The sequence below is a fragment of the Methylobacterium organophilum genome, from assembly GCF_022533465.1.
Taxonomy (GTDB): domain Bacteria; phylum Pseudomonadota; class Alphaproteobacteria; order Rhizobiales; family Beijerinckiaceae; genus Methylobacterium; species Methylobacterium organophilum.
This window is the reverse complement of record NZ_CP092848.1, coordinates 3,586,506-3,638,683: the sequence shown is the minus strand read 5'-3', so window position 1 is coordinate 3,638,683 and position 52,178 is coordinate 3,586,506. Positions and strand designations below refer to the sequence as shown.

Below are 52,178 nucleotides of genomic sequence, written 5' to 3'. Positions count from 1 at the left end.
GCCTCGCGGCCGGCGCCGAGGCGGGGGCCGTGGCCCAGGCGAATTTGACCGGCCAGTGAGGGGGCTTCGTTAAGGCCCGCCGGCCGAGAGTGCCGGGATGCGGCGCCCCCCTGCCCTCCTCCTCCTGACGCTCTGGAGCGCTCCGGCCCTCGCCGAGCCGCTGAGCGCGGGCGGCCCGCCCGATTGCGGCGGCGACGCCTTCTCCTCCGCCCAGGTCGTCGAGAACCGCCCGGCCCGGAAGGGGCCGCTCACCGCCATGCCGCAGACGCTCTGCGCCGACCTCGCGCCCCAGCAGCCGCCGGTGCCGGTCGAGATCTATGCATATCCGGGTCTCCCCGGCGAGATTGGCAGCGGGCCGGCAAACGCCCCATATGGAGCGGGGCCGCCGGGAGACCGGCGGTACTAGCGCCGCGACGGCCTTCCGGTCGAAGGGACCGCCGACCACCCGCATGACTCTCCGTTCCCTCCCCCGCCAGGCCCGCGCCCGCGGCGTCACGGCGGTGCTCGGGCCGACCAATACCGGCAAGACCCATCTCGCCATCGAGCGGATGCTCGCGCACCCGACCGGGATGATCGGGCTGCCCCTGCGCCTGCTCGCCCGCGAGGTCTATCTGCGCGTGGTGGCCAAGGTCGGCCTCGAGAAGGTCGCCCTCGTCACCGGCGAGGAGAAGATCAAGCCCGACCGGCCGCGCTACTGGATCTGCACCATCGAGGCGATGCCCCGCGACCTCGATGTCGCCTTCGTCGCCATCGACGAGATCCAGCTCGCCGCCGACATGGACCGCGGCCACGTCTTCACCGACCGCCTGCTCTACCAGCGCGGCCGCGAGGAGACGCTGCTGATCGGCTCCTCGACCATGCAGCCCCTGGTGCAGGCGCTGATCCCCGGCGTGCAGCCGCAGACGCGGCCGCGCCTGTCGCAGCTCGGCTTCGCCGGGGAGAAGAAGCTCTCCCGCCTGCCCCGGCGCACGGCCATCGTCGCCTTCTCCGCGGAGGAGGTCTACGCCATCGCCGAGCTGATCCGGCGCCAGCGCGGCGGCGCGGCGGTGGTGCTCGGCGCCCTCTCCCCGCGCACCCGCAACGCCCAGGTGGAGCTCTACCAGTCCGGCGAGGTCGATTACCTGGTGGCCACCGACGCGGTCGGCATGGGGCTCAACCTCGACGTCGATCACGTGGCCTTCGCCGCCAACTGGAAATTCGACGGCACCCGGTTCCGCAAGCTCACCGCCGCCGAGATGGGCCAGATCGCCGGCCGGGCCGGCCGCCACACCGCGGACGGTACCTTCGGCTCCACCGGGCGCTGCCCGCCCTTCGAGCCGGACATGGTCGAGGCGCTGGAGAATCACCAGTTCGATCCCGTGCGCGTCCTGCAATGGCGCAACCCGGATCTCGATTTCGCCTCGCTCACCGCCCTGCAGGCGAGCCTCGACGCGCATCCCGACGAGCCGGGGCTGACCCGCGCGCCCATGGGCGAGGACCAGGCGGCGCTGGAAATCCTGATGCGCGACGAAGAGCTGCGCGACATCGCCTCGGGCCGCTCGGGCGTGCAGCGCCTCTGGGACGCCTGCGGCCTGCCCGATTACCGCAAGGTCCATCCCCAGACCCATGCGGATCTCGTGGCGCAGCTCTATCGCTTCCTCATGCGGGGCATGGCCGGGCGCATCCCGAACGACTGGTTCGCCCGCCACGTCGCCATGATCGACCGCACCGACGGCGACATCGACGCCCTGTCCCAGCGCATCGCGCAGGGGCGAACCTGGACCTTCGTGGCCAACCGTCCGGACTGGCTGCTTGATCCTCCGCATTGGCAGGGCGAGACGCGTCGGGTAGAGGACAGGCTGTCCGATGCCCTGCACGAGCGCCTCGCGAGCCGCTTCGTCGACAGGCGCACCAGCGTCCTGATGCGACGCCTGAGAGAGAACGTGATGCTGGAAGCCGAGATCACCTCCGGCGGTGATGTCACCGTCGAGGGTCAACACGTGGGTCACCTGCACGGCTTCCAGTTCGTGCCGGACCCGGCCGCGGAAGGCCAGGAGGCCAAGACCCTGCGCAGCGCCGCCGAGAAGGCGCTGGCCGGCGAGATCGAGGCGCGCGCTGAGCGCTTCTCGGCCACGCCCGATTCCACGCTGGTGCTGTCGCATGACGGCATCATCCGCTGGACGGGCGATCCCGTGGCCAAGCTCACGCCGGGCGACAAGCTGTTCGAGCCGGGCCTGCGCCTCATCGCGGATGACGGCCTGACCGGCCCCGCCCGCGAGAAGGTCGAGGTCCGACTCAACGCCTGGCTCCGGGCGCATGTGGTGCGCCTGCTCGGGCCGCTCATGGAGATCGAGACCGCGGCGGACCTCACCGGCCTCGCCAAGGGCATCGGCTACCAGGTGGTCGAGGCGCTCGGCGTGCTGGAGCGGGCCAAGGTCGGGCACGAGATGAAGAGCCTCGACCAGGACGGCCGGGCTAATCTGCGCCGCCACGGCGTCCGCTTCGGCGCCTACCACATCTTCCTGCCGGCCCTGCTGAAGCCGGCCCCGCGCACCCTGGCGGCCCAGCTCTGGGCCCTGCGCAACGGCGGCCTCGACCAGCGCGGCCTCGACGAGATCGCCCATCTGGCGAGCTCGGGCCGCACCTCGATCAAGGTCGATCCCGAGATCGCCAAGGGGCTCTACCGGGCCGCGGGCTTCCGCGTCTGCGGCGAGCGGGCGGTGCGCGTCGACATCCTGGAGCGCCTGGCCGACCTGATCCGCCCGGCCATCGCCTATCGCCCCGGCACCACCCCGGGCGAGCCCCCGGCGGGGACCGCCGACGGCGACGGCTTCGTCGCCACCGTCAACATGACCTCGCTGGTCGGCTGCTCGGGCGAGGATTTCGCCTCGATCCTGAAGTCGCTGGGCTACGTCTCCGAGACGCGGCCGGGGCCGGCTATCACCGTCCCGCTCGTCCCCGCGGCCCCGACCGTGCCCGCGACGCCGAGCGCGCCGGCCGAGGCGGCGCCCGAGGCGGCCGTGTCCTCCGCGGCGACGCCGGCCCAGGACGCCGCCGATGCGGCCGCTCCGGCGGACGCTTCCGCGGAAGCCGGAGAGGCATCCGCCCCCGAGGCTTCGGCGCCCGAGCCCGGCTCGACCGCCGATGCGGTGGCGCCTGCCCCCATCGGCACGGCCCCCGCCGAGGCGGCGCAGCCCGAGCCCGTGGCCGCCGCCGAGGAGCCGGCTGCGGAGCCGGCCGCCAACGAGGCCCCGGTCCCGGTGGCGGATTCCGCCGCCCTGGCCGCCGCCGTCGAGACCCCGGCCGAGACCGCGCTTGCCGCCGAGGCGGCCCCCGAAGCGGCCGCGCCCGCGGACGAGGCTTCCGCCGAGACCCCGGATGCCGAGCCGGCGGCGCCGGCCGAGCCCGAGACCGTCGAGGTCTGGCATCTGCACCGCTTCCAGCGCTCCGCCGGCCAGCAGCGCCACGGCCGTCCCCGGGGCGACAACCGCGAGGGACGCGGCGGCGAGCGGGAGGCCCGCGGCCCCGGCGGCCCGCAGCGCCGGGGCAACCGGCCGGAAGGCGAGCACCGGGAGCGGCCGGAGGGAGGGCGTGGCCAGGGCGGTCCCCGCCGCGACCGCTTCCGTCCCGAAGGGGGCGAGCCGCCGCGCCACGACCGGCACGACGACAAGCGCCGGGCCGGTCCGCGCGAGGACCAGCGGCCGCCGCGGCGCGAGCGCCAGCCCGATCCGGACTCGCCCTTCGCCAAGCTCGCCGCCCTGAAGGCGCAGCTCGAATCCGCCGAGGGCCGCAAGCGTTGAGGCCACGGCCCGGCCCGATCGCATCGCCGTCGGGCCGGGCTGATCCGTGCTGCCGCCGCGCGCGCTCCGCACGGGCGCGATGAGGGGGCAGCGCCTCGACAAGTGGCTCTGGTTCGCCCGCTTCGCGAAGACGCGGACGCTCGCCGCCCGCCTCGTCGCGGACGGCCATGTCCGCATCAACGGCAAGCGGGCGGAGGCGGCGAGCAAGGCCGTGGCGGTCGGCGACGTGCTCACCATCGCCGTGGCCCACCGCACCGCCGTGGTGCGCGTCCTCGCACCCGGCGAGCGGCGCGGGCCGGCGCCCGAGGCCCAGGGTCTCTACGCGGAGGTCGCCGACACCGCCCCGGAGACGGCGTGAGCCTGCGCCGCGAAGGCGGCTTCCGGCCGAGGACGCGGCGGGCCCCGCGTGAAGAGCGCGCAGGCGAACATGGCAGGGGAGCGACACTTCCCCCTCCGATACGTCCCCCGGCGGGGCGGGCCGCTTGTCAGCTCTTTAGGCAAGGTCTAAGGCGCACGGCAGCGCAGGACGGCGAGCGTCGCGCAGCACTCGAACGGAGCCGGGACGCGACGATCCTCTCGACGTTCGGCGCCGCCTGAGCGAGAGAGACGACCGGAAAGCGTATCCGAGGACCGAGCAGCCCATGACCTACGTCGTCACCGACAACTGCATCAAGTGCAAGTACATGGACTGCGTCGAGGTCTGTCCGGTGGACTGCTTCTACGAGGGCGAGAACATGCTCGTCATCCATCCGGACGAGTGCATCGATTGCGGCGTCTGCGAGCCGGAATGCCCGGCCGAGGCGATCAAGCCCGACACCGAGTCCGACCTGGAGCGCTGGCTGAAGCTCAACGCCGACTACGCCAAGAGCTGGCCCAACATCACCCAGAAGAAGGACGCGCCCGCCGACGCCAAGGAATGGGACGGCGTGGCCGGCAAGCTCGAGGCGCATTTCTCGCCGAACCCCGGCTCCGGCGACTGATCGCCGCGCCGGACCGGATCGGCCCTTCGGGCCGGTCGGACGAGGTTTCGGATCGACCGTGCATAACGCGCGATGCGCGTTGGCGCGGGCGCTGGCATGCGCGGGCAATCCTTTGATTCGACGGCCGGATTGTGGTACACCATCCCTCTGCCGTCGCTCCTGCCCGATGTGCTTTCTCCGCCCGCGCCGACGCGGTTCCCGACAGTGGAAACGGGGTTGCATGACTACGACCGCGAAGGATCTGCCTTTCGCGGTTCGTGGTGGCTTTGGCTGAAGGGACGGCTGCCAGGGAACCGGACGGCGTGCCGAAGCGGCGTCCGGGCAATGGCTTGAGCCGGGTGTCCCGCCCCCGGAAACGTGGAACAGCGCGGATGGACGCCGCGCGGTGATCGGAGGCCCTTCTCGCATGACCACAGCCAAGAAGACGACGGCAGGCCGCCAAGGCTTCAAGACGGGTGAAGCGGTCGTCTATCCGGCGCACGGCGTAGGCCGCATCGTCGCGATCGAGGAGCAGGAGATCGCCGGCTACAAGCTCGAGCTGTTCGTCGTTTCCTTCGAGAAGGACAAGATGGTCCTGCGCGTGCCGACCGCGAAGGCCAACAGCGTCGGCATGCGCAAGCTCGCCGAGCCGGAGCTTGTGAAGAAGGCTCTCGACGTGCTGACCGGCCGCGCCCGGATCAAGCGCACCATGTGGTCGCGCCGCGCCCAGGAATACGAGGCGAAGATCAATTCCGGCGACCTGATCGCCGTTACCGAGGTGGTGCGCGACCTCTACCGCTCGGACGCGCAGCCGGAGCAGTCCTACAGCGAGCGCCAGCTCTACGAGGCGGCCCTCGACCGCGTCGTGCGCGAGATCTCGTCGGTCAACAAGATCACCGAGACCGAGGCGCTGAAGCTGATCGAGCAGAGCCTCGCCAAGTCCCCGCGCCGGGCCAAGGCCGAGGCGGAGACCGAGTCCGACGCCGATGGCGAGGGCGACGACCTGCAGGAGGAGGCCGCCTGAGCGGCCTTCCCCTCGCGAAGACGTGTCTTCCGGAAAACCCGGTGCCCCTGGCGCCGGGTTTTTTGTTGCGCGCGACGGGCCTTGGGCGGGTTCTCCACCGTCCCGAACCCCTCGGGGAAGCGCCGCCCCCTTGATAATTCTCGCCTCGGCGCCACGCGCCGCGCGGAACAACCCCCTCCCCCTTTCGTTGTGCCTGAGCCGGGCATGGGGCCGATGCCCGGGGCCGCCGCCTGTTCTGGGCGGAGCCCGGACCCTCATAAGGCTCGATCGAGAAAGGCGTTTGGGGATGGCAGAGATCGCAGGGATCCGGCGTCAGTTCATTCGGACCGCGATGGAGGCGCCCTTCCTGGCGAGGGAGGAGGAACGGGGGCTCGCCGAGCGCTGGAAGGAGAACCGCGACGAGCGCGCCCTCCACCGCCTGATCTCCGCCCATATGCGCCTCGTGATCGCGCTGGCCGGCCGCTTCCGCCATTACGGCCTGCCCATGGCCGATCTCGTCCAGGAGGGGCATGTCGGCCTGATGGAGGCCGCCGCCCGCTTCGAGCCGGAGCGCGACGTGCGCTTCTCGACCTATGCGACCTGGTGGATCCGGGCCTCGATCCAGGACTACATCCTGCGCAACTGGTCGATCGTGCGCGGCGGCACCAGCTCCGCCCAGAAAGCCCTGTTCTTCAACCTGCGCCGCCTGCGCGCCCGGCTGATGCAATCGACCGAGGAGCAGGTCGGCGACGAGATCCATTCCCGCATCGCCACCGCCATCGGCGTCTCCCGCGAGGACGTGGCCCTGATGGATGCTCGCCTGTCGGGGCCGGACATGTCCCTCAACGCCCCCGTGGGGGAGGAGAGCGAGGCCTCCTCCGAGCGCATGGACTTCCTGGTCGACGGCGCGGCCCTGCCCGACGAGACGGTCTCGGCCATCGTCGACGGCGAGCGCCGGCTGATCTGGCTGAAGCAGGCGCTGACCGTCCTGTCCGAGCGCGAGCTGCGCATTCTGCGCGAGCGTCGCCTCGCCGAGGATCAGGCGACGCTGGAGGCCCTCGGCCACCGGCTCGGCATCTCGAAGGAGCGCGTCCGCCAGATCGAGAACCGGGCCCTGGAGAAGCTGCGCCGGGCGCTGGCCGAGAAGTTCCCGCAATCGGCCGGCAACGTCTACGCCTGAGGTGCGCCCCGCCGCTGCGGCAAGGCGGGATCCGGCCCGGGCGCCGGATCACCGCTCCTGCCGGCGGCGGAATGTCTCGGCGACGGGTGGCTTTTAACCCGAAAGATCAATGCGGCCTTTAGGAAAGACCCCTTAGCGTCACGGGCTGACCGCATCGCGCATCCGGTGGCCCGCCATGACACGATCCCCAGACAGGCTGCTCACGCCCCTGCCGATCCTCGTGGCGCTGATGCCGGTCGCGGCGCTCGCCGCGCTGATCCTGTCCGTCGCCCTCGGCCTGTCCTGGATCGCCGCCGGCGGCCTGTTCTACGGCCTGCTCGCCGCGGCCGAGATGGCCTATCTCCTGGCGGTCGCGACGCGGCTGCGCGCCCGCCCGCTCCCGTTCCCGCGCCGATTCTGACGGATCAGGAGCGCACCGCGTAGACCGCGGGCGCTTCGAGGCGGTGGGCTGCCGGCCCCGAGGCGCCCCGGTTGGCCGCCCCGAGGACGGCTCCGAGGCGCTTCGTCATGAAGTCGATGAAACTCCGCGACTTGGCCGGCAGGAGCCGCGACGTCGTCACGATATAAACCGGCGTCGGCGCCAACCGCCATTCCGGCAGCACCCGCTCCAGGCGTCCGCTCGCGAGGTCGCGGTCGACGCTGATGATGTTGGCGCCCGTGATGCCCTGTCCCGCGATGGCCAGCCGCCGGGCAAGGCTCTGGTTGTTGCACGAGATCGGCCCGCGCACGGACACCTCGGCGGTCTCGCTGTCCCGGGCCAGCGACAGATTCGACAGCCCGGTCGGCGAGGACAGCACCAGTTGATGATTGGCGAGGTCTCCTGGCACCTCGGGTCGCTCACGGGTGGCGAAATAGATCGGCGAGGCGAAGAGCGCGTTGTGCACGTCCGCGATCTTGCGAACGATGAGCGAGGTCTCGCGCGGCTCCTCGATGGTGACGGCGAGATCGTAATTCTCGCCCGCCAGATCGATCGGGGCCGGCTTCAGGTCGATATGGACGTGGATGTGCTCGAAGTTGCGTGAGAATTCCGTGACCAGCCCGGAGAAATGGCGCAGCACCCAGAAGTCCGGCGGCGCGGCGATCTTGAGCATTCCCGTCGGGCCCTTGGCCTCGGCGACCATGTCGTCGAAGGTCTTCTGGGCTTCCTCGACGAGGCGGGTGGCCTGGGCGAGATAAGCCTCGCCGTAGGAGGTAAGCACCAGCTTGCGGGTCGTCCGATCGAGCAGACGCAAGCCGACCGCGGCCTCGAACAGGGTGATCCTGCGCGAGAGCGAAGAAATCGGCATCCCGAGCGCGGCCGCAGCCTGGCTGAAGCTCCTGCGTTTGGCGACTTCAACGAAGAGCGCCATGTCGCGAAGGATCTGCGGATGAGGCATGCAAGTTCCCAGTCGCCGGAAGGGAGACCAAGGCCTGTAGGACCGGCGGGGTTCGTGTCGATATAATGCATGTAAAAATGCTGAAATTCTGACGGCCCGTCAATGGCCCGCCAGGAGTGCGCGGAAAATCAAATTAAATAAAAATTTTCTTGTCATCGAAAGGATCGACAGCGAAAGTTGCTAAGGCAATGTCAAATCTGTCGCTGAAGATGGATCGATCTATGCTCAAGCTTCTCCGTCAATATTTAAAGACGACACCAATACGTACGATAACGGACATTATCGCGTCAAAGTGACACGGAAACATCTTTGACCCTCGGCTGGCGCTGCCCATCCGCGTCGTCGAAGACATGTCCTATGCGCCCGTCTCACGGTGAAAAGTCCTCTTCCGTTGCATGGCTGTCATGCCTCGGTGGCGGCGATCCGGAAATGAATTCGCAGATGCGAGATGCTACTTCTGGGATTGTGGCGGAGGCTCGCAACGGCTTCCCGTAGCGAGCCCGCCGGCCCCTCAAGACTTTCCGTCTCGGATCTTCGATGGACTCCAACGCCTCGCTTCCCAAGCGTTCCTCGGCCGCCGGTGGCTGGGGCGCCCTGAAGAGTTGCGGCAAGCATCTGCTCGGCAGCCGCGCCCCCCTCTCCGGCGCCCGCGCCCTGCTCTCCGCCAACCAGCCGGACGGCTTCGACTGCCCGGGCTGCGCCTGGGGCGACCCGGCTCACGGGTCCTCCTTCGAGTTCTGCGAGAACGGCGTGAAGGCGGTCTCCTGGGAGGCGACTGACAAGCGCGTCACGCCGCTGTTCTTCGCCCGGCACACGGTCTCCGAGCTGCGGCAATGGACCGACTACGCGCTGGAGAGCGAAGGTCGCCTGACCCAGCCGATGCGCTACGATGCGGGCCTCGACCGCTACGTCGCCGTGCCCTGGGACGAGGCCTTTGCCGAGATCGGTGCGGTGCTGCGCGGGCTCGACCATCCCGACCGGGCCGAGTTCTACACCTCCGGCCGCGCCTCCAACGAGGCGGCCTATCTCTACCAGCTCTTCGCCCGCCTCTACGGCACCAACAACTTCCCCGATTGCTCCAACATGTGCCACGAGGCGAGCGGCGTCGCCCTGCAGGCGGCGATCGGCGTCGGCAAGGGCACGGTGCTGCTCGAGGATTTCGAGAAGGCGGACGCGATCTTCTGCGTCGGTCAGAACCCGGGCACCAACCATCCGCGCATGCTGGGCGACCTGCGCCGGGCCGCCGAGCGCGGCGCCCGCGTCGTCGTGTTCAACCCCGTGCGTGAGCGCGGCCTGGAGCGCTTCGCCGATCCGCAGAACAGCGTCGAGATGCTGCGCGGCGCGAGCCGCCCCATCGCCAGCCACTACTATCAGCCGCGCCTCGGCGGCGACATGGCTGCCTTCCGGGGCATCGCGAAGGTGGTCTTCGCCCGGGACGCCGCGGCGCTGGCCGCCGGCAAGCCCTCGCTGCTCGACCATTCCTTCCTGGCCAAGCACTCCGCCGGCTACGAGGCCTATCGCGCCGCCGTCGAGGCGACCAGCTGGGAGGCGATCCTCGATCAGTCCGGCCTGACCCGGGAGGAGATCGAGACCGCGGCCGAGGTCTATCTCGGCGCCGACAAGGTCATCGCCACCTGGGCGATGGGCGTCACCCAGCACCGCCATTCCGTGGCGACGATCCGCGAGATCGCCAACGTCCTGTTTCTGCGCGGCCATGTCGGCCGGCCCGGCACGGGCCTCTGCCCGGTGCGGGGCCATTCCAACGTGCAGGGCGACCGTACCGTCGGCATCAACGAGAAGCCGCCGGCCGCCCTTCTCGACGCCCTCGAGCGGGAGATCGGTGTCGCGGTCCCTCGCCGCCACGGCCACAACGTGCTCGCGGCCATCGGCGCCATGCTCGACGGCTCGTCCAGGGCCTTCATCGGCCTCGGCGGCAACTTCGCCCGCGCCACGCCGGATTCGGCCCTGGTCGCCAAGGCGCTGTCCTCCTGCGAGCTCACCGTCCACATCGCGACGAAGCTCAACCACTCGCACCTGCTGCCGGGCCGCGTCGCCTATGTGCTGCCCTGCCTGGGCCGCACCGAGATCGACCGCAACAGCAAGGGCAAGGTCCAGATCGTGACCGTCGAGGATTCGATGAGCATGGTCCACGGCTCGGGCGGCATCAACAAGCCGGCCTCGCCGCATCTGCGCTCCGAGGTGGCGATCATCGCCGGCATGGCCGCGGCTACGGTGGGCTCGGAGCGGGTCGATTGGGCGGCGCTTGCCGACGATCACGACAAGATCCGCGACCTCATCGAGAAGACCATCCCCGGTTTCTCCGGCTACAACCTGCGCGTCCGGCGTCCGCGGGGCTTCATGCTGCGCAACCTCGCCGCCGAGCGGGTTTTCGAGACGACGACAGGCAAGGCCAACTTCTCCGCCGATGCCCTGCCGGCGCAGACCGAGCACCAGCGCGCCTCCGGGATTCCGGACACCTTCGTGCTTCAGACCTTCCGCAGCCACGACCAGTACAACACCACGATCTACGGCCTCGACGACCGCTATCGTGGTGTCTACGGCGAGCGCCGCGTGATCTTCGCCAATCCGGACGACCTCGCCGCCCTGAAGGCGAAGTTCGGCGATCGGGTCGACGTGGTCGGCCTGCATGCGGACGGAATCGAGCGGGTGGCGGAGGATTTCCGTCTCGTGCCCTTCGACATGCCCCGGGGCAGCCTCGCTGGCTACTACCCCGAGCTGAACGTCCTGGTGCCGCTCTCGACCTTCGGTGAGTTCTCCGACACGCCGACCTCGAAATCCGTCCTCGTCACCATACGGGCGCGGGCGGCGGCTGCCGCCGCGGCATGAGTGAGCCTCCCGCCGATGCGGAGACCTTCCTGGCGGCGGCCGAGACGCTCTCCGCCCTGCGCCCGGAACTGAGCCTGCTCGAAGCCGGCATCCTGGCCGGGCTTCACCTCGGTTTCTCTGCGGATAGTCGCAGCTTCGCCCGGGTCTTCGGGGTGGAGCATGCCCTGGTGCTGCGGGCGGTGGAGACCCTGACCGGGGCAGCCCTCATCGTAGTGACGACCCGCGACCCCCGCACCCAGCGCACGCGCTACGCGGCGAGCCCCGAGGGCCGCGACGTGCTCTCGGCCCTCTCCTCCTGAGCGCCGGGCACGGCGCGTGTCTGAGGCCATGAGAAAAGGGGGGCAGCTTCCCGCCCCCCTTCCCCGGGTCTGACGGCTGGGCGCCGCCGATGGCCGATCAGTAATCGTAGTCGCGGCGGTATCCGCGGTCCCTGCGGTCGCCGAAGCGTTGCTGGCGGTAGTAGCGGTCGTCGTCCCGGCGCATCATCTCGCGGCGATCGTCGCGGTCGCGCTGGGCGCGGGAGCGCAGGTCCACCCCCGGGCCGTTCGGCCCCAGATAGATCTGCTGCGCGCTGGCCGATATCGTCCCGGCACCCACCATCGAAGTGGCGAGAACGGCGCCGGCGAGCAAGGTCTTCATGGACTTCATGATCGTTGCCTCCTTTCTCATCGTCGGAAGGCCAATGCATCGCCTGTCGGGATGTTCCCGGGAGACTGATGTCCGGGCAGCCTGATCCCGCTTTCGATCCGCGCGATTCTCGTCCAGACGGAGAAAGAGCCTTCCAATATGCCGGCCCGTGAGCTGATCTATTATCCTGATCCCCGTCTGCGCGCCGTCGCGCAGCCCGTGACGCGGTTCGATGCCGATCTGTGCGCCCTGGCCGACGATCTGCTCGAGACCCTGGCGGCGGTCTCCGCGATCGGGCTGACGGCGGTGCATCTCGGCGTGCCGCAGCGGGTCGCGATCATCCGCCTGCAGCCCGATCTCGCCCCCGTCCTCTACGTCAATCCGGAGATCGCTGCGGCCTCGGCCGAGACGGCGTCGCATCAGGAGGGCAGCGTCTCGATGCCGGGCGTGATGGAGCCGGTGGAGCGTCCCGCCGCGGTCACGGTGCGCTACCGCGACCTCGACGGCGCGGCGCAGGAGGAGCAGGCGGAGGGATTCCTCGCCGCCTGTCTTCAGCACGAGATCGACCAGCTCGACGGCGTCTTCTGGATCGAGCGGCTGACGCGGCTGCGGCGCGAGCGGGCGCTCAAGCGCTACGCCAAGCTGCGCCGAACGGCGGGCTGAGGCTCAGCTGGCCTTCTCCAGCACCACGCGCAGCTTCTCGGCGAGCTGCTCCCGGCGATAGGGCTTGCCGAGGAGCGGCAGGTCGCCCGGCAGGTTCTGCGGCGCGCCGGTATAGCCCGAGGTCAGGAGAACCCGCAGGCCTGGCCGCAGGCGTCGGGCCTCCACGGCGAGCTGCACGCCGTTCATGCCGCCGGGCATCACCACGTCCGAGAACAGGATGTCGATGCGCTCGGGCCCCCGAAGCCGGTCGAGGGCGGCGGCGGCATGGGTCGCGGTGAGGGTGCGGTAGCCGAGCTCGCTCAGGCTCTCCACCGCCATCTCCAGCACGCCCGGCTCGTCCTCGACGGCGAGCACCACCTCGCCCTGCGTCGCCCGGCGCAGAGGAATCGCCGTATCCGGGCGCGGGGGCGCCGCCGCTTCGGCGGAACGGGGCAGGTAGAGCTCCACCGTCGTGCCCTCGCCGGGCACGCTCTTCAGCCGGGCATAGCCGCCGGCCTGGCGCACGAAGCCGTAGACCTGGCTCAGGCCGAGGCCGGTGCCCCGGCCGACATCCTTGGTGGTGAAGAACGGCTCGAAGGCATGGGCGAGCACGGCCGGCTCCATGCCCGTGCCGGTATCGCTCACCGCCACCAGCACGTAGGGCCCCGGCGTGAGGTCGGGACGGTCGGCGATCTCCCGTTCGGAGAGCGTCGCGTTGCAGGTCCTCAGGGTGAGGGTGCCGCCGCCCTGCATGGCGTCGCGGGCGTTCACCGCGAGGTTGAGCACCGCGTTCTCGAACTGGCCCGGGTCGATCCGTACGGGATCGAGCACCGGGTCGAGGTCGAGACGGACCCGGACCGTCTCCCCCACGGCGCGGCCGAGCAGCCCCTGGAAATCCCGGAGCAGGCGGTTGGGGTTCACGGTCTCCGGCCGCAGCACCTGCCGGCGCGAGAAGGCGAGAAGCTTCTCGGTGAGCTCCGCCCCCCGACGGGCCGCCTGCAGGCTCGACCCGGCGAGCCGCTCGACCCGCGCCCGGTTGTCGGGGGCGCGGGCGATCATGTCGAGATTGCCGGTGATGATGGTCAGGAGGTTGTTGAAGTCGTGGGCGACGCCGCCGGTGAGCTGGCCCACCGCCTCCATCTTCTGGGCTTGGGCGAGCCGTTCCTCGGCCTCGTGCCGCTCGGTCGTGTCCATGACCACGCCCGCCATGGAACGCAGGCGGCCATCCGCGCCGCGATAGCCGCGGCCGCGCATCAGGATCCAGCGCTGGGTGCCGTCATCGGCGCGGGTGATGCGGCATTGCAGGTCGAGCCGCTCGGTGGCCTCGACCGCCTGGAGAGCGGCGCGGGCCGCGGCCCGGTCCTCCGGAACCACGTGGGCGAGGAAGGCGTCCAGCGTCCACCCCGCCACCGGCTGGGCATGCCCGAAGATCGCGTCGTGCCGGGGCGTGCGGCGCGTGGCGCCGGTGACGAAGTCGATCTCCCAGTCGCCCATGCCAGCCGCGTCGAGGGCGAGGGCGAGGCTGTCCCGGGCCGATTGCAGGGCTGCCTTCTCGCGCCCCCGCTCCCGGGCGGTGGTCTCCGCCCGCTCCTGCAGCACGTCGACCTCCCGCAGGTAGACGCCCAGCAGGATGATGCCGGCGACCAGGGCTTCGAGCCGCCCGGCCAGCCAGCCGAGGGTGCCGCGGGCCCCGCCGGAAAGCGTGACGAGGTTGTCGAAGACGAGGAGCAGCAGCGAGACCGCGAGCCAGAGCTGCAGGACCGTCCGCAGCCGCGTCGTCCAGCACAGCAGGGCGAGCGCCAGCACGGTCAGCCCCATCACCGCGGGACCGATCCCGGTGGTGGTGAGCAGGCGATAGTCGTCGCCCTCGACGCTGCGGGGCAGCCAGCCGACGTAGCGGGTCACGGCGAGGGCGACGAGCACCACCAGTCCGAGGGTCGCCGCGACCGCGAGCAGCGCCTGACGGCCGGAGACCTTCCGCTGCCCGCCGCTGCGCTCGAGGAGGGTGAAGGGCAGCGCGAAGAGCGGCGGTCCGATATGCCAGAAGGTCCAGAGCCAGATCGTCGTGTCGGGGCTGTTCCCGACGAGGCGCCCGGGCGCCAGCACGTTCGGGAAGGAGAGGAGCTGCAGCAGCACCATCAGCATCACGAACAGGCTGCCGAGGCCCATGGTGAGGAGGGCCGCCGAACCCGTGCGGCGGTGCTGCGCGAGGAAGAGGTAGCTGGTCAGCGCGTAGACGACGATGAGCGTCGATTGGTAGACCGGGACGAAGCCCGGGACCGGCGGGGCCGGCTGGGACGCGACCGGCAGAAGGCCGAGGGTCACCGCGCCGAAGGCGAGGCAGACCAGCAGCGCCAGCCCGCGCTGCCTGCGATTCGCCTGCGTCGTGGCCAGGGTCGACGGGATCTCGTCGGACTGGCCCGAGCGGCTCGCGAGCATGGAACAGCTTCCGGTCGAGGCGATGCGGAGACCCGAGCCGGGACGGCGGCCCCTCGCCATTGCTATCAGACCTAGCATGCAGCCGAAGGGCTCACCATCACGTTGCAGCCGGGTGCGGACATCCGCTCTCGGGTGTTGCCGCGCGGCGACCTGCGCGTGGTGCGCCGGGCTGCGGCCATGCTAGAGGGCCGCATGGATCCGGCTCGTCCTCCGCTTCGCCGCCGCGCCCGTCCTGTCGGCCTCGCACTGCTGCTCGCCTGCGGTCTCGCTCCAGCGCCGATGCGGGCCCAGGCCCTTTCGCAGGAGGCGGCCCCGCCCGCGCGGTCGCGCCCCGACTCGGCCCGGCCTCCGGCCCTCGGCTGCACCTCGCTTGCCAATCTCCGGATGCTGCTGCGGGATACGAAGGGCGATCCCAGCGCGGCCCTCGCCAAGGCGCAGGACCCCCGCTCCGATCTCGGCTGCGGCCCGGTCGATCCCGGGACGGTAACCGAGCTTGCCGAGCATCTCGTCCTCGACGGCCAGGCCTATGATTGCCTGTCCTTACGAGACCACGGGATGTGCCACTGGACGCTCGCCGGCGCGCTCGTCCCGGTACAGGCCGCGCCCCGCAAGACCCGCGGGCCCGAGAAGCCGCCGTCCGGCGTGGAAAAGCCCCGCCGCTGAAGCCCCGCCGAAGCCGGTGGCGGTAGCCGCTTTCCGGGTGGCGTTAAGCATGACACGCCTGCACGGCACGATTGCGTGAAACCCTCAAGCTTGCTCCTGCGTTGCTGCTCGGGCGCCCGTCTTCGGCCGTGCGCTCAGGCGTGCGGAAGATGTGAACAGGCAGGGAGGTGCGTATGCTGAAAGGTCTCGTGGTCGCGGCGGCTCTCTTCGGAGGAATCGTCGTGGCGGGCTCGGAAGCCTCGGCCGCGAATTTCGCGCCGGCCCCTGCGGTTGCCGGAGAGGCCGCTCCGGCGGTCGCGCTGGCGCAATACGTCTATGTCGGGCCTCGCCCCTACTGGCGCCGCCGCTACTACCGGCCCTACGGCTATTACCGTCCCCGCCCGTATTACCGGCCCTACGGCTACTATCGCCCGCGTCCTTACTGGCGCCGCCGGTACTATTACTGATGCGTGGCGCCGCCGCGGCCTGGTGCGGCCTCCTGCTCGCGGCCGCTGCGGCGCCTTCCGTTTGGGCCGAGGAGACCGGGGTGATCGGCTGCGACGATCTCGTCAGCCTGCGCCGGCTCTCCGTGGAAGCCGCGGGCGAGGCGGCCCTCCATGCGGCGCTGCCGGGCTTTCCGGCCTGCCGCACCGTGGCGCGCGGCAGACTCGGCGCGGTGCAGCGCCGATCCGTGATCGGCGGCATGCCGTTCGAATGCCTCGCGGTCGAGGGGGCATCCTCCTGTCTCTGGATCCTGCCGTGAGCCGAGGGCGCCGGCGGCGTGGAGGGTGTCGATGGGCTGGATCCTGCCCCTTGCCGCGGCCGGCCTCCTCGTTCTGGCAGGGATCTGGGCCGCCTGGATCTGGCGTCGCTTGCGCCGGCTCGGGCAGAATGTGAGCCGCGCCTTCGCGACCCTCTCGGCCTTGTTCGCGGAGCGTCACCGCCAGGTTCCGTCGCTCGTCGAGGTCCTCGGAGAAGGGGCGGGCCGGTCGCATCGCAACGCGGCGCTCCAGGCCTGCAAGGCGGCGATGAGCGCGCAGGGCTCGAATCAGCAGGCCGCGAGCGAGGGCGTGCTCCAGACCGCGATCGGGGATCTCGTGCTCATCGGCGAGGCGCATCCCACCTTGCGGGCCGATCCGCGCTTCAGGGCGCTCGAAGCGGATCTCGCCCGCCTCGACAACCGGATCGCGGCCGCGCGCCGGGTCTTCAACCGGGCTGTGGCCGACTACAATGCGGCTCTGGCCCGTCGTCCGGACGCGTTCCTGGCCTTCGCCCTCGGGTTCCGGCAAGAGGCCTTCTTCGATGTGGGGGAAACCCAGCGGCAGGCGCTGGAAGGCCCGCCGGCTCTGCCCTTCTGACGGGCGTGCGCGTTGCGGGCGTCGCGTTCAGGCGCTGAGCGGGGGAGCGCCGATGCGGGCGCGCAACTGGGCGCGCAGGTTCTGGTTGACGGCATTCTGGTCGGCATCGAGCGCCCACATCAGACGCAGGAGCTGGCTGATGGGCAGGGCGCGGTCGCGGACCGCTTCGGCGACCTGCTCCTCAATCGAGGTCTGGGAGAACGTTACAGTCGGCTCGGCCGTGAGTGCCATGATGTCGTTCCGTCGGCGTCCGTTTCGCGGGGCGCTCGTTAGAACGTTTCGACGCTTCGCGCCATAGGTTTGCCGGCTGTGGTTACTCACATGTTGTTGTGAGGTGACGCACCCGTGTCCTTGGGCCGGACAGCGTCTTCGAGCGCCATTTCCCTCTACGCACGAGGGCTCAAGGGCGATTGCCCGTAGCACGCGAGAAGGTCTTGCGGGTCCTTGAACAGGGCTATGCATCCTGCGCGGGTCAGATCTTCAGAAGGAAATCCTCCACAGAGCAGGCCGATGGTCGCGAGTCCCGCCTGGCTCGCCGCTTCTGCGTCGTAGGGGGTGTCGCCGACGGCGACGGCCTCGGCCGGGGCGATTCCCCTCAGCTTCGACAGGGTGGCCTCGAAGATGTCGGGGGCCGGCTTCGAGCTCTCGACGTCGTCGGACGTCACCACCACGTCGACCAGATCGGCGATGCCGAGGATCTTCTGGTAGTGCTCGACCTCCGCTGTCTTGCCGGAGGAGGCAAGGGCGACGAGCTGCCCCTCGCTCCGCACCCTGTCGAGGAGGGCACGCACGCCGGGAAACGGCTTCGCCTTGTCGAGATAGCGTCGCTTGAACAGATCGGACCGGTAGGCCTCGATCCGCTCGCCCTCCCGGGCGAGCCGCTCCTCGTCGAGGAAGGCGCGCAGCAGGCGATCTGCGCCCTTGCCGATCTGGCGCCGCGCGGCCTCCGGGGACACGGCGATGCCGAATTCGGCGAAGGCCTCGGACCAGGCCGCGGCGTGGAGATCCACGCTGTCGAGCAGCGTCCCGTCGATGTCGAAGACGACGGCCTTCACCGGCATCGGTCGACTCATTGCGGAAAGAGATGCAGGCCGTCGTCGGGCAGCAGGTTCCGGGCGGGGCCGCCGGTCTGCTGCCCGCGCCCCTGCTGGTAATAGGGCAACTCGGGGCGCCGGTCGTTGCCGCTGCCCGAATCGTATTCCCAGGGCTGGTTCCAGGGCGCGCGCCCGCCGACGGAGCCTGTCGTCTCGACCTCGTAGGCAGGCGTGGGCCAGCGCTCGCCGCGCGCTTCGGCCGTCAGGGGAACGAGGGCGGAGAGGGCCGCGAGGCCGCCCCAGAAGCATCCCGTCGCGATCCGCATCGTTCCGAACTCCTCGATCGTCTTCCCGGAAGAACTTGCCGGAAGAAACGGCCAAGCCGCGTCCATGTTCCTGCGCTGCGGGGCAGCCGCCCCAATGAAAAGCCGCCGCCCCTTCCGGGACGGCGGCTCGGCTTGTCGCAGGTGACCGCCCGGTCAGTGCAGGGCGATCGACCCGGTGGTGGCGCGGCGCGCGCGCGGCTTGGCCGCGCTCTTGGCCGCGGCCGCGGCCTTCGTGCGGCCGGTGCCGGCAGCGGCGACCTGGGCGGCCGCGGCCTTGGCGGGCGACTTCGCCTTCGGGGCGCGGGGCTTCAGCACCTTGGCGGGGCTCTGCGCCGTCTGGGCCTCCACCACGGGGGCGGCCACCGCGGTGACCGGCGCCGGGTTCAGCTCCGCCTCGGCCTGGAACCAATGGGCCTCGGCGCGGCCGTCGATCCGGCCCTCGTCTTCCCAGATGTAATAGGCGCGCTCGCGCACCCGGTTCTCGTCTCGGCTCATGTCCACGTTCTCCTCTCGCCCGACCTCCCCCGACGATGGGAGCGGATGGTTAAGAGGGCCTTAACGATGCGCCGCAGCATGCCCGGTGTGGCTTTGCGCCTCCGGTGTGGATTCCTCAGCCCCGGGACAGGCGGCGCCGGTTCGCCCGGACCTTGCGGCGATAGCCGGCGACCACGCTGTGCGTCGAGCCGCCGGTGGCCATCAGCATGGCCGCCTCGCTGGCCGCCAGGATCTTCTCGCTCACCATGCGTTGCGCCTCGACCTGCGCCGCGGTGCCCCCGGCGGCGAGCTTGGCGAGCCGCATCCCGATCACCGCCTGCGATTCGAAGGCCAGCATCGTGGTGTCGATGCCGAGCTGCCACCAGGGTCCGAACATGCCGCCCGCTCCGTGCGCGAATCTTTTCTGGGTCTGACCGGAGCGGTTCTGCCGCGTTCCGAGGTTGCAGTGCAACATAGAAGGAACGCGCGGGCATGGCTCCCGTACCAAAGTCATGGCTGCCGCCCATCCCGGATGGGGCGGGCGGCGGTCTGGAGGCCGTCGCGGAGGCGGGCTCAGTCGAAGTCGAAGCCGCGGCCCTTCGCGGCCGAGCCGCCGAGGCTGATCTTCTTCTGGCCGGGCGCCGCGCCCGGCTTGGCGCGGGCCGCCGTCGGCGCGGGCGTCTCCGGCTCGCGGGCCGGCTTGAGATGCGACTGGCCATAGATCACCGCGCCGATCTCGCCGACGGCGCGGACGAGGTCGTCGCGCTCGCAGGCCCGGGCCACCTTGAGGCCGAGCTGGTGCATGTGGCTCTTGCCGTAGAGATAGGCCGCGAGCTTGGCCCGGGTAAGCGGCGGGATCTTCTCCAGGATGTAGGGCAGGTCGTACTCGTCCGCCCGGTAGACCTCACCGAGGAGCTCGAGGGAGACCGGGCAGTCCGGATCGACGGTGGCGCCGGTGGTCGGGTGCGCTTGGGTCATGGCTCACCTGTTTTCTGGGCGATGGTACGGATGGAGGGGCCCGCGGGCGGCTCCGCCGCGGCGGCCTCCGTGGGTGCCGGGGCAGGAGGCACCGCCCGCGGCGGCGGGGGCAGGCAGCCCGTGCAGACCGAGGCGATGGCGATACGGGCGCGGTGATTGGCGCGCTCCCAGACCGCCTCGTGGGCCGCGCGGGCCTCGGCGGCAAGCGCCGCCTCCGAACGGTCCGCGCCGCCGGAGGCCGCCTCCGGGGCCGGATTGGGCCGGATGCGCAGGAAGAGCGGTTCCTGTGCGGAGGCGGAAGACGGCCCGAGGGCGGCGCCGGCGAGGACGGCAAGGAGCAGGCTGCGCAAGGACGCCCTCGTTCGCTGCAGCGGATGCCGGGGAGAATCCGTTTGCAGGGTAAACGGCAGCTTAACCGTCCGGATCCGCGGCGGTCACGAGAAATGCCCGCTTCGGCGTGCGGTGCGCAAACGAAAAAGCCCGGCAGGATATGCCGGGCTTTCGAGGAGGCCCCGCGAAGCCGGGCGGCTCCGCGGGACGGTTCGGCTTAGTACGAGCCGAACTTGTAGTTGATGCCGGCGCGGACGACCGCGAACTCGGTGTTGGAGCGGCTGGTCGGGCCGGAGACGAGCACGACACCGGGGCTCGCGGTCGTGATCGTGGTGCCGGCGGCGTTGGTGGCGAAGGCGCCACGCAGGCCGGAGCCGCGGTCGAGGTTCACGTACAGACCTTCCACCTTCAGGGTCACGGCGGACGACTTGAAGAAGTTCAGGAAGGAGTCGGTCGGGAGCGCGTACTCGACGCCACCGCCGGCGACCCAGCCGGTCTGGAAGTCGTTGGAGGACACGCCGGTGCCGAAGTCGCGGCCGCCGCCCGAGCCGTAGGCGAAACCGCCGGTGGCGTAGACGAGGGTGCGGTCGAAGGCGTAGCCGAGACGACCGCGGACGGTGCCGAAGTAGTCGAGGCCCGACAGGCCGGTCGGGTTGTAGACGAGCGTGCCCGGGATGATGGTGCCGGTCGAGGCGAAGGCGAAGCGGTTCCGGTTACGGCCGAAATCGGCGTACTGGGCGTCCGCCTCGACGCCGACGACGAAGCCGGAGCCCGGGGTGAACTGATAGTTGTAGCCGATCTGACCACCGCCAACGAAGCCTTCGTTGTTGTTGCGGTTGCTGAAGGCGAGGACGCCGTTGGTCAGGACGCCGTTGTTGGCGAACACGCCGGCGGAAGCCGGGACGCCGACGACGGTCGGGCTGCGGTCGTCACGGGTGCCGAAGCCGTAGCCGGCGTTGAAACCCGCGTAGAAGCCCGTCCAGGTGAAGACCGGAACCGGGGTGAAGACCGGCGGGGGAGCCGCGCGGCGCGGCAGGTCGGCAGCGGAGGCGGCGGCGGTGAGGCCGACCAGCACGGTCGAGGTGAGGAGAATATTCTTCATTCTTGAAGGTCCTGGTTTGGCTTGAGCCGGAGCAGCTTGTATCCCCAGGGGGCGCCCAGGGTCTGTCGCTTTCCTGCAACAAGACCATCAGATGCGCAGCAACCCGTCAACGAAAGGTGAAGGTTACGCGGGCGTGAGTGAAGCCCTCTACCGGATGTGCTCCAGCGCACTAACAAGTGTGGTTCCGACGAGGTCGGATCTGCCTGTTCCGGTGAATTGAAATTCACGAACCTGGCTCGAAACAGGACTCGCTGCGACGGTCGGGAGGCGAGAGCTATACTTTCCTGACGTATTCTTAAGTCACCTGCAGGGCTGTGCCGGCTTGTTAACCAAGATCGCCGATGATCGGTCCTGCCCGCCACCGATGCTCCGAAGGCCCGCCGCCCGTGACCTCCTCCGAAGAGATCCGTTCCCCGCTGCTCCTGCGCTGGGCGGTGAAGGTGGTGCTCGCCGTCGGGCTCGTCTCCGTGGGGGCGACCCACTACATGGCGCGCTCGGCCGCGTCGCGGGCGGGTGCCTTCGATCCGGAGGTCACCGGTTCGATCGTAGGGAGGGCCGCCCTCGATCCCTGCGCCCTGCCGAAGTCCGGTTCGCCGGGCTTGCGCTGAGCCCCGTGCCGCGCCCGCGCCGCAGCGCCGATTGACAAATTGATATTGCGCCCGCAAGTGTCGCGCGCATTCGCACGCGCGGTCGGTCGGCGCAACGCCACCCGGCCATAGGGCCGTTGCCGCGATCGCTCCCGCCCGGTCGACCGAACTCTCCCGCGCGCAACGGTTTCTGACGCAGCATGTCTTTCGCCGATCTCGGACTGAGCGACAAGGTCCTCCAGGCCGTCGCCGCAGCCGGCTACACCGAGCCCACGCCGATCCAGGCGCAGGCGATTCCCCACGTCCTGGCACGCCGCGACGTGCTGGGCATCGCGCAGACCGGCACCGGCAAGACGGCGGCCTTCACCCTGCCGATGCTGACCATGCTGGAGGCGGGCCGCGCCCGCGCCCGCATGCCGCGCACGCTGATTCTGGAGCCGACCCGCGAACTCGCGGCGCAGGTCGAGGAGAATTTCGAGCGCTACGGCACCAACCACAAGCTCAATGTGGCGCTCATCATCGGCGGCGTTTCCTTCGCCGACCAGGACGCCAAGCTGACCCGCGGCACCGACGTGCTGATCGCGACGCCGGGCCGCCTGCTCGACCATTTCGAGCGCGGCAAGCTGCTGCTGACCGGCGTCGAGCTCCTCGTCATCGACGAGGCCGACCGGATGCTCGACATGGGCTTCATCCCCGACATCGAGCGCATCGTGAAGATGGTGCCCTTCACGCGCCAGACGCTGTTCTTCTCCGCGACCATGCCGCCGGAGATCGAGCGGCTCGCGGACATGTTCCTGCACAACCCGCAGCGGGTGGAGGTGGCCCGGCCCGCCTCCGCCGCTACGACCATCGACCAGAAGCTCGTCGCGTGCCGCGCCGAGGGGCACGAGAAGCGCAAGGTCCTGCGCAAGCTCATCCGCGGCGCGGAGGAGCTGAACAACGGCATCATCTTCTGCAACCGCAAGCGCGATGTCGCGCTGCTTCAGAAGTCGCTCTCGAACCACGGCTTCAACGCCGCTGCGCTCCATGGCGATATGGACCAGCGCGCGCGCATGGCTGCGCTCGACGGCTTCCGCACTGGCGAGACGCCCCTGCTCGTGGCTTCGGACGTCGCCGCCCGCGGCCTCGATATCCCGGCGGTGAGCCACGTCTTCAATTTCGACGTGCCGCATCACCCGGAGGATTACGTCCACCGGATCGGCCGCACCGGCCGCGCCGGGCGCTCCGGCCACGCCTTCACCCTGGTGAGCCGGGCCGATACCCGCTCGCTCTCGGCGATCGAGACGCTGATCGGCCAGCCGATTGCGTGGATGGAAGGCGACCTGTCGACCCTGCCCGACGACGGGCCCGAGGAGGTCGAGGAGAGCCGCACCCGCAGCCGGGGCCGGCGCGGGGAGAGCGGGCGCGCCCCCGCCCGCACCGAAAATGGCGGTGCGCGCTCCAGCCGGGGCCGTCGCGGCAGCGCGCCGGCCCGCCGTCCCGAGGCCGAGCCCGAGACGCCGGCCGTGGTCGAGGCGGCCAGGGACGGGCATCGCCCGCCGCGTCCGGCTGAGAACCGCTCCCGCGGCCGCCGGCACGATCACGAGGACGACGGCGACACGCCGATCGGCCTCGGCGCCCATGTTCCGGCCTTCCTGCTCCGCCCCACCGGCATGAAAAAAGGGAAGTGAGCCTCCGAGGCTCCCTTCCCTTCGTGACCGCTCGCCGCTGAAGCGTCTCGCGCGACGCGGCGGCGTGCGGATCCTCAGGCCAGATTGACCTTCTTCACCTCGGTCTTCGGGCTCTCGCCGGTGAGCGTGGCCTTCACGTAGCCGTAGAGGTGGACCATCGTGCTGCTGGGGCTGTCCCAGTACTCGCCCTTCTCCGGGTGGACCCGGATCAGCGCCACCTCGGGATCGTCCTTGCCCTTGGGGAACCAGGTCTTCAGGCTCTCCTGCCACTTCGCGTCGATGGTGGCCCGGTCCTTCACGATCTCGGCCTTGCCCGCCACCGAGACGTAGTTCTGGCTGGAGGGATCCGCGTAGGACAGGTTGATCTGGTTGTCGCGGCTGATCTCGGCCGTCTTGGGCGAGTGCAGCTTGGTGAAGAACCACAGGTCGCCGTTCTCGTCGGCCTCGTTGTTCCACATCGGGCGGCTGTTGAGCGTGCCGTCGGGATCGGCAATGGTCATCATCGCGATCTTCACGTCCTTGATCAGCTCGAACAGCTTCTTCGCGCCCTCGTGGTCGCGGTGGTTGCCCTGATGCATGAAAGCGGTCTCCTGCGCGTCGCGTGACTTTGCCGAAGTCGGGCGCGGCGGCGCGTTCGCGCGCCTTGCCCCGAAGTCGTCCCGACAACGGGCGAGGCGGGGCTTGGTTCAGCCCCCGCCGAGGGGTGGGCGATACGGGAGGGAGAATCGATGGGCGGCAGAGGGTCGCGGCTGCGCTGCCTCATCCCGCAGTGCCTTGTGGGGATTGGCCTCGTCCTGGGGCCGGCGCCGGCCCTCGCAGAGGTGCGCTACGGGCAGGGCGTGCGCATCGGCGGCCACGATGTCGCGAACCGCCGCTCTTGCAGTGTGCATATCGCCCGGGTGCGGAGGCTGCCCGGCCCGCCCGGCTGCCGCCATGTCCGCAACGGATCCTACCGGTGCGGGGACGGCTCGCTGGTGCGGGGGCGGATGGAGGTCTGCAACCTCGTGGCGATCCCGCCCGGACGGCGGCGCTGAGCCGGGCGTCCCACCGGCCGCCGCCGAGTCGAGGGCCGACGGCTCTGGGGTCGGGGGTCTGGTGTTCTGGGACCGCTTGGTTACATGCAGGGGATGACCCGGCCGGGTGCTCCCGGCCCGTGCCCGTTGGAGAAGTACCTTGGCGATCAGCCGCGACGACGTGATCAAGGCGCTCGAAGGCGTCGCGGTCGATGCGGGTGGCACCTCCCTGCCCGGCTCCGGCCGTCTCTCGCAGGTGGTGGTCGACCCGACCAACCGCGTGATGTTCTCGATCCTGGTCGATCCGAGCGAGGCCCCGCGCTTCGAGCCGATCCGCCGCCAGGCCGAGGGGCGGGTGCTGGCGCTGCCCGGCGTCTCCGGCGTCTTCGCGAGTCTCACGTCGGAGCGCGGGCCGAACGCTCCGGCGCCCCAGGCCCCGCGGCAATCGGGCGGCCCCGGCGCTCCGCAGCCCCCGCGCCCTTCCGGCCCGGCCCTGCCCGGCGTGCGCCACATCATCGCGGTCGCTTCCGGCAAGGGCGGCGTCGGCAAGTCGACCACCGCCTGCAACCTCGCCCTGGCGTTGCACGCGCAGGGGCTGAAGGTCGGCCTGCTCGACGCCGATATCTACGGGCCCTCCATGCCGAAGCTGCTCGGCATCGGCGGCAAGCCCCGGGTGATCGAGGATAAGCTGCTCGAGCCGCTCACCGGCTTCGGCCTCAAGGTGATGTCCATCGGCTTCCTGATCGATGCCGACACGGCGATGATCTGGCGCGGGCCGATGGTGCAGTCGGCGATCACCCAGATGCTGCGTGAGGTCGCCTGGGGCGAGCTCGACGTGCTCGTGGTGGACATGCCCCCGGGCACGGGCGACGCCCAGCTCACCATGGCTCAGGCGACGCCGCTCTCGGGCTCGGTCATCGTCTCGACGCCGCAGGATCTCGCCCTGATCGATGCCCGCCGGGGCGTGGCGATGTTCCGCAAGGTCTCGGTGCCGATCCTCGGCGTGATCGAGAACATGGCGACCTTCGTCTGCCCGAATTGCGGCCACACCTCCCATATCTTCGGCCATGGCGGCGCCCGGCTCGAGGCCCAGCGCCTCGACGTGCCCTTCCTCGGCGAGGTGCCCCTCGACATGACGATCCGCGAGACCTCGGATGCGGGCCGTCCCGTCGTGGCGACGGATCCGGACGGGCCGCATGCCAAGGTCTATCGCGCGATCGCGGCCAAGCTCTGGTCCAACCTGACCGGCGCCTCCGCCACCCGGGCGGCGCCGCGCATCGTCATCGAGTGAGGCGCGCGTGGCCCCGCCGGTGCTGGGCCTGATCCTAGCCGGCGGCCAGGCGCGGCGGATGGGCGGGGGCGACAAGCCCCTGCTGCGGCTCGGCGGCCTCACCCTGCTCGAACACATCTGTGCGCGGCTCGGGCCGCAATGCGGCGCGGGACTGGCCCTCAGCGTCCATGGCGAGGCGGGGCGGTTCGCCGGGTTTCCGGGGGCGATCCTGCCCGACCCGCTGCCGGGCCGGCTCGGGCCGCTCGCGGGCATCCTGGCGGGGCTGGAGCAGGCCGCCGCGCAAGGGATTCCCGAGATCGTCAGCGTGTCGGGGGACGCCCCCCTGCTGCCGGGGGACCTCGTCGCGCGGCTGCAAGCGGTGCGTCCCGAGGGCGGCATCGCGCTGGCGGCTTCGGGCGATCGGCGGCACCACACGATCGCCCTCTGGCCCGTCTCGCTCCGGGCCGACCTGCGGCGCTACCTGGATGCCGGCGAGCGCCGGGTCGGCGGCTTCATCGCCCGTCACGAGGCGGCGGTGGCCTCCTGGCCGGTCGATCCGGTCGATCCCTTCCTCAACCTCAACACGCCCGAGGATCTGGCCAGCGCGCAGGCGCTGGATCTCGGCTGAGCGCCGCGGCGCCCGACCCCCTGGGGCAATCGGGCGGGCGTTCCCGCTTTCGAGGCGCCTGGCTTCCTCGCCTCACGCGGCCTGGATGTCGCGCAGGAAGCCGTCGACCTCGCGCTTGACGGTGAGGGACTGCGTGGCGAGCTCGGCGGCGGCACCGAGCACCTGGGTCGCGGCGCTGCCGGTCTCGCCCGAGGCGGCGAGCACCCGGGCGACGATGGCCGAGACGTCCTGGGTCCCGCGGGCGGCCTCGCCGGCATTGCGCGAGATCTCGTTGGTCGCGGCGGCCTGCTCGGTCACCGTGGCCGCGACCGCCTCGCTGATCTCCTTCATGGTCGCGATGGTGCGGCCGATCTGCTGGATCGCGGTGGCGGCCTGGCCGGTGGTGGCCTGGATCGCCGCGATCTGGTCGCCGATCTCGCTGGTCGCCCGGGCGGTCTGGCCGGCGAGTTCCTTGACCTCGGCGGCCACCACCGCGAAGCCCCGGCCCGCCTCGCCGGCGCGGGCGGCCTCGATGGTCGCATTCAGGGCGAGCAGGTTGGTCTGGCCGGCGATGGCCGAGATCGTGGTCACGGCGGCGCCGATCTGCTCCGCGGCGGCGCCGAGGCTGACCATGGCGGCGTTGGTGATCTCGGCCTCTTGGGCGGCGTGGTTGGCGACGTCGTTGCTGCGGATCACCTGCCGCTCGATCTCCTGCAGGGAGGAGACCATCTCCTCGGAGGCGGCGGCCACGGTCTGGACGTTGACGGCGGTCTGCTCGGCGGCGGCGCTGGAGGCGACGGCCTGGCTGTTGGTGTCGTCGGCGACCTGGGTCATGGAGCGGGCGGTGGCGTCGAGCTCCGTGGCGGCGGCGGTGACGATCTCCAGGGATCCGGCGACGCGCTGCTGGAAGGTCTTCACGAGCTGGTCGACCCGGTCGGCGCGGCGCTGGCGAGCGGATTGCTCGGCGACCTGTGCGGCTTCGAGTTCGACCCGGGCGATGGCGTTCTGCCGGAACACTTCCACGGCCTGGGCCATCTCGCCCATCTCGTTGACGGCGTCGCGGGAGGGGACGTCGACGGCGTTGTCACCGGCGGCCAGGCGCTTCATGGCGGCGGTCATGCCGGCGACGGGGCCGATGATGCTGCGGGCGATCAGGAAGGCCAGGGCGGCGCCGAGAGCCAGGGCAACGGCGATCAGGCCGAGCTGCACGGTGCGGGCGGTGCCCACCTGCGCGGTCGTCTCCGTCGCGATCGCTTCCACCGCGTTCTGGATGTTGTCGCGCACGGACGCTCCGGCTTCCGTGATCGCCGTCGTGCGCGGCGTGATGCCCGTATCGTACACGGCCTGGCTCTCGCCCAGGGCCGCGGTGGTCGCCCGGAACGCGGCGGCGTAGCCGGCGAGGGCCTGTTCGACGGTCTTGATCGGCTGCGCGAAATCGCCGTCCGGATCGAGGCCGCGCAGCGCCTTCAGGGCACCTTCGGCCTTGCCGATATTGGCGGCGAAGGTGGCCGGCCCCTTCGGATCCTGGGTCGCGAGGAAGCGCCAGTTCGCGACCCGGACGAGCAGCACGGCGCTCTCCGCTGCCGCGGCCTGCCCGATCTGGGCATCGCTGCCGCGGGCGCGCATCTCGGTCAGGAGCGCGCCGGTGGCCCGGGTCAACTCGTCACCGCCCGTGAAGAGCTTGTTCTTCGCGTCGAGGATGGTGGAGCCGGCGGTCCCGAGACGCTGGACCTCGCCCTTGAGCTCGTGGGCGCTGTCACGCAGCTGGACATAGATCCGCAGTCGTTCCTGCGACACGGCCGTCGCTGCGAGATTCGCGCTGACGTCTTCCAGGGATTGCCGGGTTTTTTCCAGCTCGGCGAGCCGCTCCGGCTTGGGCGAGGACCGGTAATCCTCCGTCTGTGCGATGAGCCGGGCCGTGAGGCTGTTCACGGTGAAGATGGAGCGGGCGACCCCCTCGAGGCGGCTGCGCTCGTCGTACTGGCTCACGACGCTGCCGAGCTGATACTGCGCGAAGCCGCCGAGCCCGACGGCGATCACCATGAGGCTGCCGAAACCGGCGTAGAGGCGCGAGCGTATGCCGAGATTCATGGGAGGTCGCTTTGCTGATGCGGTGACCTCTGTTTGCAAGGGCTTATCTAAGAACCACTTAAATTTGTCGCAGAGTACAATGTAGAATCGTAACGTTGCTTCCCTCAATAATTGCGTTTGATTTATAATATCTCGCAATAGTTGTGTCTGGACACGGTGACGAGGGGCCTGGCCTTGTGCGCCGAGGGGCACCGCCCGTTGCGATCGCGCCCGAAAATCACCCGCCCTCTGCCTTCGGCGAGAGGGCGGGTGGGTGACGCGTCCTGAAAGCCGGCCGCGGTCTCTCGTTCAGGCTGCCGCGACGGTCGCCTTCACGATCCGGTCGGGCTCGCGTACGGGCTCGCCGCGCTTGATCGTGTCCACGACCTCCATGCCTTCCACGACCTTGCCCCACACGGTGTACTGCTTGTCGAGGAAGCGGGCGTCGCCGAAGCAGATGAAGAACTGCGAGTTCGCCGAGTGCGGGAAGTTGGTGCGGGCCATGGAGCAGGTGCCGCGCACATGCGGCTCGTCGTTGAACTCCGCCTTCAGATCCGGCAGCTCCGAGCCGCCCGAGCCGGTGCCGGTCGGGTCGCCGGTCTGGGCCATGAAGCCGTCGATGACCCGGTGGAACGGCACGCCGTCATAGAAGCCCTGGGCGGCGAGCGTCTTGATCCGCTCGACGTGGTTGGGGGCCAGATCCGGCCGGAGCGCGATCACGACGCGGCCCTTGGTCGTTTCCAGAACGATGGTCTCGTTGTTCTCTGCCATGTCGTCACGACTCCTTTTGTTCTTGAACGTCGTTCGTTGCGGGAAGCCGCTTCGGCGGCCGGCCCGCGCCTGTCTCGTCCCCGATCCGAGGGACGCGTCTGTCGGCGGCCCGCCGGGAGATGGCAGGCCGATCCAGGCCACGCCCCCGTCTACGTGCTGGGGCCGGTCGATCTCAAGCCCTGAACCGTCCGAGGCCGCGGCCGGGTCCCTCACAGGTCCCTCCCCCGCGGCCCTTCGTAGACGAAGCGCAGGGCGATCGGCCGCCCCGCGATGGCGCCGCCGAGCCCGGGCGTGACCCGGGCCGGGGTGCAGCGCCGGATCGCGGAGAGGGCGGCCTCCTCGAGGAGCGCCCGGCCGCGGGCATCGGCCGGCGCCTGCGCGAAGGTGATCCGCGGAGGGCCGATCACGGAACCGTCCCGGCGCAGGCTGAAGCGCACGGTGATCTCCGTGCGCTCGAACCGGGCGAGCCCCTCCGGTGCCCGCCAGCAGGCGGCGAGCCGGGGATAGAGCTGCTGCAGGGTGTCGGCCGGGGCCTCTCCGCCCGGTGATACCGGCACCTGCACGGTGCCGCGCAGGGTCTCCGGCAGGGGCAGCGGGGACTGGTAGAAGCCCCGGGCCTCGGCGCTCAGGCCGATCAGGAGCGGCAGGGCGGCCCGGAGGGCGGGTCTCCCGTGCCGCTCCCCGGGCACCTACTTGGCGCCTTCGGCGAGCTGCATCTTCACGATCTTGTCAGGGTTCTGGACCGTCCCCCCCGGCGCGCCGCTCGCCGCCTTCTTGATCTTGTCGACCACGTCCATGCCGCTCGTGACGACGCCGACCACCGTGTACTGGTTGTTCAGGAAGGGCGCGTCGGCGAGGCAGATGAAGAACTGCGAATTGGCGGAGTTCGGATCCTGCGAGCGGGCCATGCCCACGGTGCCGCGCTTGAACGGGGCGGAGGAGAACTCGGCCGGGATGTTGGGCAGGTCGGAGCCGCCGGTGCCGTTGCCCTTCGGATCGCCGGTCTGGGCCATGAAGCCGTCGATCACCCGGTGGAACTTCAGCCCGTCATAGAAGCCGCGCTTGATCAGCGTCTTGAGCTGCTGGGCGTGCTTGGGGGCGATCTCCGGGCGCAGCTCGATGGTGATGCGGCCGTCCTTGGTGTCGAGATAGACGGTGTTGGCATCCGCGGCCCGTGCGGGCGCGGACAGGCCGAGCCCGGCGGCGAGGGCGAGCGCGAGGACGGCGTGGCGACGGTTCATGCGGCGTCTTCTCCTGTCGATCCGCCATGTCCGGGCGGTCGTTGCGGTGAGGCTCACGATTTCGCGAAGCGGGCGGCGAGGCGTTCGGCCACGATCCGCGGTACGAAGGGCGAGACGTCCCCGCCCATGGCCGCGATCTGGCGCACCAGGGTGGCCGTGATCGGGCGCACGCCGGTCGAGGCGGGCAGGAACACGGTCTGCACCTCCGGCGCCATGGCGCCGTTCATGCCGGCGAGCTGCATCTCGTAGTCGAGATCGGTGCCGTCGCGCAGGCCGCGGATGAACAGGCTGGCGCCGCAGCGGCGGGCGGCTGAGACGGCGAGGTCGTCGAAGGTGATGATCTCGAGGGCCGCGCCCTCGGCCTGGGCGAGCGGCGCGCAGGTCACGCGCAGCAGCTCGGCGCGCTCCTCCGCCGAGAAGGTCGGCGCCTTGCCCGGATGCACGCCGATGGCGAGCACGATGCGGGGCACCAGCCGGCAGGCCTGGCGGACCACGTCGAGATGGCCGTTGGTGACCGGATCGAAGGAGCCGGCATAGAGCGCGGTGCGGGTCATCGCCGACAGCGCGTAGAGCATTTTGCGGGCGCAGGGAACAGCCGCGCCGCCGATCGGGTCTCACCCCAGCGTCAGGGGGAAGCTCGCGAGCTCGGCGATCGCGCCGGCTTCGTTCAGGCCCCGTTCGATCGCGCGGATCCGGTAGCGGCCGCCCGCGGCGGCGCCCGTGGGAGCGATCGTGTAGAGATAGTAGGAGGCTCGCCGGTTGAAATGCGCGCTGCGGGCCGAGGCCGAGGGGGCGCCGGCCACCGGCACCCGGCTGCCGCGGGGCCCATCGACATAGGCGAGCATGCCCCGGTGGTTGTGGCCGTGCAGGACGAGCTCGGCGCCGGCCCGGCCGATCATCGCCGTGAAGGCGGCGGCGTCCTTCAGCTCGCGCCCCGGCGCGGCGCCGCCGGGATGGGGCGGATGGTGGATCATCACGACCCGGCAGGGCGGCGCGGCCTCGGCGCCGAGGTCCAGCAGCAGGCGCTCGGCGGCCGCGATCTGGGCCGGCCCGAGCCGGCCCGTGGCGGCGAAGGGTTTGGTGGGAATCGCCGAGGACAGGCCGATCAGGGCGAGGGGCCCGCGCCGGCGCAGATAGGGAAAGTGGCCGGTGCCGCCGGCATCCGCTCCCGTCCAGGGGCCGCAGGCCGTGAGAAGGCCCTCCAGGGAGCCGCGGACATAGGCGTCGTGGTTGCCGGGTACGAAGCTGACTCCCTCGGGGCCGCCCAGCGCTTCGAGGAAGATGCGGGCCGTCTCCCACTCGTCCGGCAGCCCGAGATTGCACAGGTCGCCGGTGCAGGCGATGTGGTCGCAATCCTGCCGCCGCAGGTCGGCGACGAGGGCGGCGAGCAGGTCCATGTCGTGGACCTTGCCGCGCCCCCGCCGCCAGTTGACGTAGCCGGTGGCCCGCTTGCTCAGGAGCTGGCGCAGCCGCGGCCGGGGCAGCGGCCCGACATGCGGGTCGGTGAGGTGGGCGAGACGGAACATCGGGTCCGGATCGGGCCGCGGGCGGGAACGGGATTGCCCGCAATCGCGGCGGATGCGCCGCGCGTCAACCGTCCCGGCCGCGTGAACGCGGTTCTAGGCGTTCCCGATCAGGACGCCGGCCCCGAGGACCAGGGCGCCGCCGAGCACCACCTGGAGGGCGGCGCGGACGAAGGGCGTCGCCATGTAGCGGGTGCGCACCGCGGCGATGGCGACGAGCTCCACCAGCACGACCAGGATGGCGAGGCCGGTCGCCAGGCCGAAGGCGTTCGGCCAGGAATCGGGGATCGCGTAGGGCAGGGTGTGGCCGAGGCCGCCGAGCGCCGTCATCACGCCGCAGACGATGCCGCGGGTGAGCGGGGACCCGCGCCCGGTCACCGCCCCGTCATCCGACAGGGCCTCGGTGAAGCCCATGCTGATCCCGGCGCCGATCGAGGCGGCGAGACCGACGAGGAAGGTCGCCCCGTTGCTGTGGGTGGCGAAGGCCGCGGCGAAGATCGGCGCCAGGGTCGAGACCGAGCCGTCGATCAGTCCGGCCAGGCCCGGCTGGACATATTGCAGCACGAAGGCGCGCTGCTTCTCGGCACGCTCCACGGCGGACAGGGGGAGGGAAGGAGCGGACAGGAGCATGAGGGAACCTCTTTAGAACAATTCCAGATATAAACTTTGGAATCGTTCCAGACAAGAGTTTCTGCTCGGGTCCGGCCCCCGACACGAAAAGCCCGCCGCGGCCGGAGCCGGGCGGGCGAACGCGTCACAGGTGAGAGGCGGAGCGGATCAGCAGTCGTCGCCGCCCTTGCTCGCCTGGGTGCCGACATCCTGCTGGGCGCCGGTGCTGTTCATGGCGCCGACGGTGCCGGGCGCGGCGGGCTGCTGGCCGCCGGCGAGATTCTTGCTGCCGGGATCGGAGCCTTCCTTCTGGTTGCCCTTGTCGCCGACCTGCTGATTGGCACCCACGTTGTTCATGGCACCGACCGTGCCGGGGGAGCCGGGCTGCTGGCCGCCGGCGATGTTCTTGCTGGACTGGTCCGTGTCCGAGCTCTTCGCGTTGGTCTGCTCGTTCGGGCTCTTGCCCTTGGTCGAGCCGGTGCTGCACGGTGCGGCGAAGGCCGTGGACACGGAGAGCAGGAGCGCCGCGGCGCCCACGCCGATCGAAAGCTTCTTCACGAGTTTCCTCCGAATCATTTGAACTGCGGGAAGAATCGGAAAAGCGGAGGTCCGGTTCCCCAAAAGGCCGGGTGAAAGACGGGAATCTTTTACCAGGTTTTGCGGCAGAGGACGGCCGTTGCGCCACCAAGGGGTTCGGGGATAGACAGCCGCCGATCTCCGCGGACTCGCCGCGGGGCCCCCTCCCCGGTCACCGGATCCACCTCCGACCACGGCCGGCGCGGGCGCCGGATCGCCTCAGGAAACGACGCTCCCGCATGGGCGTGATCAAGACCATCGGCCGCACCCCCCTCGTCCAGCGCCTGCTCGCACGCGTCGCGTCCCGCTATCTCGCCTGGGTGCGGCGCTCCAACCGGTTCACCGTGGTGCCGGGGGACGCCTATGCCCGGCTCGACGCGATCGGGCCCTTCATCGCCGGGATGTGGCACGGCCAGCACATCATGGTCCCCTTCCTGCGCCGGCCCCAGGATCGTGTCGCGACGATCATCTCCCGCTCGCCGGACGGCAACATCAACACCATGGCCCTGGAGAGGCTCGGCATCCGGGTGATGCGCGCCTCCGGCGCCCGCGGCCGGGTGGTGCGCGACGTCCGGGCCAAGGGCGGTGCCGAGGGCCTGCGCGCCATGGTGAAGGCGCTGAAGGGCGGCGAGACCGTCGCCTTCTCGGCCGACGTGCCCAAGCTCTCCCGCATCTGCGACGCGGGCATCATCATGCTCGCCCGCTTCTCGGGCCGTCCGATCGTGCCCGTCGCCGTGGTGACGAGCCGGCACATCCGCTTCAACAGCTGGGACCGGGCCTGCCTCGGCTTGCCGCACGGGCGCGGCGCCATGGTGTTCGGCGAGCCGATCCACGTGCCCCGCGAGGTCGAGCCGGCGGAGGTCGAGGCCCTGCGCCTGAAGGTTCAGGCCGAGATGAACCGGGTCCACGATCACGCTTATGCCCTGGTCGGCCGTCAGGATCGGGTCGGTTACCGCGGCCATGCCGAGCCCCCGGCCGCCCTGGAGAACGACGGCTTGAGGAATCCCGCGTGAGGGTCCCCCCGATCCCGGTCACGCTCCGGGCCTATCGCTGCGGCCTGACCCTCGGCGAGCCGGCCATCGCGGGCCTGCTCGCCTGGCGCTCCCGCCGGGGCAAGGAGGATCCCGGCCGCCTTCCGGAGCGGCGCGGTCTCCCGGGCCGGGCGCGGCCGGTGGGCAATCTCGTCTGGATGCACGGGGCGAGCGTCGGCGAGGCCCTGTCGCTCATCGGCCTCGTCGAGGGCATGATCGCCCGCGGCCTGTCGGTGCTCGTCACCACCGGCACCAAGACGGCGGCCGAGCTGCTCGGCACCCGCCTGCCGGCCGGCGCCGTCCACCAGTACATGCCCCTCGACGCGCCGCGCTGGGTGAGCCGCTTCCTCGATCATTGGCAGCCCGACCTCGCCGTGATCGCCGAGTCCGAGCTGTGGCCGAACACCATCCTCGGCCTTCACGAGCGCAGGATCCCCCTCGTCCTCGTCAACGGCCGCATGTCCGAGCGTTCGGCCAAGGGCTGGGGGCGCTCCCCGCGCACGGCCCAGGCGCTGCTCTCCCGCATCGCCGTCTGCCTCGTGCAGACGAACGACGATGCCGCCCGCTTCGCCCGGCTCGGCGCCCCGCGCATCAGCGTCGTCGGCAACCTGAAATACGATTCCGCCATGCCGCCGGCGGATGCCCAGCAGCTCGCCTATCTCGGCGACCTCGTCGGCAGGCGCCCGGTCTGGGTGGCGGCGAGCACGCATTCGGGCGAGGACGCCCTCGTCGCGCGGGCCCATGCCGCACTGAAGGAGCGCCTGCCCGGCCTACTCACCATCATCGTGCCCCGCCATCCCCGCCGCGGGGACGAGGTTGCCGCCTGCGTCGCGGCCGAGGGCCTGCGGGCGAGCCGCCGCTCCAAGGGCGGGCGGCCGCACGGCCAGGTCGAAGTCTATATCGCGGACACGATCGGCGAGGTCGGGCTGTTCTACCGCCTGAGCCCCCTCGTCTTCCTGGGCGGCTCGCTGGTGCCGCACGGGGGCCAGAATCCGATCGAGCCGGTGCGCCTCGAGGCGGCGGTGCTGCACGGCCCCCATATCGGCAACTTCCTCGAGCCCTATCGCGCCCTCGACGCGGCCGGGGGGGCCCTGGCGGTCACCGACGCGGCGGAGCTGACGACCGCGGTCGGCGATCTCCTGTCGGATCCCGCCCGCATGGCGGCCATGGCCGAGCGCGGGCATGCCGCCCTGGCCCCCCTCGAAGGCGCCGTCGCTCGGACGCTCGCCGTGCTCGACCCCTATGTCGCGCAGATGAAGCTCGCGGCCCGGGGCCTCTCGTGACCGAGGCCTGAGGGGTGAGGCCGCCCCGCTTCTGGTCGGCCCCGCCCGGGCACCCGGCGGCGCGCCTGCTCGCGCCGCTCGGTGCGGCCTACGGCGCGCTGACCGCCGCGCGGATGGACCGCCCCGGGATCGCGGCCCCCTGCCCCGTGCTCTGCGTCGGCAATTTCACCCTCGGCGGGGCCGGCAAGACGCCGACGGCCCTCGCCCTGGCGGATCTCCTGCGCGAGGCCGGGCTGCGACCGGCTTTCCTGAGCCGCGGCTATGGCGGCCGTCTGCCCGGTCCCGTCCGTGTCGCGCCGGAGCGCCACCGGGCGGAGGAGGTGGGCGACGAGCCGCTGTTGCTGGCCCGGGCGGCCCCGACCGTCGTCGCACGGGACCGGCCCGCCGGGGCCCGGCTCTGCGCCGGGCTCGGCGCGGACGTGATCGTGATGGATGACGGCCTGCAGAATCCGAGCCTCCTCAAGGATCGGGCGCTGGCCGTGGTCGATGCGCAGGTGGGGCTCGGCAACGGCCTGCCCTTCCCGGCCGGCCCGCTCAGGGTGCCCCTGGCCCGGCAATGGCCGCACGTGACGGGCCTCGTGCTGATCGGCGAGGGCGCCGCCGGTGCGGCGGTGGCGGCCGAGGCGCAGGCGCGCGGGCTGCCGGTGCATCGCGCCCGCCTGGAGCCGGACGCGCCGGATGCCTTCGCCGGACGGAGGGTCTTCGCCTTCGCGGGAATCGGGCGGCCGGAAAAGTTCTTCGGCACCCTCGCCGCCGCCGGCGCGGAGATCGTCGGGCGCCGGCCCTTCCCGGACCATCACCCCTTCCGCCAGGCCGAACTGGCCTCCCTCGCCGAAGCGGCGGCGCGGGCGGGGGCGGCTCTCGTCACCACCGAGAAGGATGCCCTGCGTCTGCCGCCGGGCTTCCGAGAACGCGTTGCCGTGCTCGCCGTCAGGCTGCGCTTCGAGGATCGGCAGGCCCTCCACGCGCAGCTCGCCGGGCTGAGCGGGTGGAGGAAAAGCGCCGCGTCGCCTTAGGCTTCGCCGGCTTCCTTCATGCGCTGCATCACCGCCTCCGGCGTCGCGTAGGCCTCCTGGCGGTCGACGCTCCAGTAGCGCAGGTCATCGAGGGGGATGGCCTCGCCGGTGACCGCGCAGCGCACGAAGCTGCCGGGCTTGATCACGCGCATGGTGCCGTCGCCGTACTCGACCTTGGCCTCGCCGGCCGGCGTTCCGCGGTCGTATCGACCGAGCATGGGCTGACTCCGTTCCGGGTGAAAGGATCTCGCGAGGGTCATAGGTCCCGGCCGAGGACTTGTCGATGCGGCTCTCGACAGGGGCGCCGACGGCGGGCCAAACATCCCTCGTCGGAGCGTGTTGCCGAGGTGAGGAGCCGATGACGGAAGAGGTCGCCGCCCTGTTCGAGGCGGCTCGGGCGGCCCGCGCGCGGGCCTATGCGCCCTATTCGCGTTTTTCCGTCGGGGCGGCCGTGCTCGACGGGGAGGGCCGCATCCATGCCGCCTGCAACGTCGAGAACGCCGCCTATCCCGTCGGCACCTGCGCCGAGGCCGGTGCCATCGCCGCCATGATTGCCGGCGGCGGCCGTGCGATCCGGGCCATCCTCGTGCTCGGCGACGGGGACGCCCCGGTCACGCCCTGCGGCGCCTGCCGCCAGCGCATCCGCGAATTCGCCCGGCCCGAGACGCCGATCCACGTGGCCGACCCGAACGGCCTGCGCCTGTCGCTCACCCTCGACGCGCTCCTGCCCCACGCCTTCGGCCCGGAGAATCTCGCGTGAGCCCGGAAGCGGCCCTCGCCCGTGTCCGGCAGGCGGGGTTTTCCGGCGACTATGCCTGTGCCCTCGTCTGCGGCACCGGCCTCGGTGCCCTGGTCGAGGAGATCGAGGCGCCGCGCACCCTCCCCTACGCGGAGATCCCCGGCTTTCCCCCGCCCGGCGTCAGCGGCCATGCCGGCAGGCTGCACGAGGGCCGCATCGCCGGGCGCGCGGTGCTCGTCTTCGAGGGCCGCAGTCACGCCTACGAGCGCGGCGACCCGGCGGCGATGCGTCGGCCCCTGGCCCTGGCCGCCGCGCTCGGGACGAAGGCCCTGCTTCTCACCAACGCCGCGGGCTCGCTGATGCCGCAGGCCGGCCCGGGCGGCCTCGTCGCGCTCTCCGACCATCTCAACCTGTCGGGCATGAACCCGCTGATCGGCGAGCCGAGCGACGGGCGCTTCGTGCCCATGGTCGATGCCTACGATCCCGCCCTGCGCGCGACCCTTCAAGAAGCGGCACGGGCCTGCGGCCTGTCCCTGCCCGAGGGGGTCTATGCCTGGTTCTCGGGTCCGAGCTTCGAGACCCCGGCGGAAATCCGGATGGCTGGCCGCCTCGGAGCCGACCTCGTCGGCATGTCGACGGTGCCGGAGGCGATCCTCGCCCGCTTCCTGGGCCTCCGGGTCGCCGCCGTCTCGGTGGTGACCAACTTCGCCGCCGGCTTCGGCGCGGGCGATCCGCACCATGCCGAGACCAAGGCGGTGGCGGCGCGGGCGGGGGCGGATCTCGCGCGGCTGGTCGCCGCCTTCGTCGCGCGGCTGCCGGCCCCGTGATACGAGGGCGCCGATGATGAACGCTCCCGACATCGCGGCCCGCGCGCTGCCGCTCCTCGACCTCACCGATCTCGGCGAATCCTGCACCGAGGCGGCCGTGGCGGCCCTGTGCCGGGACGCGGCCGCTGGGCGTGTCGCGGCGATCTGCGTTTGGCCGGCCTTCGTCGCGCAGGGGGCGCGGGCGCTGGCGGGGACGGGAATCAGGATCGCGACCGTGGTCAATTTCCCCGCCGGGGACGAGGATCCGGACCCGGTGGTGGCGCAGACGCGGGCCTGCCTCGCGGACGGGGCCGGCGAGATCGACCTCGTCCTGCCCTATCGCGCCCTTCTGCGCGGTGAGGAGGCGACCGCTTGCCGGATGGTCGAGGCCGTGCGGGCGGCCTGCGCCGGAGCCTGCCTCAAGGTCATTCTGGAGACCGGCGAACTCCGCGACCCGGAGGTGATCGCCCGGGCGAGTGCCCTCGCCCTCGCGGGCGGGGCCGACTTCATCAAGACCTCTACCGGCAAGAGCCCGGTCTCGGCGACGCCCGAGGCGGCGGAGGCGATGCTGACCGTGCTGAAGGCGCACGGCGCGGGCGGGCTCAAGGTCTCCGGCGGCCTCCGCACGGTGGCGGATGCCGCCCTCTATCTCGCTCTCGCCGACCGGATCATGGGGCCGGGCTGGGCGGGCCCCGACACCTTCCGCATCGGGGCGAGCAGCCTCTACGCGGCGCTGGTCGATGCGCAGGAGACGGCACGATGAGGCTCCCGCAGGAGATCATCCGGGACAAGCGCGACGGCAAGGCGCTGGCCCCGGAGGAGATCGCCGGCTTCATCGCCGGGCTCACCGACGGCGCGGTGACCGAGGGCCAGGCGGCGGCCTTCGCCATGGCCGTGTTCTTCCGCGGCCTCTCCCTCGACGAGCGGGTGGCGCTGACGCAGGCCATGACCCGCTCGGGCACGGTGCTGAACTGGGACCTGCCCGGCCCCGCCCTCGACAAGCATTCCACCGGCGGGATCGGCGATGCGGTCAGCCTCGTGCTCGCCCCGATGGTGGCGGCCTGCGGCGGCTACGTGCCGATGATCTCCGGCCGCGGCCTCGGCCATACCGGCGGCACCCTCGACAAGCTCGAGAGCATCCCGGGCTACGACGCCACCCCCGGCCTCGACCGCTTCCGCGCCGTCACCCGGGAGGCGGGCTGCGCCATCATCGGCCAGACCGCCGACCTCGCCCCCGCCGACAAGCGGCTCTACGCCATCCGCGACGTGACCGGCACGGTCGAGTCCCTCGATCTGATCACGGCCTCGATTCTGTCGAAGAAGCTGGCCGCCGGGCTCGATGGCCTGGTGATGGATGTGAAGACCGGTTCGGGGGCCTTCATGGAAGACCGAGAGGCCGCCCGCGCCCTCGCCCGAAGCATCGTCGCGGTGGCGAACGGCGCCGGCTGCCCCACCGTGGCGCTGGTGACGGACATGGACGCGCCGCTGGCCTCCGCCGCCGGCAACGCCGTGGAGGTGGCCTATTCCATCGACTACCTGACCGGGGCGCGGCGCGAGCCGCGCTTCCATGCGGTCACCATGGCGCTCTGCGCGCAGATGCTGGTGACGGGGGGCCTCGCCGCCGATGCGACGGAGGCCGAGGGCAGGCTGGAGGCGGCCCTCGCCTCCGGCCGGGCGACCGAGCACTTCGCGCGCATGGTCGCGGCCCTCGGCGGTCCGGCGGATCTGGTCGAGGCCCCGCAGCGGCACCTGCCGCGGGCACCGGTGATCCGACCGATCCTTCCGGAACGGGCGGGCATCGTCGCCGGGGTGGCGACCCGGGCGATCGGGCTCGCGGTGATCGGCCTCGGCGGCGGCCGCACCCGGCCGCAGGACGGTATCGACGGGAGCGTCGGCTTCTCCCGCCTCGCCCGCCCCGGCGACGCGGTCGGGCCGGAGGCACCCCTCGGCCTCGTCCATGCCCGCGACGAGGCGGCGGCGGAGCGGGCGGCGGCGGCCCTGCGGGCGGCCTACCGGCTCGGCGAGGCGGCGCCGGAGATCGGACCGGCGGTGCTCGAACGGATCGGGTGAGGCGCCTCCGCCGGTCGGGGCGGGCGGACCTCGCCGGGTCCGCGCACGCTCCTTGCGTCGCCCGGCGCCGGAAACGAGCCCCATGCGCATCCTGCTCATCAATCCGAACACGTCCCCGGCCGTGACCGCGCTGCTGGCGGGCCATGTCCAGGCGATGTCCGGCGACGAAGCCGCCTTCGTGCCGGTGACCGGCCGATTCGGCGCCCGCTACATCGCCAGCCGGGCGGCCTCGGCGGTGGCCGCCCATGCCGCCCTCGACGCCCTGGCCGAGCACGGCGCCGGCTGCGACGCGGTCTATCTCGCCTGTTTCGGCGATCCCGGGCTGTTCGCCCTGCGCGAGATCGCGCCGGTCCCGGTGGTCGGCATGGCGCAGGCCGCCTGCGAATGCGCCTGCGCCCAGGCGGACCGCTTCGGCATCGTCACCGGCGGGGCCCTGTGGGGGCCGATGCTGACGGAGCTCGTGGCGGGGCTCGGCCTCGCGGAGCGGCTGTCCGGCATCCGCACCGTGGCGCCGACGGGGGGCGAGATCGCCCGGGATCCGGAGGCCGCCCTCGGCCTTCTCGCCGCGGCCTGCCGGGCCTGCGCGGAGGAGGACGGCGCCGGGGCCGTGATCCTCGGCGGTGCCGCCCTGGCCGGCCTCGCCGGGCGGATCCAGCCCGCCGTGCCGGTCCCCGTGCTCTGCTCCGTGGAGGCAGGCACCCGCGCCGTCCTGGCCGCGGCGCGGGCGGGCGCTTCGCTCCGGATCGCTCATCCCGCGACCGAGAGCGTCGGCCTCGGCCCGGGCCTCGAACGCCTGCTGGCCGGCCGGTGAGCGCGTCAGGGAGGGCAGCGCCCCGTCCGCAAACGAGCACTCGAAACACGCGGCCCGGCTGAGTAGCTTCCGCCCGCGCCCGAACCCTGAGACGAAGAACAACATGCCCGAATTCGACCTCGCGATCCGCGGCGGCACCGTGGTGACCGCCGCCGACACCTTCCCGGCGGAGATCGGCATCCGCGACGGGCGCATCGCGGCGGTGGCGAGCCGCGTCGGCGACGCCGCCCGCACCATCGATGCGGGCGGGCTGCTGGTGCTGCCCGGCGGCATCGACAGCCATGTCCATATCGACCAGCCCTCCGGCCCCGGCATCGTCATGGCCGACGACTTCGCCTCGGCGACGCGGGCCGCGGCGGCGGGGGGCAATACCTGCGTGATGCCCTTCGCCCTGCAGCCGCGGGGCGAGTCCCTGCGGGAGGTCGCCGCCGCCTACCGGGCCAAGGCGGAGGGGCGCTGCCACATCGACGTGGCGATCCACTTGATCGTCTCCGACCCGACCCCGGCGGTGCTCGGCCAGGAGCTGCCGGCGCTGATCACCGCCGGCTACACCTCCTTCAAGGTGTTCATGACCTATGACGACCTCGTCCTGAACGACCGCCAGATCCTGGAGGTGTTCGAGGTCGCCCGCCGCGAGGGCGCCCGGGTGATGGTGCATGCGGAGGGCTACGACACGATCCGCTACCTCTCCGAGCGGCTGGAGCGCAGCGGGCAGACCGGCCCCTACGGCCACGCCCTGTCCCGGCCCCAGCCGGTGGAGCGCGAGGCGGCCCACCGCGCCATCACCCATGCGGAGCTCGTCGACCTGCCGATCGTGATCGTCCACGTCTCCGGCGAGGAGGCGATGGAGCAGATCGCCTGGGCCCAGGGCCGCGGCCTGAAGATCCACGCCGAGACCTGCCCGCAATACCTCACCCTCACCGCCGAGGACATGAAGGGCCTGGGCGCGGACGATCCGATCGCGGGGGCGAAATATGTCTGCTCGCCGCCGCCGCGGGACGCGGCGAGCCAGGCGGCGATCTGGTCCGGCCTGCAGCGGGGCGTGTTCGACGTGGTCTCCTCCGACCATTGCCCGTTCCGCTACGACGATCCCCAGGGCAAGCTGAACCCGAAGGGGCGGACCTCCTTCCGCTGGATCCCCAACGGCATCCCCGGCATCGAGACCCGGCTGCCGCTCCTGTTCTCGGAGGGGGTCTCCAAGGGCCGGATCTCCCTGAACCGCTTCGTGGCGCTGACCGCGACCAACCACGCCAAGCTCTACGGGCTCTATCCCCGGAAGGGCTCGATCGGGCCGGGCTTCGATGCCGACCTGACCCTGTGGGACCCGAAGCGGCGGGAGACCATCACCCAGAAGAACCTCCACCACGGTTCGGATTACACGCCCTGGGAGGGCTTTGCCGTGACCGGCTGGCCGGTGATGACCATTGCCGGCGGCCAGGTGATCGCCGAGGAGGGCCGCATCCTGTCCGAACCCGGACGCGGCCGCGTGCTCGACCGGACCATCGACCGCGCCGGCCCCTTCGCCTGAGGGCGGCGGGGCGAGGCAGAAGGGTGGAGCATTCGGATCTCGAGGGCCGGGATCTGCACTCGGCGTCGTCTGCTCGTCCGAACCTTCCCGGCGGTTCGTCCGATCAGGAGGGGGGCGTGACGCTTGAGGCTGAGCGTCGGCATCACGGCAATGTCGGCGATCCGCCGCATGTGGCCTTTCTACGTCCGACCCATTCGGGACAGCACGTGATCCCGATTCCGATCCAAGACGCGGCCCTCGCATGTCCTTGCGGGTCGTCTCACATATGGAAGCGGTCGCGGTAGGCTTGTGGGACGATCCCGAGGTGCCGCAGGAAGGCGCGCCGCATGGTTTCGGTCGAGCCGAAACCGCATCGGGCGGCGGCTCGCGTGACGCTTACCCCCTCCTCCAGATGCCGCCGGGCGCCCTCCACCCGGATCAGCTCGACCCCCTCGGCGGGGGTACGGCCCGTGCCCGCGCGGTAGCGTCGGCAGAACGTGCGAAGGCTCATGCCGGCTTGATCCGCCAGCGTTGCCAGCGACAGGTCGCGGTCGAGATGCGCTGCGATCCAGCCGTGCAAGGCCTCGAAGGTCCCGTCGGCCGACTGGAGCGCGAGCGCGGTGCTGAACTGCCCCTGCCCGCCCGGACGCTTGAGAAACACCACGAGTTGGCGTGCCACGGCCAGCGCAAGCGCCCGGCCATGGTCCGCTTCAACCATCGCCAAGGCCAGGTCGATCCCCGCCGTCACGCCCGCCGACGTCCAGATCGAACCGTCCCGCACGAAGATGGGCTCGGGATCGAGGAGGACGGCGGGGTAGCAAGCCCTGAACTCGGCGCAGCGCTGCCAGTGCGTCACCGCCCGGCGTCCGTCCAATAACCCCGCTTCGGCGAGGAGGATCGCACCGCTGCAAACGGAGGCGGTCCGGGTCGCGAGCGGTGCGCGTCGGCGGATCCAGTCGATCAGTTCGCCATCGCGCCGCGCAGCGTCCACGCCGTATCCGCCCGAGACGATGAGCGTCCCGATCGCGTCCCCGCAGATCCGAGCGTTCTCGGTCTTCAGGCCGATGCCGGAGCTGGTGACGATGTCGGACTCGAGAGAAACGAGGGCGATCTCGTAGGGCTCGGGCGTCCCGCGGGGTGTCAGGTCGTTGGCCGTGGCGAAGACCTGCGCCGGACCGGTCACGTCCAGGATCTGTGCCCTGCCGAAAACAAGGATCTCGACACGATGGGGAGGCCTTCGGACGATTGGCATGAAACGAGCGATGATTGGCGCGATTGCCAACTCGTCCCGCGATAAGGTTCCTCCGTCAAGAGGAGGAACGAATCCATGACGCTTCGCTTCGGTATTCTCTGTTTCCCCGGTGTCCAGCAACTCGACCTGACCGGCCCCTACGAGGTCTTCGCGTCCGCCGAGGGCGCCACGGTCCATCTCGTCTGGAAGAGCCTCGAACCGATCCGATCGGCGACGGGCCTGATGCTGATCCCCGACACGACCCTTGCCGAAGCCCCGGATTTCGACGTCCTCTGCGTGCCGGGCGGCAGTGGAATCAACGCGCTCCTGACGGACGAGACGGTGCTCGCCTTCCTCCGGGACAAGGCATCGCGGGCACGGTTCGTCACATCCGTCTGCACGGGATCGCTCGTGTTGGGGAAGGCGGGGCTTCTGGCCGGCCGGCGCGCCACCACGCACTGGAACGCGCTAGACTTCCTGCCTCGCTTGGGCGCGACCTCGGTCGAGCAACGCGTCGTGCAGGATGGCTCGCTCATCACCGCCGGCGGCGTGACCTCGGGTATCGACTTCGGACTGATCGTCGTCGCGGAGCTGATGGGTCGCGAGGAAGCCGAGACGATCCAGCTCGCGCTGGAATATGCGCCGGCACCCCCCTTCGACGCCGGTCTTCCGAGCACGGCCCCGCCTTCGATCGTCGAGGCCGCAAGAGTCCGCATGGCCGGGTCACGACGGGAGCGGGAGGCTCTGCTCGGCTGACCGAAGACGGGCGCCGGAAGGTCCGTTCTTGTACGTTGAAACCGAAGAGGACCGTCCGGACTCCGCTCATGACAGCCACTCTGCATCCGCTCCGCCGTCAGCCGCGCGGCGAGCCTGAGTGGTTCCCGACAGAAGGGATTTGTCTTGCCGCGATGCTGGCCGTCGAATGACCGTCTCGGCCATTCGGCCGTGATGCGCGCTGCTCAGGCTTGGCGTTTTCCGGTCGCTCCACGACCGGCGGCGGGGAGTCTGCGGCGAGCCGGGTCGCCCCCTCGTCCGGTGGGTTGCCTGTGTCGGGCATCCCTTTGAACACGTGACAGGCGTCCGGTCTCGCGCCGGCGATCCGCACCCTGCGGGGCAAAAAGAAGGGCCGGCTCCGGAGAGCCGACCCGTCGGGACGAACGTCTTTGGCCGCGCTGTCAGCGGGCGTGGTGCGTGCGCAGGTGGCCCGAACGGCCGACCGAGCCGGTCGCCACCTCGTTGCCGAGGGGGGCGGCGAGGTCGCTGCGCGCGGTGGTGGCGTAGCCCTGCCCGATCAGCGGGCTCGCCGCGCTGCCGAGGGCGGCGGCGGCGGGGATGCCGGCGGGGGCGGTGAAGCTCTGGGCCAGGGCGGCGCCCGGCACAGCGAGGCCGGCGGCCAGGGCGAGGGCGGCGATCGTGCTGCGTGCGGTCATGGAAAAGCTCCGTCGTTGGCATGGCCCGTCCCGAGGCGGGCCGTCCTGTGCGATGCGGCGGAGATGGGGCGCCGTCCCGCGGCTCGACGTGCGCCGCAGCACATCGGAATCGGGCCGCACCGGCCGCTTTCCACGGAACCCGCCCGGGCCCCGCCGCCTATCCCGGAAAGGGTGCAGCGGAGTCGCGTGATGGGCGAGACGAAACGGAACGGGCTCGAAGCCTATGCCAGGGAAGCGGATCGCCGCAGCGGCCGGGACGAACCGTCCCCCGGCCCGCATTCCCCGCCGCCGCCGCGCCGCGAGGACGAACCCGAGGCGGGCGGCTACGAGCGCCATCCCCGGGACGAGGGGGGCGAAAGCCGCCGCCGGACGGGCGACGGCAATGCCAAGGGCGGCTACGGCGCCGGTTGAGCCGGCGCCGCCCTCCCCCCCCCCGCAGGTGCTGCTCACATCGGCGGGGTCAGGCCGTCCTTGCCGACCGCGACGAGCTTGCCGGTGAGTGTGTCGCCCTCCTTGGCGGCCACCACGAAGATCTTGCCGCCCGGCGTCAGGATCGCCTTGTCGGCCGGCTCGAAGGCGACGATCGGCGCCTTGGGCGGCACCACGATCGTCTTCGAGGCCTCCTTGTCGTAGGTGACGGTGAGGGTCTTCTCGCCCTCCCCGCCCTGGCTCGCCTTGACCGTGCCGTTGGTCATGGCGCTCTTGACCTTGGGGGCGCCGGAGGTGGCCTTCACGGTGCCGTTGGTCATGGCGCTCTTCACCTTGTCGCCGCCGGCCGTCTGGTCGGTGATGGCGTCCCAGGCGTAATGGCCCTCGCCGGTGCCGCGCATCGATTCGGGGAAGATCACCACCTCCAGGGCGGTCGGCGGGTTCTCGCCCTTGGTCGCCGTGCCGATGAAGACGCCGTCCGTCACGGCGTCGAGGCTCGACTTGACCACCCAGGCGTAATTGGCCCCGTCGAGGGCCACCGTCTCGGACTTGCCGTCGAGGGTCTTGATGGTGACCGAGCCGGCTTCCGCCTTCTCGATGGTGCCGCGCACCCGCTCCAGCTGGGGCGCGGCGAGCGCCGAGCCGGTGAGCGCGATCAGGCCGGCCAGGGCCGCGGTAAGGGAACGTTGCATCTCGATAATCCCCGTTCGGTTGCCCGGGGAGTTATGGAGCGGCGGATCGGCGCGAACAGACTTGCGTGCAAGCGAATGGCGGGCAATCGAGCTTATTTTCCGCTTACGATCCCGTGAGCGGACGCGAAAAGGCCGCCCCGGATCCCCCGGAGCGGCCCGTATCGCCCGTCTCGGGACGCTTACTTGATGAGCTTGACCAGGGCCTTGCCGGCCGGGGTCTTCAACTCCTTGGCGTCCAGGGTGCCGTCGTTGTCCGGGTCGGCTTCCTTGAACAGGGTCTCGACCAGGGCGAGGTATTCCTTCTTGTCGAGGGTGCCGTCGTTGTCCGGATCGGCCTTCTTGAGGTCGGCGGCGCTGAGGCGGCCCTTCAGCTCCTTCACGTCGAGGGTGCCGTCGTTGTCGGGATCGAGCTTGGCGAAGGTCGCCTCCGCGGCGGCCTGGACCTCCTTGAGGTCGATCGTGCCGTCATTGTCGGTGTCGATCTGCTTGATGATGCTCGCCGCGCCCTTCTTGGCGAAGGCCGGGCCGGTCACGGCCGGCAGAACCAGGGCTGCGGCGGCGAGGAGAAGCACGTTCCGGTTGATCTTCATCATGCGTTCAACTCTCCCATACTGGGGGATGATCGGGACGCCATCGAGAGGCGCGGCAGCGTAGCCGCACCGTCAAATGGAACACAGACCCGATCTTGCAATGCGGCAATGCCGGTCGGGTAAACCCGGCAAGGCAGGCCGGCTCACAGCAGGGTGCCCCTCAGGATGAGCAGGGCCACCGTGAAATAGATCACGAGGCCGCTCACATCGACGAGCGTGGCCACGAAGGGTGCCGAGGCGGTCGCCGGATCGAAGCCGAGGCGCTTCAGGGCGAAGGGCAGCATCGAGCCGGCCATGGAGCCGAAGGTGACGATGCCGACCAGCGCCGCGCCGACGGTGGCCGCGACGAGGGCCCAATGCGGCCCGTAATCGTAGAGGCCGGCCTTCTGCCAGATCACGATCCGCGCGACCGCGATCAGGCCGAGGATCGCGCCGAGCGTCACGCCGGTCGGCAATTCGCGCAGGGCCACGCGCCACCAGTCGCGCAGGCGCACCTGTTCCAGCGCCAGGGCCCGGATCAGCAGCGAGGTCGCCTGGCTGCCCGAATTGCCGCCCGAGCTCATGATGAGCGGGATGAACAGGGTAAGGACGATCGCCTTCTCGAGCTCCCCCTGAAAGCCCTGCATGGCCGAGGCGGTGAGCATCTCCGACAGGAACAGCACGCAGAGCCAGCCGGCCCGCTTCCCGATCATCGTGAGGAAGCCGATATCCATGTAGGGCTGGTCGAGGGCGGCCATGCCGCCGAAGCGCTGCACGTCCTCGGTCTGCTTCGCGACCATGGCGTCGATGATGTCGTCCACCGTGACGATGCCGATGACGTGGCCGACCGAATCGACCACCGGCAGCGCCAGCAGGTCGTATTTCGAGATCAGCCGGGCCGCCTCCTCGCGGCTCGCATTGGGCGAGACGCTCAAGGGGCGCATCCCCGGGGCGACGCTCAGCACGCTGTCCATGGGCTCGCCGGAGATGAGGCGGCGCAGGGGCACGGACTTGGCGAGCACCTGGGTGCGCGGGTCGAGCACGAAGATCGCGTAGACCGTCTCGCGGGTGCGCTCCACCTGGCGGACATGGGCCAGGGTCTCGGCGACCGTCCAGGTCGCGGGCACGCTCACGAACTCGGTGGTCATCAGCGAGCCGACCGTCTCCTCACCATAGGCGCTGAGCCGGTCGATCGTGCCCCGGGTCTCGGCGTCGAGGCGCGCCCGCAGGTCGGAGCGGCCGGGCTCCTCGATCTCGCGGAAGAGGTCGGTGACCCGGTCGGCCGACATGCCGGAGAGATAGGCGCCGACCCGGTCGCGCGGCAGCATCTCGACGATGTCGGCCGCCTGCTCCAGCTCCGGCTGGTCCAGCACCTCCACCGCCTTCTCGTGGGGCAGGCTCACCAGGATCGCCGCGGCGACCTCGGGCGCCTCCTCGTTCAGGGCCTCGACGATGTCGGCGGCCCGCTCGTCCGCGAGCCGCGCCGCGAGCACCGAGGGATCGATTCGGTTGGTGGCAGGACTCTCGCTCATCGACTCGGCACTCGTCTGCGGGATTCTGGCGGCTCCGCACGGCCATGGTCGCGTGCCGATTGCAACCCCCCGCCTGCGGCCGTCAGGCGGCGGTGCATGTCGTGCGGGGGTTAAAAACCGGCGATATCGTCCCCATATCCCTGGTCGGTAAGGGGAAATTTGGTTCCAAACGGTGCGTTGGAGGCGGGTGCGACCCCGGAATCTGCACTTTCTCGCCGTTCTGTGAGAAATATAAGTGTCGTGTCCACTTGAGTTGCGCCCAACAGATCGCCTATGTTTTCCCCGTCAGCACGAAGGAGATCCGCCATGAAGTGGTCTGCCCCGGTCGTTCAGGAAATCTGCGTCGGCATGGAAGTCACCAGCTACGAGTCGGCGGAGATCGACACCTTCAACTGAGGTGTCCGGGCCCCCGGGCCCGATCCTTCATCCCCTCTTATCGCAGGAGAAACGTCATGAAGTGGTCTGCTCCGATCGTCCAGGAAGTCTGCGTCGGCATGGAAGTCACCAGCTACGAGTCCGCCGAGATCGACACCTTCAACTAAGAAGGTCGTCGCCGGGCTTCCGGTGAACGGGGCGCCTCCCGCGAGGGGGGCGCCTTTTTCATGGGCGCTGCCCGGACATGAAAAAGCGGCGAGGGCCGGACGCTTCCCGGCGTCCGGCCCTCGCCGCTTCCGGGGACACGCGCGGGGCGCGTCCCGGATCCGAAGCCCGCAGATCAGAGCTTGTAGCGGATCTGGTCGGTCCAGAAGCGCTCCAGGCGGCCGAGGGCCTGGTTGAGCCGGCCGAAATCGTCGTCCGAGATGCCGCCGATCGGCTGGATCGTGCGGGAATGCTTGTCGTAGAGCCCGCGGATGATCTCGTGCACCTCCCGGCCCTTCTGGGTCAGGCTGATACGCACCGAGCGGCGGTCGGTCTTGGAGCGGGCGTGATGCAGGTAGCCCGCCTCGACCAGCTTCTTGACGTTGTAGGAGACGTTGGAGCCGAGATAGTAGCCCTTCGAGCGCAGCTCGCTCGCGGTGAGTTCCTTGTCGCCGATATTGTAGAGCAGCAGGGCCTGGACGCTGTTGACGTCCTCGCGGCCGCGGCGCTCGAACTCGTCCTTGATCACGTCGAGCAGGCGGCGGTGCAGCCGCTCGACGAGATGCAGGGCCTCCAAGTAGGCGCCGGGGGCGTTGGCCTGATCTTCGGTGGAGTTGGTGTCGATCACCTTCGCAGTCTGGGATTTCATGGGACGCCTCTGTCGATCTGTTCGTTCCGGCTCCGTGCTGTTCGGCGCCGCTTATGGGGCCAAGCTAGGGTCCGCGAATGAAAAGCGGTTTAAGCGACAGGATGAATTTGCGATTTACCTCTCTCGGTAAATGCAAAATGAAACCATCTCCGTAACTATCCGTTCACCGGATCTCGCGCGCCGCCGCGAAAGAAATGACAAAGTATATCGCCACGAAGACTGCCTGCGCGATCACGAAAGGCAGCGACATCGGCAGGAGCTGCGGCGTGGTGAGCGCCAATGTCAGGGTGCTCGTCGCCGCGAGCAGCCAGACCACCCCGCCCCAGGCGCTGGTGAGCCACAGGCCGATGGCGGCCACGAAGTCGATCACCGCGAGATAGACGATCACCGCCTGCCGCCCGAGCGGCTCCGATTCGAAGGGACGCCCGCCCGGCAACACGTCCAGGATCTCGGCCCATGTCGCGAGCCCCTTGGCGATCCAGACCAGGGCGGCGATGCGCATGAACCAGACCAGCACCGTGTCCCACTGGGTCTGCTGCTTGCTCGGCGAACCCTCGATCCGGTCGTCGGCGCTCTCCCAGCCGCGGGCGCGTCCGCGTCCGTCCCGGGTGGTCGCGACCTTGTTGAGACCCCGCAAGGCTTCCCCTCCCCTCAATCGAAACGCGGCTCTGCGGATGCGAGCGGCCCGAAGGCGGCGGCGATCCCCTGCGGGTCGACCGCGTCGAGCCGGTCGGGCTGCCAGCGCGGCGCGTTGTCCTTGTCGACGATGACGGCGCGCACGCCCTCGTAGAAATCGGATCCGCGCATCACCCGGTCGCAGAGCCGGTACTCGGTGAGCATCGCCTCGGCAAAGCTCAGGCCGGGGCCGCGCCGCATCTGCTCGAAGGCGATCGACAGGCTGGTGGGCGAGCGGGTGCGGATCAGCGCCGCGGTCTCGCCCGCGAAGGCCGAGCCCGCCTCCGCCGCCGCGTCGAGCCGGGCCAGCACCGCGGCGACGCTCTCCGCGCCGAAGCCATCATCGATCAGGGCGCGCTCCTGACGGAAGATCTCCGGCTCGGGCGGCGCGGCCGCGAAGCGCTGGAGGGCCGCCTCGACGGTGGGCGCCTCGGCCAGGGCCGTAACGAGGGCCTCGAAATCCTCGGCCTTCGCGAAATGGGTGGCGAGCCCGGCTTCGAGGGCGTCTCCGGCGCCGATCCGGCCCCCGGTGAGGGCGAGATAGGTGCCGAGCTTCCCCGGCAGCCGGGGCAGGGCGTAGGTGGTGCCGACATCGGGGAAGAAGCCGATCCCCGTCTCCGGCATGGCGAGCAGGTACTTTTCCGAGGCCACCCGGTAGCGCCCGTGCAGGGAGATGCCGACGCCGCCGCCCATCACGATGCCCTCGACCAGGGCGATATAGGGCTTGGGAAAACGCTTCACGGCGGCGTCGAGGCGGTACTCGGCCTCCCAGAAGGCCATGACCTCCTCGTGCCGCCCGGCCCGGCCGAGCTCGTAGATCTTGCGGATGTCGCCGCCCGCGCAGAAGGCGCGCCCGCCGGCCCCGCGCACGGCGACGCGGGTGATCGCCGGATCGGCCGCCCAGGCCTCGAGCCGGCCCCGCATCGCCTCGACCATGGGCAGGGTGAGGGCGTTGAGCGCCTTCGGCCGGTCGAGGGTGACGAGGCCGAGGGCGCCCCGCCGCTCGAACCGGATCTCCGCATCCACCTGTTGCGCCATGCTGTCGGCCTCCCGGATCGCTGCTTAGAGCCCCGGCCGATCCCATGGCAATCGGGCGCGCCCCCGCGTCCCGCCCCGCGCCGGCCTGATCCGGCTCCTTCGGGGCGCGCTGCGACCCCGTGCCCGGGGCCATCCCTGCGGCGATCCGACCGCGCCCCTGCGTGCCGACCGGTTTCGGGAGGAAATCCGGATGTGCTAGGCCCCGCCTCGCCGCGCCTTCCGCGGCCCGGAGATCCGAGCATGCCGAACGAACCGCGCCCGCTCGCCGTCGAGACCGCGCGCGAGGCCGCGCCCGGCGCGAGTCCCCTCGGCATCACCCAGCGCCCCCGCCGCAACCGCAAGGCGGACTGGTCGCGCCGCCTGGTGCGCGAGCATACCCTGACCGTGGACGACCTGATCTGGCCGCTCTTCGTGATCGAGGGCGAGCGCCGCCGGGAGCCCATCGCCTCGATGCCCGGCGTCGAGCGCCTGAGCGTCGACGAGATCGTGCGCGAGGCCGAGCGGGCCGCCCGCCTCGGCATCCCCGCGATCTCCTTCTTCCCCTATACCGATCCCTCCTTGCGCGATCCCACCGGCTCGGAGGCCCTGAACCGGGACAACCTCGTCTGCCAGGCCGTGCGGGCGGTGAAGAAGGCCGTGCCCGAGATCGGCGTGATGACGGACGTCGCCCTCGATCCCTATACGAGCCACGGCCATGACGGGCTGATCGAGGACGGGGCCATCCTCAACGACGAGACCGTGGCGGTGCTGGTGGAGCAGAGCCTGATCCAGGCCGAGGCCGGCACCGACATCATCGCCCCCTCCGACATGATGGACGGGCGCGTGGGCGCGATTCGGGCCGGGCTCGACCGGGCCGGCTACCGGGACGTCCAGATCATGGCCTATGCCGCCAAATACGCGAGCGCCTTCTACGGGCCGTTCCGCGACGCGATCGGCACCAGCGCGGCCCTCGTCGGCGACAAGCGCACCTATCAGATGGATCCCGGCAACGGCACGGAGGCCCTGCGCGAGGTCGCCCTCGACCTCGACGAGGGGGCGGATTCGGTGATGGTGAAGCC

Annotated in this window: 62 protein-coding genes and 1 pseudogene (2 of these 63 cut by a window edge); 34 read left to right on the top strand and 29 right to left on the bottom strand. The window is 70.9% G+C overall.

The annotated features are described in order from the left end of the window. The 8 genes from MMB17_RS17160 to MMB17_RS17125 form a co-directional block, all read left to right on the top strand. On the top strand, positions 1-59 hold the end of the coding sequence (locus MMB17_RS17160) for a DUF3108 domain-containing protein (protein ID WP_241099671.1). It extends 838 nt beyond the left edge of the window; 59 of the gene's 897 nt are visible here — the last part of the coding sequence; its start codon lies off the left edge, out of view; the stop codon is at positions 57-59. Positions 60-97: 38 nt separating this feature from the next. After that, the gene (locus MMB17_RS17155; RefSeq protein WP_241099670.1) at positions 98-406 is read left to right on the top strand and encodes a hypothetical protein; all 309 of its coding nucleotides are present in this window, start codon (positions 98-100) and stop codon (positions 404-406) included. 43 nt (positions 407-449) lie between these two features. Next, positions 450-3,779, top strand: coding sequence for a helicase-related protein (locus tag MMB17_RS17150; protein ID WP_241099669.1), 3,330 nt, complete (start codon positions 450-452; stop codon positions 3,777-3,779). Positions 3,780-3,858: 79 nt separating this feature from the next. After that, the gene (locus tag MMB17_RS17145; protein WP_238311239.1) at positions 3,859-4,137 is read left to right on the top strand and encodes an RNA-binding S4 domain-containing protein; all 279 of its coding nucleotides are present in this window, start codon (positions 3,859-3,861) and stop codon (positions 4,135-4,137) included. Between the two features lie 283 nt (positions 4,138-4,420). Continuing rightward, positions 4,421-4,759: a ferredoxin FdxA gene (fdxA, locus tag MMB17_RS17140; RefSeq protein ID WP_238310998.1), complete on the top strand. Its 339-nt coding sequence runs from the start codon at positions 4,421-4,423 to the stop codon at positions 4,757-4,759. A 406-nt stretch (positions 4,760-5,165) separates the two neighbouring features. After that, positions 5,166-5,762, top strand: coding sequence for a CarD family transcriptional regulator (locus MMB17_RS17135; RefSeq protein ID WP_238310997.1), 597 nt, complete (start codon positions 5,166-5,168; stop codon positions 5,760-5,762). A 286-nt stretch (positions 5,763-6,048) separates the two neighbouring features. Continuing rightward, positions 6,049-6,921: an RNA polymerase factor sigma-32 gene (locus tag MMB17_RS17130; protein ID WP_238310996.1), complete on the top strand. Its 873-nt coding sequence runs from the start codon at positions 6,049-6,051 to the stop codon at positions 6,919-6,921. Positions 6,922-7,096: 175 nt separating this feature from the next. After that, positions 7,097-7,321: a hypothetical protein gene (locus MMB17_RS17125; RefSeq protein ID WP_241099668.1), complete on the top strand. Its 225-nt coding sequence runs from the start codon at positions 7,097-7,099 to the stop codon at positions 7,319-7,321. A gap of 4 nt (positions 7,322-7,325) precedes the next feature. Here the strand turns inward: MMB17_RS17125 and MMB17_RS17120 are convergent, their stop codons facing one another. Next, positions 7,326-8,270 (bottom strand): LysR family transcriptional regulator, encoded by a 945-nt coding sequence (locus MMB17_RS17120; RefSeq protein WP_241099667.1) that lies wholly within the window; start codon positions 8,268-8,270, stop codon positions 7,326-7,328. A 564-nt stretch (positions 8,271-8,834) separates the two neighbouring features. Between MMB17_RS17120 and MMB17_RS17115 the strand changes: the two genes are divergently transcribed. Further along, positions 8,835-11,144: an FdhF/YdeP family oxidoreductase gene (locus tag MMB17_RS17115; RefSeq protein ID WP_241099666.1), complete on the top strand. Its 2,310-nt coding sequence runs from the start codon at positions 8,835-8,837 to the stop codon at positions 11,142-11,144. Then, positions 11,141-11,443, top strand: coding sequence for a hypothetical protein (locus MMB17_RS17110; protein WP_238310992.1), 303 nt, complete (start codon positions 11,141-11,143; stop codon positions 11,441-11,443). The genes MMB17_RS17115 and MMB17_RS17110 overlap by 4 nt, the downstream gene beginning before the upstream one ends. Before the next feature lie 97 nt (positions 11,444-11,540). On the opposite strand, the gene MMB17_RS17105 is transcribed toward MMB17_RS17110, so the two are convergent. After that, positions 11,541-11,792 carry a hypothetical protein gene (locus tag MMB17_RS17105; RefSeq protein ID WP_373324979.1) on the bottom strand — a complete coding sequence of 84 codons (252 nt, stop codon included), beginning with the start codon at positions 11,790-11,792 and terminating at the stop codon, positions 11,541-11,543. 138 nt (positions 11,793-11,930) lie between these two features. Between MMB17_RS17105 and MMB17_RS17100 the strand changes: the two genes are divergently transcribed. After that, entirely contained in the window at positions 11,931-12,434 is a 504-nt protein-coding gene (locus MMB17_RS17100) for a peptide deformylase (RefSeq protein WP_241099665.1), read from the top strand. A gap of 3 nt (positions 12,435-12,437) precedes the next feature. Here the strand turns inward: MMB17_RS17100 and MMB17_RS17095 are convergent, their stop codons facing one another. Continuing rightward, positions 12,438-14,852 (bottom strand): MASE4 domain-containing protein, encoded by a 2,415-nt coding sequence (locus MMB17_RS17095; protein WP_241099664.1) that lies wholly within the window; start codon positions 14,850-14,852, stop codon positions 12,438-12,440. Between the two features lie 192 nt (positions 14,853-15,044). On the opposite strand from MMB17_RS17095, the gene MMB17_RS17090 reads away from it, so the two are divergent. The 4 genes from MMB17_RS17090 (at position 15,045) to MMB17_RS17075 (ending at position 16,852) form a co-directional block, all read left to right on the top strand. Next, positions 15,045-15,515 carry a hypothetical protein gene (locus tag MMB17_RS17090; protein ID WP_241099663.1) on the top strand — a complete coding sequence of 157 codons (471 nt, stop codon included), beginning with the start codon at positions 15,045-15,047 and terminating at the stop codon, positions 15,513-15,515. Between the two features lie 173 nt (positions 15,516-15,688). Then, the gene (locus MMB17_RS17085; protein WP_238310988.1) at positions 15,689-15,961 is read left to right on the top strand and encodes a hypothetical protein; all 273 of its coding nucleotides are present in this window, start codon (positions 15,689-15,691) and stop codon (positions 15,959-15,961) included. Further along, complete coding sequence (locus MMB17_RS17080) at positions 15,961-16,257, top strand: hypothetical protein (RefSeq protein WP_241099662.1); 297 nt, start codon at positions 15,961-15,963, stop codon at positions 16,255-16,257. The genes MMB17_RS17085 and MMB17_RS17080 overlap by 1 nt, the downstream gene beginning before the upstream one ends. A gap of 31 nt (positions 16,258-16,288) precedes the next feature. Beyond that, complete coding sequence (locus tag MMB17_RS17075; protein ID WP_241099661.1) at positions 16,289-16,852, top strand: LemA family protein; 564 nt, start codon at positions 16,289-16,291, stop codon at positions 16,850-16,852. 27 nt (positions 16,853-16,879) lie between these two features. Here the strand turns inward: MMB17_RS17075 and MMB17_RS17070 are convergent, their stop codons facing one another. The 8 genes from MMB17_RS17070 to MMB17_RS17035 all read right to left on the bottom strand — a co-directional run bounded on the left by MMB17_RS17070 (position 16,880) and on the right by MMB17_RS17035 (position 21,096). Beyond that, positions 16,880-17,083 (bottom strand): hypothetical protein, encoded by a 204-nt coding sequence (locus MMB17_RS17070; RefSeq protein WP_241099660.1) that lies wholly within the window; start codon positions 17,081-17,083, stop codon positions 16,880-16,882. A 155-nt stretch (positions 17,084-17,238) separates the two neighbouring features. Continuing rightward, a complete protein-coding gene (locus MMB17_RS17065) occupies positions 17,239-17,913 on the bottom strand; it encodes an HAD family hydrolase (protein WP_241099659.1) in 675 nt (224 codons plus the stop codon). Between the two features lie 8 nt (positions 17,914-17,921). Then, the gene (locus MMB17_RS17060) at positions 17,922-18,212 is read right to left on the bottom strand and encodes a hypothetical protein (RefSeq protein ID WP_238310983.1); all 291 of its coding nucleotides are present in this window, start codon (positions 18,210-18,212) and stop codon (positions 17,922-17,924) included. Between the two features lie 153 nt (positions 18,213-18,365). After that, entirely contained in the window at positions 18,366-18,707 is a 342-nt protein-coding gene (locus MMB17_RS17055) for a DUF2934 domain-containing protein (protein ID WP_241099658.1), read from the bottom strand. 115 nt (positions 18,708-18,822) lie between these two features. Then, positions 18,823-19,083, bottom strand: coding sequence for a hypothetical protein (locus MMB17_RS17050; RefSeq protein ID WP_238310981.1), 261 nt, complete (start codon positions 19,081-19,083; stop codon positions 18,823-18,825). A gap of 176 nt (positions 19,084-19,259) precedes the next feature. Then, on the bottom strand, positions 19,260-19,664 hold the full coding sequence (locus tag MMB17_RS17045; RefSeq protein WP_238310980.1) for a hypothetical protein: 405 nt from the start codon (positions 19,662-19,664) through the stop codon (positions 19,260-19,262). Continuing rightward, positions 19,661-20,014, bottom strand: coding sequence for a hypothetical protein (locus MMB17_RS17040; RefSeq protein ID WP_241099657.1), 354 nt, complete (start codon positions 20,012-20,014; stop codon positions 19,661-19,663). Before MMB17_RS17040 ends, MMB17_RS17045 begins: the two co-directional genes overlap by 4 nt. 197 nt (positions 20,015-20,211) lie before the next feature. Beyond that, positions 20,212-21,096 (bottom strand): outer membrane protein, encoded by an 885-nt coding sequence (locus MMB17_RS17035; protein ID WP_241099656.1) that lies wholly within the window; start codon positions 21,094-21,096, stop codon positions 20,212-20,214. Between the two features lie 386 nt (positions 21,097-21,482). On the opposite strand from MMB17_RS17035, the gene MMB17_RS17030 reads away from it, so the two are divergent. Together MMB17_RS17030 and MMB17_RS17025 are read left to right on the top strand one after the other, a co-directional pair. Beyond that, a complete protein-coding gene (locus MMB17_RS17030; protein WP_241099655.1) occupies positions 21,483-21,704 on the top strand; it encodes a hypothetical protein in 222 nt (73 codons plus the stop codon). Positions 21,705-21,883: 179 nt separating this feature from the next. After that, positions 21,884-23,353 (top strand): DEAD/DEAH box helicase, encoded by a 1,470-nt coding sequence (locus tag MMB17_RS17025; protein WP_241099654.1) that lies wholly within the window; start codon positions 21,884-21,886, stop codon positions 23,351-23,353. A 74-nt stretch (positions 23,354-23,427) separates the two neighbouring features. On the opposite strand, the gene MMB17_RS17020 is transcribed toward MMB17_RS17025, so the two are convergent. Continuing rightward, on the bottom strand, positions 23,428-23,931 hold the full coding sequence (locus tag MMB17_RS17020) for a pyridoxamine 5'-phosphate oxidase family protein (RefSeq protein ID WP_241099653.1): 504 nt from the start codon (positions 23,929-23,931) through the stop codon (positions 23,428-23,430). A 150-nt stretch (positions 23,932-24,081) separates the two neighbouring features. Between MMB17_RS17020 and MMB17_RS17015 the strand changes: the two genes are divergently transcribed. The 3 genes from MMB17_RS17015 to mobA all read left to right on the top strand — a co-directional run bounded on the left by MMB17_RS17015 (position 24,082) and on the right by mobA (position 26,264). Further along, entirely contained in the window at positions 24,082-24,387 is a 306-nt protein-coding gene (locus MMB17_RS17015) for a hypothetical protein (protein WP_241099652.1), read from the top strand. 139 nt (positions 24,388-24,526) lie between these two features. Next, positions 24,527-25,657, top strand: coding sequence for an Mrp/NBP35 family ATP-binding protein (locus tag MMB17_RS17010; protein ID WP_241099651.1), 1,131 nt, complete (start codon positions 24,527-24,529; stop codon positions 25,655-25,657). 58 nt (positions 25,658-25,715) lie between these two features. Further along, positions 25,716-26,264 carry a molybdenum cofactor guanylyltransferase gene (mobA, locus tag MMB17_RS17005; RefSeq protein WP_241102223.1) on the top strand — a complete coding sequence of 183 codons (549 nt, stop codon included), beginning with the start codon at positions 25,716-25,718 and terminating at the stop codon, positions 26,262-26,264. Between the two features lie 72 nt (positions 26,265-26,336). Here mobA and MMB17_RS17000 read toward each other — a convergent pair whose 3' ends face one another. From MMB17_RS17000 to MMB17_RS16965, 8 genes and pseudogenes are all read right to left on the bottom strand, one after another. Next, the gene (locus tag MMB17_RS17000; RefSeq protein ID WP_241099650.1) at positions 26,337-28,334 is read right to left on the bottom strand and encodes a methyl-accepting chemotaxis protein; all 1,998 of its coding nucleotides are present in this window, start codon (positions 28,332-28,334) and stop codon (positions 26,337-26,339) included. A gap of 288 nt (positions 28,335-28,622) precedes the next feature. Further along, a complete protein-coding gene (locus MMB17_RS16995; RefSeq protein WP_238310971.1) occupies positions 28,623-29,084 on the bottom strand; it encodes a peptidylprolyl isomerase in 462 nt (153 codons plus the stop codon). Between the two features lie 209 nt (positions 29,085-29,293). Beyond that, positions 29,294-29,719, bottom strand: a complete 426-nt coding sequence (locus MMB17_RS16990; protein ID WP_241102222.1) for a hypothetical protein — start codon at positions 29,717-29,719, stop codon at positions 29,294-29,296. Between the two features lie 54 nt (positions 29,720-29,773). After that, on the bottom strand, positions 29,774-30,325 hold the full coding sequence (locus MMB17_RS16985; RefSeq protein WP_238310970.1) for a peptidylprolyl isomerase: 552 nt from the start codon (positions 30,323-30,325) through the stop codon (positions 29,774-29,776). A 53-nt stretch (positions 30,326-30,378) separates the two neighbouring features. Next, positions 30,379-30,879 carry a pantetheine-phosphate adenylyltransferase gene (gene coaD, locus MMB17_RS16980; protein WP_241102221.1) on the bottom strand — a complete coding sequence of 167 codons (501 nt, stop codon included), beginning with the start codon at positions 30,877-30,879 and terminating at the stop codon, positions 30,379-30,381. Between the two features lie 60 nt (positions 30,880-30,939). Continuing rightward, complete coding sequence (locus tag MMB17_RS16975) at positions 30,940-31,851, bottom strand: metallophosphoesterase family protein (RefSeq protein ID WP_241099649.1); 912 nt, start codon at positions 31,849-31,851, stop codon at positions 30,940-30,942. Between the two features lie 93 nt (positions 31,852-31,944). Next, positions 31,945-32,421 (bottom strand): annotated as a pseudogene (locus MMB17_RS16970) (VIT1/CCC1 transporter family protein); the annotation flags it as partial. A 204-nt stretch (positions 32,422-32,625) separates the two neighbouring features. Continuing rightward, positions 32,626-33,033, bottom strand: a complete 408-nt coding sequence (locus tag MMB17_RS16965) for an exopolysaccharide production protein YjbE (protein WP_373324976.1) — start codon at positions 33,031-33,033, stop codon at positions 32,626-32,628. 239 nt (positions 33,034-33,272) lie between these two features. Here MMB17_RS16965 and MMB17_RS16960 point away from each other — a divergent pair, with 239 nt between their 5' ends. From MMB17_RS16960 to lpxK, 3 genes are read left to right on the top strand one after another with little or no spacing between them, the layout of a single operon-like run. Next, positions 33,273-34,046: a lysophospholipid acyltransferase family protein gene (locus MMB17_RS16960; protein ID WP_238310967.1), complete on the top strand. Its 774-nt coding sequence runs from the start codon at positions 33,273-33,275 to the stop codon at positions 34,044-34,046. Beyond that, complete coding sequence (locus tag MMB17_RS16955) at positions 34,043-35,347, top strand: 3-deoxy-D-manno-octulosonic acid transferase (protein ID WP_241099648.1); 1,305 nt, start codon at positions 34,043-34,045, stop codon at positions 35,345-35,347. Before MMB17_RS16960 ends, MMB17_RS16955 begins: the two co-directional genes overlap by 4 nt. 14 nt (positions 35,348-35,361) lie before the next feature. Next, on the top strand, positions 35,362-36,363 hold the full coding sequence (lpxK, locus tag MMB17_RS16950; protein ID WP_241099647.1) for a tetraacyldisaccharide 4'-kinase: 1,002 nt from the start codon (positions 35,362-35,364) through the stop codon (positions 36,361-36,363). Here lpxK and MMB17_RS16945 read toward each other — a convergent pair. Then, complete coding sequence (locus MMB17_RS16945) at positions 36,360-36,581, bottom strand: DUF2093 domain-containing protein (RefSeq protein WP_238310964.1); 222 nt, start codon at positions 36,579-36,581, stop codon at positions 36,360-36,362. The genes lpxK and MMB17_RS16945 overlap by 4 nt on opposite strands. A 140-nt stretch (positions 36,582-36,721) precedes the next feature. Between MMB17_RS16945 and MMB17_RS16940 the strand changes: the two genes are divergently transcribed. From MMB17_RS16940 to hydA, 6 genes are all read left to right on the top strand, one after another. Beyond that, complete coding sequence (locus MMB17_RS16940) at positions 36,722-37,123, top strand: cytidine deaminase (protein ID WP_241099646.1); 402 nt, start codon at positions 36,722-36,724, stop codon at positions 37,121-37,123. After that, on the top strand, positions 37,120-37,929 hold the full coding sequence (locus MMB17_RS16935; protein WP_241099645.1) for a purine-nucleoside phosphorylase: 810 nt from the start codon (positions 37,120-37,122) through the stop codon (positions 37,927-37,929). Before MMB17_RS16940 ends, MMB17_RS16935 begins: the two co-directional genes overlap by 4 nt. Before the next feature lie 16 nt (positions 37,930-37,945). After that, positions 37,946-38,671: a deoxyribose-phosphate aldolase gene (gene deoC / locus MMB17_RS16930; protein ID WP_241102220.1), complete on the top strand. Its 726-nt coding sequence runs from the start codon at positions 37,946-37,948 to the stop codon at positions 38,669-38,671. Then, the gene (deoA, locus tag MMB17_RS16925) at positions 38,668-39,978 is read left to right on the top strand and encodes a thymidine phosphorylase (protein WP_241099644.1); all 1,311 of its coding nucleotides are present in this window, start codon (positions 38,668-38,670) and stop codon (positions 39,976-39,978) included. The genes deoC and deoA overlap by 4 nt, the downstream gene beginning before the upstream one ends. Positions 39,979-40,060: 82 nt before the next feature. Then, on the top strand, positions 40,061-40,789 hold the full coding sequence (locus MMB17_RS16920) for an aspartate/glutamate racemase family protein (RefSeq protein ID WP_241099643.1): 729 nt from the start codon (positions 40,061-40,063) through the stop codon (positions 40,787-40,789). A 103-nt stretch (positions 40,790-40,892) separates the two neighbouring features. Continuing rightward, positions 40,893-42,317 (top strand): dihydropyrimidinase, encoded by a 1,425-nt coding sequence (hydA, locus tag MMB17_RS16915; protein ID WP_241099642.1) that lies wholly within the window; start codon positions 40,893-40,895, stop codon positions 42,315-42,317. 259 nt (positions 42,318-42,576) lie between these two features. Here the strand turns inward: hydA and MMB17_RS16910 are convergent, their stop codons facing one another. Continuing rightward, on the bottom strand, positions 42,577-43,548 hold the full coding sequence (locus MMB17_RS16910; RefSeq protein ID WP_241102219.1) for a GlxA family transcriptional regulator: 972 nt from the start codon (positions 43,546-43,548) through the stop codon (positions 42,577-42,579). A 75-nt stretch (positions 43,549-43,623) separates the two neighbouring features. Between MMB17_RS16910 and MMB17_RS16905 the strand changes: the two genes are divergently transcribed. Next, the gene (locus tag MMB17_RS16905) at positions 43,624-44,283 is read left to right on the top strand and encodes a DJ-1/PfpI family protein (RefSeq protein ID WP_238310957.1); all 660 of its coding nucleotides are present in this window, start codon (positions 43,624-43,626) and stop codon (positions 44,281-44,283) included. Positions 44,284-44,702: 419 nt separating this feature from the next. On the opposite strand, the gene MMB17_RS16900 is transcribed toward MMB17_RS16905, so the two are convergent. Further along, a complete protein-coding gene (locus MMB17_RS16900) occupies positions 44,703-44,957 on the bottom strand; it encodes a hypothetical protein (RefSeq protein WP_241099641.1) in 255 nt (84 codons plus the stop codon). A gap of 189 nt (positions 44,958-45,146) precedes the next feature. Here MMB17_RS16900 and MMB17_RS16895 point away from each other — a divergent pair, with 189 nt between their 5' ends. After that, positions 45,147-45,368: a hypothetical protein gene (locus MMB17_RS16895; RefSeq protein WP_241099640.1), complete on the top strand. Its 222-nt coding sequence runs from the start codon at positions 45,147-45,149 to the stop codon at positions 45,366-45,368. Positions 45,369-45,403: 35 nt separating this feature from the next. Here the strand turns inward: MMB17_RS16895 and MMB17_RS16890 are convergent, their stop codons facing one another. The 3 genes from MMB17_RS16890 to mgtE form a co-directional block, all read right to left on the bottom strand. Continuing rightward, on the bottom strand, positions 45,404-46,078 hold the full coding sequence (locus MMB17_RS16890) for a metal ABC transporter permease (RefSeq protein WP_241099639.1): 675 nt from the start codon (positions 46,076-46,078) through the stop codon (positions 45,404-45,406). A gap of 179 nt (positions 46,079-46,257) precedes the next feature. Then, positions 46,258-46,671: an EF-hand domain-containing protein gene (locus MMB17_RS16885; RefSeq protein WP_241099638.1), complete on the bottom strand. Its 414-nt coding sequence runs from the start codon at positions 46,669-46,671 to the stop codon at positions 46,258-46,260. A gap of 140 nt (positions 46,672-46,811) precedes the next feature. Next, complete coding sequence (gene mgtE, locus MMB17_RS16880; RefSeq protein WP_238310952.1) at positions 46,812-48,179, bottom strand: magnesium transporter; 1,368 nt, start codon at positions 48,177-48,179, stop codon at positions 46,812-46,814. A 306-nt stretch (positions 48,180-48,485) separates the two neighbouring features. Between mgtE and pqqA (MMB17_RS16875) the strand changes: the two genes are divergently transcribed. Both pqqA (MMB17_RS16875) and pqqA (MMB17_RS16870) read left to right on the top strand, forming a co-directional pair. Next, complete coding sequence (pqqA, locus tag MMB17_RS16875; protein ID WP_091970034.1) at positions 48,486-48,575, top strand: pyrroloquinoline quinone precursor peptide PqqA; 90 nt, start codon at positions 48,486-48,488, stop codon at positions 48,573-48,575. Positions 48,576-48,631: 56 nt separating this feature from the next. After that, positions 48,632-48,721: a pyrroloquinoline quinone precursor peptide PqqA gene (gene pqqA / locus MMB17_RS16870; RefSeq protein WP_109951178.1), complete on the top strand. Its 90-nt coding sequence runs from the start codon at positions 48,632-48,634 to the stop codon at positions 48,719-48,721. 173 nt (positions 48,722-48,894) lie between these two features. On the opposite strand, the gene ldtR is transcribed toward pqqA (MMB17_RS16870), so the two are convergent. The 3 genes from ldtR to MMB17_RS16855 all read right to left on the bottom strand — a co-directional run bounded on the left by ldtR (position 48,895) and on the right by MMB17_RS16855 (position 51,120). Beyond that, entirely contained in the window at positions 48,895-49,407 is a 513-nt protein-coding gene (gene ldtR, locus MMB17_RS16865) for a transcriptional regulator LdtR (protein WP_238310951.1), read from the bottom strand. 163 nt (positions 49,408-49,570) lie between these two features. Next, positions 49,571-50,044 (bottom strand): DUF6163 family protein, encoded by a 474-nt coding sequence (locus MMB17_RS16860; protein ID WP_238310950.1) that lies wholly within the window; start codon positions 50,042-50,044, stop codon positions 49,571-49,573. Positions 50,045-50,058: 14 nt separating this feature from the next. Then, positions 50,059-51,120 carry an enoyl-CoA hydratase/isomerase family protein gene (locus MMB17_RS16855; protein ID WP_241099637.1) on the bottom strand — a complete coding sequence of 354 codons (1,062 nt, stop codon included), beginning with the start codon at positions 51,118-51,120 and terminating at the stop codon, positions 50,059-50,061. A 240-nt stretch (positions 51,121-51,360) separates the two neighbouring features. Between MMB17_RS16855 and hemB the strand changes: the two genes are divergently transcribed. Then, positions 51,361-52,178, top strand: the 5' portion of a protein-coding gene (gene hemB / locus MMB17_RS16850) for a porphobilinogen synthase (protein ID WP_238310948.1). 235 nt of this gene lie beyond the right edge of the window; only the first 818 of its 1,053 coding nucleotides appear in the window; its start codon is at positions 51,361-51,363; its stop codon lies beyond the right edge, outside the window.

What these genes read in the sequence shown, in the direction of transcription:
- MMB17_RS17155 (WP_241099670.1), top strand. Translation starts at nt 98, where the DNA reads ATGCGGCGCCCCCCTGCCCTCCTCCTCCTGACGCTCTGGAGCGCTCCG.
- MMB17_RS17150 (WP_241099669.1), top strand. Translation starts at nt 450, where the DNA reads ATGACTCTCCGTTCCCTCCCCCGCCAGGCCCGCGCCCGCGGCGTCACG.
- MMB17_RS17145 (WP_238311239.1), top strand. Translation starts at nt 3,859, where the DNA reads ATGAGGGGGCAGCGCCTCGACAAGTGGCTCTGGTTCGCCCGCTTCGCG.
- fdxA (WP_238310998.1), top strand. Translation starts at nt 4,421, where the DNA reads ATGACCTACGTCGTCACCGACAACTGCATCAAGTGCAAGTACATGGAC.
- MMB17_RS17135 (WP_238310997.1), top strand. Translation starts at nt 5,166, where the DNA reads ATGACCACAGCCAAGAAGACGACGGCAGGCCGCCAAGGCTTCAAGACG.
- MMB17_RS17130 (WP_238310996.1), top strand. Translation starts at nt 6,049, where the DNA reads ATGGCAGAGATCGCAGGGATCCGGCGTCAGTTCATTCGGACCGCGATG.
- MMB17_RS17125 (WP_241099668.1), top strand. Translation starts at nt 7,097, where the DNA reads ATGACACGATCCCCAGACAGGCTGCTCACGCCCCTGCCGATCCTCGTG.
- MMB17_RS17120 (WP_241099667.1), bottom strand. Translation starts at nt 8,270, where the DNA reads ATGGCGCTCTTCGTTGAAGTCGCCAAACGCAGGAGCTTCAGCCAGGCT.
- MMB17_RS17115 (WP_241099666.1), top strand. Translation starts at nt 8,835, where the DNA reads ATGGACTCCAACGCCTCGCTTCCCAAGCGTTCCTCGGCCGCCGGTGGC.
- MMB17_RS17110 (WP_238310992.1), top strand. Translation starts at nt 11,141, where the DNA reads ATGAGTGAGCCTCCCGCCGATGCGGAGACCTTCCTGGCGGCGGCCGAG.
- MMB17_RS17105 (WP_373324979.1), bottom strand. Translation starts at nt 11,792, where the DNA reads ATGAAGTCCATGAAGACCTTGCTCGCCGGCGCCGTTCTCGCCACTTCG.
- MMB17_RS17100 (WP_241099665.1), top strand. Translation starts at nt 11,931, where the DNA reads ATGCCGGCCCGTGAGCTGATCTATTATCCTGATCCCCGTCTGCGCGCC.
- MMB17_RS17095 (WP_241099664.1), bottom strand. Translation starts at nt 14,852, where the DNA reads ATGCTCGCGAGCCGCTCGGGCCAGTCCGACGAGATCCCGTCGACCCTG.
- MMB17_RS17090 (WP_241099663.1), top strand. Translation starts at nt 15,045, where the DNA reads ATGGATCCGGCTCGTCCTCCGCTTCGCCGCCGCGCCCGTCCTGTCGGC.
- MMB17_RS17085 (WP_238310988.1), top strand. Translation starts at nt 15,689, where the DNA reads ATGCTGAAAGGTCTCGTGGTCGCGGCGGCTCTCTTCGGAGGAATCGTC.
- MMB17_RS17080 (WP_241099662.1), top strand. Translation starts at nt 15,961, where the DNA reads ATGCGTGGCGCCGCCGCGGCCTGGTGCGGCCTCCTGCTCGCGGCCGCT.
- MMB17_RS17075 (WP_241099661.1), top strand. Translation starts at nt 16,289, where the DNA reads ATGGGCTGGATCCTGCCCCTTGCCGCGGCCGGCCTCCTCGTTCTGGCA.
- MMB17_RS17070 (WP_241099660.1), bottom strand. Translation starts at nt 17,083, where the DNA reads ATGGCACTCACGGCCGAGCCGACTGTAACGTTCTCCCAGACCTCGATT.
- MMB17_RS17065 (WP_241099659.1), bottom strand. Translation starts at nt 17,913, where the DNA reads ATGCCGGTGAAGGCCGTCGTCTTCGACATCGACGGGACGCTGCTCGAC.
- MMB17_RS17060 (WP_238310983.1), bottom strand. Translation starts at nt 18,212, where the DNA reads ATGCGGATCGCGACGGGATGCTTCTGGGGCGGCCTCGCGGCCCTCTCC.
- MMB17_RS17055 (WP_241099658.1), bottom strand. Translation starts at nt 18,707, where the DNA reads ATGAGCCGAGACGAGAACCGGGTGCGCGAGCGCGCCTATTACATCTGG.
- MMB17_RS17050 (WP_238310981.1), bottom strand. Translation starts at nt 19,083, where the DNA reads ATGTTCGGACCCTGGTGGCAGCTCGGCATCGACACCACGATGCTGGCC.
- MMB17_RS17045 (WP_238310980.1), bottom strand. Translation starts at nt 19,664, where the DNA reads ATGACCCAAGCGCACCCGACCACCGGCGCCACCGTCGATCCGGACTGC.
- MMB17_RS17035 (WP_241099656.1), bottom strand. Translation starts at nt 21,096, where the DNA reads ATGAAGAATATTCTCCTCACCTCGACCGTGCTGGTCGGCCTCACCGCC.
- MMB17_RS17025 (WP_241099654.1), top strand. Translation starts at nt 21,884, where the DNA reads ATGTCTTTCGCCGATCTCGGACTGAGCGACAAGGTCCTCCAGGCCGTC.
- MMB17_RS17020 (WP_241099653.1), bottom strand. Translation starts at nt 23,931, where the DNA reads ATGCATCAGGGCAACCACCGCGACCACGAGGGCGCGAAGAAGCTGTTC.
- MMB17_RS17015 (WP_241099652.1), top strand. Translation starts at nt 24,082, where the DNA reads ATGGGCGGCAGAGGGTCGCGGCTGCGCTGCCTCATCCCGCAGTGCCTT.
- mobA (WP_241102223.1), top strand. Translation starts at nt 25,716, where the DNA reads ATGGGCGGGGGCGACAAGCCCCTGCTGCGGCTCGGCGGCCTCACCCTG.
- MMB17_RS17000 (WP_241099650.1), bottom strand. Translation starts at nt 28,334, where the DNA reads ATGAATCTCGGCATACGCTCGCGCCTCTACGCCGGTTTCGGCAGCCTC.
- MMB17_RS16995 (WP_238310971.1), bottom strand. Translation starts at nt 29,084, where the DNA reads ATGGCAGAGAACAACGAGACCATCGTTCTGGAAACGACCAAGGGCCGC.
- MMB17_RS16985 (WP_238310970.1), bottom strand. Translation starts at nt 30,325, where the DNA reads ATGAACCGTCGCCACGCCGTCCTCGCGCTCGCCCTCGCCGCCGGGCTC.
- coaD (WP_241102221.1), bottom strand. Translation starts at nt 30,879, where the DNA reads ATGACCCGCACCGCGCTCTATGCCGGCTCCTTCGATCCGGTCACCAAC.
- MMB17_RS16975 (WP_241099649.1), bottom strand. Translation starts at nt 31,851, where the DNA reads ATGTTCCGTCTCGCCCACCTCACCGACCCGCATGTCGGGCCGCTGCCC.
- MMB17_RS16965 (WP_373324976.1), bottom strand. Translation starts at nt 33,033, where the DNA reads ATGATTCGGAGGAAACTCGTGAAGAAGCTTTCGATCGGCGTGGGCGCC.
- MMB17_RS16960 (WP_238310967.1), top strand. Translation starts at nt 33,273, where the DNA reads ATGGGCGTGATCAAGACCATCGGCCGCACCCCCCTCGTCCAGCGCCTG.
- MMB17_RS16945 (WP_238310964.1), bottom strand. Translation starts at nt 36,581, where the DNA reads ATGCTCGGTCGATACGACCGCGGAACGCCGGCCGGCGAGGCCAAGGTC.
- MMB17_RS16940 (WP_241099646.1), top strand. Translation starts at nt 36,722, where the DNA reads ATGACGGAAGAGGTCGCCGCCCTGTTCGAGGCGGCTCGGGCGGCCCGC.
- deoC (WP_241102220.1), top strand. Translation starts at nt 37,946, where the DNA reads ATGAACGCTCCCGACATCGCGGCCCGCGCGCTGCCGCTCCTCGACCTC.
- deoA (WP_241099644.1), top strand. Translation starts at nt 38,668, where the DNA reads ATGAGGCTCCCGCAGGAGATCATCCGGGACAAGCGCGACGGCAAGGCG.
- MMB17_RS16920 (WP_241099643.1), top strand. Translation starts at nt 40,061, where the DNA reads ATGCGCATCCTGCTCATCAATCCGAACACGTCCCCGGCCGTGACCGCG.
- hydA (WP_241099642.1), top strand. Translation starts at nt 40,893, where the DNA reads ATGCCCGAATTCGACCTCGCGATCCGCGGCGGCACCGTGGTGACCGCC.
- MMB17_RS16910 (WP_241102219.1), bottom strand. Translation starts at nt 43,548, where the DNA reads ATGCCAATCGTCCGAAGGCCTCCCCATCGTGTCGAGATCCTTGTTTTC.
- MMB17_RS16905 (WP_238310957.1), top strand. Translation starts at nt 43,624, where the DNA reads ATGACGCTTCGCTTCGGTATTCTCTGTTTCCCCGGTGTCCAGCAACTC.
- MMB17_RS16900 (WP_241099641.1), bottom strand. Translation starts at nt 44,957, where the DNA reads ATGACCGCACGCAGCACGATCGCCGCCCTCGCCCTGGCCGCCGGCCTC.
- MMB17_RS16895 (WP_241099640.1), top strand. Translation starts at nt 45,147, where the DNA reads ATGGGCGAGACGAAACGGAACGGGCTCGAAGCCTATGCCAGGGAAGCG.
- MMB17_RS16890 (WP_241099639.1), bottom strand. Translation starts at nt 46,078, where the DNA reads ATGCAACGTTCCCTTACCGCGGCCCTGGCCGGCCTGATCGCGCTCACC.
- MMB17_RS16885 (WP_241099638.1), bottom strand. Translation starts at nt 46,671, where the DNA reads ATGATGAAGATCAACCGGAACGTGCTTCTCCTCGCCGCCGCAGCCCTG.
- mgtE (WP_238310952.1), bottom strand. Translation starts at nt 48,179, where the DNA reads ATGAGCGAGAGTCCTGCCACCAACCGAATCGATCCCTCGGTGCTCGCG.
- pqqA (WP_091970034.1), top strand. Translation starts at nt 48,486, where the DNA reads ATGAAGTGGTCTGCCCCGGTCGTTCAGGAAATCTGCGTCGGCATGGAA.
- pqqA (WP_109951178.1), top strand. Translation starts at nt 48,632, where the DNA reads ATGAAGTGGTCTGCTCCGATCGTCCAGGAAGTCTGCGTCGGCATGGAA.
- ldtR (WP_238310951.1), bottom strand. Translation starts at nt 49,407, where the DNA reads ATGAAATCCCAGACTGCGAAGGTGATCGACACCAACTCCACCGAAGAT.
- MMB17_RS16855 (WP_241099637.1), bottom strand. Translation starts at nt 51,120, where the DNA reads ATGGCGCAACAGGTGGATGCGGAGATCCGGTTCGAGCGGCGGGGCGCC.